This window comes from Rhizobium pantanalense (assembly GCF_030182525.1).
Classification (GTDB): Bacteria; Pseudomonadota; Alphaproteobacteria; order Rhizobiales; family Rhizobiaceae; genus Rhizobium.
The window spans coordinates 172,700-229,119 of the sequence record NZ_JAQJCH010000008.1; the positions used below are offsets into that span (position 1 = coordinate 172,700).

Here is a 56,420-nt window from a genome sequence, read left to right on the forward strand (position 1 = left end):
GGTCTTGGCGGGTTCCAGCCTCGAGACGCGACCGGTTCTCGTCCAGATCTATCTCGAGACCTTCCAGAACCTGCGTTTCTCTTACGGCATGGCCTTGTCTCTCGTGATCACGTTGGTCTCGCTGCTGGTTTCGCTCGTCTATGTCCTGCGGGTCTATCGCAACACCAGGTTTGATTGATGAAACAGAGCCTTTCCTATCGTTTGCTGATCTGGGCCGGTGTCGCGGTTCTCCTGATCTGGTCGCTCGGGCCGATCTACTGGACGCTTGCAAGCTCCATCACTCCGACCGAGGACTTTTCGGCTAGACCCATCCATTTTTTCCCGCAGCATTTCACGCTGGACCATTTCTCGCGCCTCTTCGGCATCGATATTGCCAGGATCGGCGGAGTTCAGGTCTGGTCGCAGTTTCGCGCTGCACTGATCAACAGTATCGTAACTTCGGTGGCTGCAACACTTCTTTGCGTGGCTATCTCTGCGCTCGGCGCCTATGCCTTCACGCGGATCCAGTTTCCAGGCCGGGGCTTTCTGTTTGCCGCTGTCGTCGCGACTCTCGCAATCCCTGGTTATGCGGTGCTCATTCCGCTTTATCGGATCATGATCAGCCTGCATTTGGTCGATACTTATGTGGGCGTGGCGTTGATCTATGTCTCGGCCTATCTGCCTTTGTCCCTGTGGTTGCTGCGAAGCGTCTTCGAGGCACTGCCGATCGCGCTTGAAGAGGCGGCACAGCTCGATGGCGCCGGCAGGCTCTACATCTTCTTCAACATTGTCCTGCCGCTTGCCGGTCCCGGCCTGACGGCGGCAGCCATCCTGACCTTTCTTGGCGCATGGGGGCAGTATCTCGTCCCGCTCATCTTCTCGCCGCAGGCGACGAAGCCCCTGACGGTGCTGATCCCCGAATTCGTCACCAAGAACTTCATCGACTATGGGCTGATCACGGCAAGCGGATCGATTGCCATCATCATTCCCGCCCTGGTCGTCATCTTTCTCAATCGATACCTCGTCAGCGGTCTGCTGGCCGGATCGGTCAAGTAAATCGGAGCTGATATGAATACGACGGAAAAGGTGATCTTCGAACAATTCCCTTATTGGGAAAAGGCGATTGGACCGGTCTCCGCCCCGCATGATGCCGAACTGACGGTTTTTCTGGGCTGCGGCACATCCTATAATCTCGCTTTGTCGCTTGCGGCTCACGCCAATCTTGCCGGCTATCCGGCGATTGCCGCGCCGGGTGCGGAATGGCTGAACCGGCCGGCCGGCTTCTGGCCGCGCTGGCAGAAGGTCCATCTGGTGGCCCTTTCGCGCAGCGGCGAAACGACGGAAACCGTTGCTGCCGCCAAGGCAAGCCGCAAAGCCGGCGTTTTCGTCACCGCCATAACGGTCGAGCCCGAAAGCTCGCTTGCTAGGAATTGCGACCGGCTGATCAAAGCGGCGACCCACGGCGACGAAGGCATCGTCATGACGGTTTCGGCGAGCCTGATGCTGCTTCTGGGCATGCAGATGGTCGGCATGGAGATTCCGCGATCGATCGCCCAATCCGCACGCCGTCTGGTCGATCAGCTCGATGCGGCTCTTCCGCAAATCATCGAAGGTCGCTCGCATTTCGTTTTTCTCGGCAGCGGACAGCTCTACGGTATTGCATTGGAAGGTGCCTTGAAGCTGATGGAGATGAGCCAGATCATCACGCAGGGCTTTCATCCCCTGGAATACCGGCACGGACCGATCAGTCTCGTCGATGGCAACACGGCGGTCGTCATGCTCTACAGTGCCGATCAAAAGGCTGCGGAAGTGTTGCTGGTCGAGGAGCTACGGCAAAAGGGTGCGGCCGTCATCGGCTTTGGCGGCCCAGGCGATCTGGAACTCGTTGTCGATTGCGATCCGGCACTCGCGGGCCTCTGCGCGCTGCCCGCTCTGCAGATCCTCGGCGAACGTGCAGCGCAGTCGAAGGGTGTCGATACGGTATCGCCTCGTCATCTGACCAAGGTCGTGATGCTCGGATGAACGCCTTCGTCGAACACAATCGTGGCATTGCGCTGAAGAAGCTTCTCGGCGATCGCGTCAGGGCGCTGCCGCGCGGGATCACATCGGTCTGCTCCGCGCATCCGCTCGTTATCGAGGCGGCACTGAGGCGTGCGGCCTTAGATGAGGCGGTCGCGCTGATCGAGGCGACCTGCAATCAGGTCAATCAGGATGGTGGCTATACCGGTATGACGCCACGCGACTTCCGCCGTTTCGTCGAAGACACGGCCGCCGCAGCCGGCTTTCCTGTCGACCGCATCATCCTTGGCGGCGACCATCTTGGGCCGAACCCGTGGAGGAAGCTGCCCGCAGAGGAAGCGATGGCGAAGGCCGAGGCGTTGATTGCGGCCTATGTCGAAGCAGGTTTCGAAAAGATCCATCTCGATACATCGATGGGTTGCGCCGGCGAGCCGGTGGCCTTGGCCGACGAGCTAACGGCGGAGCGTGCTGCGCGGCTTGCCCGCGTGGCGGAAGAGGCCGCTCTTCGCTCCGGCCTCCGACCACCCGTCTATATTATCGGAACCGAGGTTCCGCCGCCGGGCGGCGCCACCCATGCCCTCGACGAGCTCGAGGTGACGCGACCCGAGGCGGCGATAAACACGCTGGCAGTGCATCGTGCCGCCTTCGCCCAGGCCGGTGTCGAAAGCGCTCTGGAGCGGGTGATCGCCATCGTCGTCCAGCCCGGCGTCGAGTTCGGCAATGCCAATGTCGCCCTTTACAGGCCAGATCGTGCGGATGGCTTGGTTGGCGCTCTCGACCAAATGCCCGGCCTGCTCTTCGAGGCGCATTCCACGGACTATCAGCCTGGGGACGCGCTCGCCGCCCTCGTGGAGGGCGGCTTCGCGATCCTCAAGGTCGGGCCAGGCCTGACCTTTGCTCTGCGCGAGGCGCTCTATGGCCTCGATGCCATCGCGTCGGTTCTCGCCGGAAGGGCTCTGCCCGATGAGCTCTATGCGACGATGGAGGCCGTCATGCTCGAAAGTCCGGATCACTGGAATTCCCATTATGGCGGCTCGGCCGGAGAACAGCGCTTGCAGCGCCATTTCAGCTATAGCGATCGCATCCGCTATTATTGGCCGAACGAGAATGCCGCCGCAGCGGTCGAGACCCTGCTCACGCGCTTCGAGAGCGATATTCCGGAAACGCTCATCAGCCAGTATCTCGGCCGGGTCTATCCGGCAGTGGTCGCAAGGAAGGTTCCGCCTCGGGCGCGCGATCTCTGCATCGCGGCGATCGACGCGGCCCTGGAACCCTATTCCGCGGCCACGATCGCATAGGTCGCCTTGGCGCGCTTCCCGGCCCCGGTGGTCGGCAAGGGTTGGCGATTAGACACACGCTTTTCTAACTGGAGATCATAATGGCATCGGTCAGCGTGACGAGTGTCCGCAAGAGCTACGGTCACTTCGAAGTTCTGCATGGAGTGGATATCGATATCGAAGACGGCGAATTCGTCATTCTCGTTGGCCCTTCGGGCTGCGGAAAATCGACGCTTCTCCGCATGATTGCCGGACTGGAGGAGATCAGTGGCGGTGACGTCGCGATCGGCGGCCGCGTGGTCAACGACGTCGAACCTAAGAGTCGTGACATCGCCATGGTATTCCAATCCTACGCGCTCTATCCGCATATGACCGTCGAGGCGAATATGGGCTTTTCGCTTCGGCTGGCCAAGGCGCCGAAGGAAGAGATTCGGCAGCGCGTGCGCGATGCGGCGCAGATCCTCGGCCTGGAAAACCTGCTCGACCGCTATCCGCGCAATCTGTCAGGCGGCCAGCGCCAACGCGTTGCCATGGGCCGCGCGATCGTACGTCAGCCGCAGGTATTTCTCTTTGACGAACCGCTGTCCAATCTGGACGCCAAACTGCGCGTGCAGATGCGCTCGGAAATCAAGCAGCTGCACCAACGTTTGCGTACGACCACGATCTACGTCACCCATGATCAGATCGAAGCTATGACAATGGCGGACCGGATCGTCGTCATGCGCGACGGTTATGTCGAGCAGATCGGTTCGCCTCTGGAACTGTACGACCGGCCCGCCAACCTTTTTGTCGCCGGTTTCATCGGTTCCCCGGGAATGAATCTCATCCGCGGCAAGATCAGCAGTACTGGCCCGCTGGAATTCATCGCCGATGGCGGAGCGCGCCTTCCGTTGCCCGCAGGGCTCGACGTCACGCGCGGCGCGGAGATTATCTACGGCATACGGCCGGAAAACATTGCTATAGGCGAGGGCGACATTGATGCCGAAGTCGTCGTGGTGGAGCCGACCGGAGCAGAGACTCTGATCGTTTCTCGTATTGGGTCCGACGATCTTGTCATAGCGTTGCGCGAGCGAGTCGCCACCCCGGCCGGCGGCCGTCTTTCGTTGATACCTGATCTTGGAAGGCTGCATCTTTTCGACGCGGCGACCGGCCGGCGGCTGGAGTAAGCTCATTCGCCATTGCTCGCCGCCACCAGCCTCAAAGTCGGTTTGCGTCGCAGCATCTGAGGGCAGGCGACCCGATCGTAGCGAGAAGAGCTTGGTTTCAGTCGGCAGCCAGCCAGGCTTTAATCCCTGTGAGGCTATGAAAGTCGTCGACTGCACGCACTCTTACCCCAGGCAGCGCGAGACCTGCCATCTCCGCCAGAGCTCGACCCGGCCCCAGTTCGAGGATCGTCGTTGCGCCACGTTCGGCCAAGGCTTCGATCACGCTTGCCCAATCGATCCTCTCGGCCAGTTGCCGCGCAAGCCCCGCGCGAGCGCGTTCCGGATCGACAACAAGCGTCGCACTGGTGGCAGTCATGAGGCGCAGCGCCGGGCGGCTCATAACTGCCGAGGCAAGGGCTGTGTCAAACGGTGCCACCGCACCGGCGAGCCGCCGTGTATGGGAGGCGACATGCACCGGCATTGGCGCAGCACGTGCCGCACCTTCTTCCAGCGCGGCGGTGCATAACGCATCGATCGATTGCCTGGCGCCGCCGAGGATGAACAGGAGATCGGGGTTCACGATGGCGATTGCACAGCCGAAACGATCGGCAAGCTCCTGCACCGCCACCATTGGCAAACCACGCACATAGCCAAGTCCGTCATCCGGCCCGCCGGCGGCGTCCATTTCCCGCGCCCGCTGATCGACCAGCCTCAAAGTGTCCATGGGCGACCAGATGCCGGCCACCCCCCAAGCCGCCATTTCACCGACGCTGTAGCCGGCCACCATCGTATCGCTTGGCGCACCGGCCGGGAAAAGGGCGCAAGCAATTGCAAGCGCGCGCGTCACGCACAGGATCTGGCCCTCGCGGTTGGCATGCAAGGTGGCTTCGGGGGCAGTCCTGCAGAAATCCGTCGGGTGGATCCCGAGCACGGCTGTTGCGGCTTCGAAAATGGGCTGCACTTCCGGTTCGGCAGCCAGCAGCCGGAACATTTCCCGGCTCTGGTGACCTTGGCCCGAACACAGCAGCGCGAGGGTCATGATTCCAACACCTCGGTAAACAGCGCCATGGCAAGGAGATCGGCGCATCCGCCCGGGCTGAGATTGCGCGCGACGAACGCCTCGTGAATGGCCTTGGCATCCCATCGCCAGTTCGCGCGTGCGACCCCGCCATCCGCCAGGAAGGTGCGGGCCTTGTTCCGTGCGAAATTGAGCCCTTCGGGACCGGCGCGATAAAGGAGATTGCTGTCGTCGACTACCGCGATCAGGGCCATGCAGGCATGGACCCTTGCGGCTTCCTCGTCACCCAAGGCCAAGCGACGTCCTTCGGCAAGCGCCGGACGGGCGACATGGTAGACGGATGGCATGCCGGTGGCAGCCTCCGCCCGCGCGCCTCCGACCTGGTAGCGCCGCGCGACCACACCGCCATGACTGTCGTGCTCCGGTGCCTTGTGGAGGATGTCGCGTCCCCAACGCTGTGCGACAAGGGTGCCGAGCGGCGCCCGCCAATCGCAGGTCGCCGCCAAGCCGGCCGCTGCCGCAAGAAGGCCAAGGCCGAAGATGGCGCCGCGATGGGTATTCACTCCGCCGGTCGCATCCCGCATTGCCTTTTCCGCCTCAATGCCGATTTGCCGCAGGCGATCCATGCCCATGTCGATGGCGCCGGCCTCGGCAAGCGCGACGAAGAACGGTTCCAGCGTCCGGGCACTCAGGCGCAGGAGATCCGCATCCATATCGGCATGCGCGCCATTGTCGATGTGGCTGACCAATCCTGGCTTGGGCCAGGTCTCCACCTCCAAGATGAGCGCTCGTGCGGCATGCCGCCCGATCAGCGCGGTATCGCAATGCTTGACGGCGACGGGGTGTGGTTTGGCCAGCAACGGAAACGTCATGCGAACAGCGCCTCCCGCGCAATCAAGGCCGATCCGGTATGGGATTTAACCAGGAGCTCCGGGTTTTCCGACAGCCATTCCCGCCACTGAACGGCTGAGCCGCAGGGCGTGATCAATTCGGCGTCGATCCGCATCGGCGCGCGTTTGGCAACATCGGTCAGTAAAGCCGTCACTCGCCTTGCATCTGCGTTCGAGCCACACTCGACCAGAAGATCGAGATCGGAAGTATCGGTCAGATAGGAAAGGCCGGTCAGGTATTGCCAAGCCAGACTTCCGAAACAGCGACAAGAGGGGGCTGACTCCAGAAGGGTGCCAATGGCCGGATGCCATCGCGCCGGCGCCGCGGCCAGCGCATCCCTCAATAGAGGAGGTGGTGCCGTTCGCATCACGGCAGCCGGCGAGCAGGAAAGAGCAAGCCGTTTGCGCCCCATGCCTGGAGGAAGGGGTAGCCCCAAGGGTACGATATCCGCCGCGTCGCTGCATGTCCGACGACGGAAGATTGCTGGTCGCCCCAACACTGCCCATGCCATCAGATAGGGCTCCATCTCCCCCTCGACCTGCCCATGCAGCAGGCCCGGCCACGCTTCGGAGCGCACATAGGCAAGATCGTGACGGCGGAGGGCGGCAACATCAATCATGGAGCAAAGCCAGCCGCTCTACCTCGGCCGCGATCATGGCGGCCTTCGGCCGGCCGCCGCGATCTGCGCCCCATTGCGCGCGCAAATCGCGCGAAATGGGCTTGGCGAGAAGTGCGGCGAGCTGGGCGTTCAAGGAGGCCGCCGGATCCCAGACTTCCGCTATGGCGCCGGTGGCAAGAAGATTATCGAGGCCGGGCGCGAAAACGGGCGTTGTCTCGGCCTTTTCCTTCAGGGTGGCAAGCGGCAGCTTGGTCACCCGGGCCATGGATGGCAGGTCCATGACTTCGGGCCAGGCGGTGGGCAGGGCAACCAGCGATCCGCAGGCCAGCGCGGTGGCAATGAAGGCGCCGGCGGCGCTGCCCCCGTAGAGAAGGCCGACCGTGCGGTGTCCCGCATGCTCCGCCTGCCACAGCGCCTTTGCCAAATGCGCTAGTGCCTCGCTAAGCCCCAGCAGTTCATCACGCCGGCTCATCCGCTGGCTGCCGGAATCGACCAGGAACAACAGGGGCGAGCTGTCCGGCCGCCGCGCAACGGAAAGGATATGCCCGGCCAGCGCTATCGCCTCATCGACGCCGGGATAGGTCTTGTCGGCAATGCCGATCAGATCGATCCGGTTTTGCTGGTCCAACCGGCCCCAGCCGGTAACGAGCCCGCCCGCCTGCGCCACTTCATGACCGGCCGGAAAGAGTGAGGGCAGGATATCAGCGAGCTGCATCGGCGCTCTCCCGATGGATATTGGCGGCGGTGAGGAAAGTCCCGATGTCTCGCTCCGGTATTCGCCCAGGCTCCTCGATCTGCAGCCGCGACCATATTTCGATAGCATCATGGGCATCGCCAAAATGGCGCAATCGATGTTCGAGCCGCGTCTGTTCTGCTTGCAGTACCGTCGGGTCTAAAGTGGCCGGCCGTTGCAGCGCGGCAATCGCGCCGGCGCGGAAGGCTGCGATATCGTCCTCGACGAAGACATCGGCCCCGCCGATCAGGTAGCGATGCTTGCCGCCCATGGTTCGCCAGACGAGCGCCCGATCGCGGGAGTCGAATTCTTCCACGCCCTTGTTCGTCTCGATGACCTCCGGCCCGGACACGGATAGACGGCCCTGCTCGGAAATGACGAGTGCCGAACAGCAGCCGGCAATCAGGCTGCCGCCGCCATAGCAGCCCGCCCGGCCGCCAAGAAGACCGATGACGCGCACACTCTCGGATCGCGCGTCCAGTACGGCACGCATGATCTCGGAGATGGCCAATTCACCGGCATTGGCTTCCTGGAGGCGCACGCCACCGGTGTCGAAGAGAATGACGATATTCCGCCGCATCTTAGCCGCGGCATGCAGCAGGCCCGTCAGCTTGGCCCCGTGCACCTCGCCGATGGCGCCGCCCATGAAGCGCCCTTCCTGGGCGGCCACCAGTACGGGGCGGCCGTCGATGCGGCCGGCTCCGACGATGATGCCATCGTCGAACTGCCGGGGCAAATCGAAGAGTGAAAGGTGAGGGCTCGTCTCCCGTCGTTCCGGGCCCAGGAATTCGGTGAAGCTGTCGGCATCGAGCAGATGCAGCAGCCGGCCACGGGCAGATTCTTCATACCAGCTTCGGCGCAGCGTGCGGGGATCGGTCATTCTGGCTTCTCCATCAGCCGCACGCCCTGGGCCAGGCGCAGCGCCACCATGTCTGGCCGGGCGCCGCCGTCATTGATCGTGATGCGCAGACCGCCGGCAGCAGCGCGCGCCGCGAAATCCTCGGTGACTGCCGCCCAAAGCTCGGCGAAACCATGGGCCGGCGTCGCGATCTCGATGACGCAACGGTCGGGCGCCTCCCGCCGTTCAAGCAATATCTCGAGGTTGCCCGAAGCGACGACGCCCACCAGAGCCACGGCGCGGGTTCCGCCGGTCTGCGTCGATTTCAATTCGTAAAGCAGATTTTCCATGACGGTGACCTACCAATTGCGGAACCGGGAAGGCGGCCTGTACAGGCCGCCGGAGGCAAGCATCAGATCCTTGATGGAATGCGCAGCCAGCAGGCTACGATCGGCATCCAAGGGATCAATTCCAAGGTCTTCGGGACGCTGGATGACTTTGCGTTCGCGCAAATGCTCCACCATCTTGCGGTCCCGGGCGCGGCCGACCTCGGTGTAGCCGGCAACGCCGCGGATCGCCTGTTCCCGCTCTTGCCCGTCATGGCACAGCAGCAGATTGGCGATCCCTTCTTCCGTCACGATATGGGTCACGTCGTCACCGTAAACCATCACGGGGGCCAGATCGAGCTGCAGCTTGTCGGCCAGATCCAGGGCGGCCAGACGCTCGACGAACATCGGCACCATGCCATCGCCGAAGGTTTCGCCGATCTGGACGACCAGTTTGCGGCCCCGGCGCAGGGCAGGGGTAGCTGCGGCGGGGTCGGCTTCGCGGCCCGCACGCAGCCAGGCTTCGCTCGGATGGCGCCGGCCCCGCGCGTCCGATCCCATATTGGGGGCACCGCCAAAGCCGGCGACTCTGCTGCCGGTCACGGTCGAACTGTTGCCGGAAAGGTCGATCTGCAAGGTCGAGCCGATGAACATGTCGCAGGCATAGAGCCCGGCGGTCTGGCAGAAGGCGCGGTTGGAACGCAGCGAGCCGTCAGGTCCGGTGAAAAAAATGTCGGGGCGAGCCCGCATATAGTCTTCCATGCCCACTTCGGACCCGAAGCAATGGATCTGCTCCACCCATCCGGCCTCGATGGCGGGGATCAGGGTGGGATGAGGGTTCAGCGCCCAATGCGTGCAGACCTTGCCCTTCAATCCCAGCCGTTCACCGTAAGTCGGCAGCAGCAGCTCGATGGCCGCGGTATTGAAGCCGATGCCATGGTTCAGGCGGCGCACGCCATAGGGCATATAGAGCCCCTGGATCGCCAGCATTGCCGTCAGGATTTGCGTTTCGGTAATCGCCGCCGGATCGCGCGTGAACAGCGGCTCCACATAGAAGGGTCGCTTGGCATCCACGACGAAATGAACCTGGTCGGCGGGAATATCGACGCGCGGCACGCGATCGACGATCTCGCCCACCTGTGCGACGACCAGCCCCTTGCCGAAGCTCGTCGCCTCCACGACCGTTGGCGTATCTTCCGTATTCGGCCCGGTGTAGAGATTTCCCGCCCTGTCCGCGCTGACCGCGGCGATAAGCGCCACCTGTGGCGTCAGATCAACAAAGTAGCGGGCGAAGAGTTCCAGATAGGTGTGGACCGCACCCAGTTCGATCTGGCCGCCGAACATCATGCGCGCGATGCGGGCCGACTGCGGGCCGGAATAGGAAAAATCGAGCCGTCGGGCGACGCCGCTTTCGAAAATGTCGAGATGCTCCGGCAGGACGACACCCGATTGCACCATATGCAGGTCGTGTATCTTGGTAACATCGACCTTGGACAGCGCCTTGGCCAACAGGTCGGCCTGCTTCTGATTGTCGCCTTCGAGGCAAACGCGATCCCCAGGCTTCAGGATCGCTTCCAGAAAGGCGACGAGCTGCTGCGGGTCGACGAGCTTGCCAGCAGAGAAACGCTGGCCGGCCTCGATACGCGCCAGCCTGTCGCGACCTTTTGTATTCCAATCAAGCATTTGATTGCCCTTTGTATGCGCAGGAGCATGTTCCTGGAAATATAATGTACACACAATTGCGAAAACCGCAACAACGTGTATTTTAAAATCGTCATGCGGTTTATCTGTATGCATTGGAGGAGGAAAAATGTTGAGCTTGTATTTCTATGGAAGCGCATGCGGGGAGGATCGCTCATGATGATCTCCGGTGTCGCAATGCTTGCCCTTTGCACCCTCTTGGGGAGCATTCTCGGTGATCTCCTGGGGGTGGCGCTTGGCGTGAAGGCGAATGTCGGCGGTGTCGGCATTGCCATGATCCTGCTCATCGCCACGCGGCTTTGGCTGAGCAGGCGGGGCTTGTTGACGCTGCCGCTCAAACTCGGTGTTGAGTTCTGGGGCGCTCTTTACATCCCGATCGTCGTCGCGATGGCAGCGCAGCAAAACGTGTTGGTGGCCGCACGCAGCGGTCCGCTGGTGCTGATCGCCGGCATCGTGACGGTGTTCGTTTGTTTCGCGACCGTCGCCCTGATGAGCCGCATCGGCGAGAGAGGCGAAACGATGGACGAAATCGAAGCGAAGGCCAGGGGTGAGCTTGCCACCTCCGGCAATCCGGTCTGAGGGAGGCCGCGCCATGGAGATCTTGAAGCATGACTTGACCGCCAACAGCCTCCTCACCGCGTTTGCGATCGTCGGATTGGTCATGTGGCTGTCGAACGCCATCTCGAAACATGTCCTGTTCGGCCGCGTCCACGGCTCGGCCATAGCAATCGTCCTGGGGCTTGCTGCGGCTTTTGCTGCAGGTCTGTGGACCGGGGGCGAGAAGGGGGTGGTGGATATTCCCATCCTCAGCGGCATCGGCCTGATGGGCGGAGCCATGCTGCGCGATTTCGCCATCGTCGCCACGGCCTTCGAGGTTGATGTCGGCCAAGCACGCAAGGCCGGCGCTGTCGGAGCGCTTGCCCTTGGCCTCGGTACGCTACTTCCGTTCATCGTGGGCTCGTTGCTCGCCATCGCTTTCGGTTACACGGATGCCGTATCCATAACGACGATCGGCGCCGGTGCCGTTACCTACATTGTGGGACCCGTGACGGGTGCCGCTCTGGGCGCAAGCTCGGCCGTGATCGCGCTGTCGATTGCGACGGGTGTTTTCAAGGCTGTCCTTGTCATGGTCGGAACACCGATCGTCGCCAAGGCGATCGGCCTCGACAATCCCCGCAGCGCCATGGTGTTCGGCGGCCTGATGGGAACCGTCAGCGGCGTGTCCGGCGGCCTGGCGGCCACCGATCGCCGTCTCGTCCCCTATGGCGCACTGACGGCGACGTTTCACACTGGGCTGGGCTGCCTTGTTGCACCTTCGATCCTTTATCTCGCCGTCAGGGCACTTGCAGGGGGTTGAACAATATGGAAAAGCCGGTCGAGCCGGTGCAGGAGACGGCTCTTAGACGCCGCATCCTGCACAGGAACGTCAGGAACGATTTCGGCGCCCGACGATACCTCGACACTTGCCGATCCGGCCATCGTCGATGAGCTCCTCGCCAGGCAAAACAGGCCGGATGCGGCGTGATGCTTCATATCGATTGCTATCTGTCGAATTGGATGGTGTAAAACTGAATGGTTGCCCGCCAAATCGGAAACAAGGTTTGAAATGACGGAATTTGACGAAGCTGGATCGATCGGTCAGCGCATTAAACTGGTGCTGATGGATGAGATTTCCTCCGGCGCTATAAGGCCCGGCACGAGCCTGGACGAAGCAACACTCAGCAGCCGCTTTGGCGCTTCCCGCACGCCGGTAAGGGACGCTCTCCGTCAGCTGGAGGCGATCGGCCTGGTCGAGATTCGCCCGCGACGCGGCGCGACCGTCCTGCCGCTGACCTTGCCGCGGCTGATGGAGATGTTCGAGGTGACCGCCGAGATGGAATGCATGTGCGTCCGTCTGGCAACCCATCGGATAACGGGCGTGGAACGCGCGGTTCTGACCGAAATTCATGAGCGTTCCGAACTTGCGGCGAAGGCAGACGACTTTGAACAGTATGACAAGCTCAATTTGTCCTTCCACGAAACGCTGTATCGCGGTGCGCATAACGATTTTCTGTTTGATGAATTGATGAGGCTGCGGGCAAGATTGCTGCCATTCCGCAGGACTCAGCTGCGTCAACCGAAGCGATTGACGGCGTCATTCCTTGAGCACGAGGCGATCCTGCGCGCTATGATCCGGGGCGATGCGACGGAAGCAACCCTGGTCATGCGCGAGCACATGCTGAATGCGGCTTTGGCATTGGCGCGCTATATGGAAATCGGCGAGGGAACCGAATGAGTAGCCAAACGATTCCATCGTCGCGTAAGCTGTCCGGATCCCAGAATGCATCCGGCAACCCACTCGACCTATCCCAACCTGATCCCGTCCTGCAGTTCGGATCAATCACAGGAATTGCTACCGCTGCGGCTGGTTGATTTTAGCGGGCTGTGCAGCATCCGAACCACTTCCCAGCCTGCTGTGGCCGGTCGGCCTTCGAGGTATTTCGAGTGTAATGGTAAGGCCGCTGGCAGCGGGCAGTGACGCAAACACGCGCCCGCCATGGCGCTCGATCGCCTGCCGGGTGATTGCGAGACCAAGGCCGTATCCGTCTCCGGTCACGGCGTCGTTGCCGCGTGAAAAGGGCTGAAAGATGCGCTCCAGCTCGTCTCGCGTGACGCCCGGCCCCTGATCGGCGACGCGAATAGTGAGGACATCGTCCTTTATCTCGCAAAGCACAGCGATGCGTGAGCGGGCATCCGTATATTTGACGGCGTTTCGCACGACATTTTCCAGCGCCCTGTAGATCAATTCCCCCTCGACTTCCGCCGGGAATGAGCCGCCGATGCTGGTGGTGATCGAAACATCGCGTGCCTGGGCCTCGAATGCCGCATCGCCCAGGATTTCGTTCAGGAGTTCGATGACATCGAGGGATTGGGTTTTCAACGGCATGCTTGAGGTGGCGGTCAGCCGGGCAAGTGTCAGGATTTCACCCACCAGCACATCAAGGCGTTCGACCTCCCGGTCCATGCGGTCCAGCATGGCATCGAGTTTTGCGGGGCTCTGCCGCAGGACCCCTACGGCGGCCTGCAGGCGGGACAATGGCGAGCGCAATTCGTGAGACACATCGTGAAACAGCTGCTGCTGTGCGTCCTGAAGCTCCTGCAATCGCGCGGCGCTGGCATCGAAGTCATGCGCGAGCGCCGTGACCTCGTCCGTTCGTCCCGCCATCTTGTCGCCGATGCGGAAGTCGAAGCGGCCATTTGCAAGCGCGCTCAGGCCGTTTCGCAGATGCACGACAGGGCGGATGAGATATCGGGCGAGTGCACCGGCCGCGATCGTGCTCGAAATCAGGATCGTGAGCCACGGCAATATGGGAGCAAGGTTTTCAAAGGTGAAACTCATCGGCGTCGCTGCGAAAATTCGGTAGCAACTCCCGTCCTTCAAAACCGATCGTGTGTCCGCCGCGTTCTCCTGGGGGCATATATTGGCGTTCGCGGTCGTCGACACGGAAAGGCCAATCGGTTGCGTTTTTTCGCTGGTGAACACGAAACGTCTGGCGGCGTCCTCGCCATCCTCGGTCAGGATGTTTGCAGCAAGGTTGACGAGGAGCGCCCGCCTGTCCTGTTCCAGCTCACGTGCGAAGGGGACCGCCTGAATGAGCTTGACTGTAATTATCACGACGCCCACGGTTGCTGCGAGCGTCAGCCAGATGATCGTGAAGAACTTCCAGAAGAGTTTTGGCATGGTCAATCCACGAGCAGTTGATAGCCCAAGCCTCGCACGGACTGGATCCAGGATTGCCCGTCCTCTCGCAGGCCAAGTTTCTGACGAACGCTGCTGATATGAACATCGATGCGGCGATCGAAGGGCGTAAGCGGCTTTCCGAACGCCTGCTTGGAAATGTCCTGCTTTGACACCAGCTGGCCGGCGTTGCGAGCAAGGACTTCCAGCAGACCGAACTCCGTGCCGGTCAGCTCGAGCGGCTCGCCGCACCATTCGGCACTTCTTTTGCCCGGATGAATCACGAGCCGACCTGCTTTTACGGCGTCAATCGACGCAGCTGCCGGCTGATGCGTCCGCCGCAAGATCGCACGCAGCCTCGCCGCAAGTTCGCCCGGCGAGCACGGCTTCGGCACATAATCGTCGGCACCGAGGTTCAGGCCGGATATCCTGTCGATGTCATCGCCTCTTGCCGTCAGCATCAGCACGGGGATCTGGCTGAGCTTGCGGATACGCTGCAGAACCTCGATACCGTTCATCCGGGGCATCATGATATCGAGGACGATGATGTCGACCGTATTTGCCGCGGCGGCCGCAATAGCCGCGCGCCCATCCGTGTCGGTTGAGACATCATATCCTTCCTCAGTGAGATATTCCCGCAAAAGCATCGTTAGCTCGACATCATCGTCGATGAGAAGAACCTTGCTCATTCACCCTGTCCATCGTTCATATCGGCAACGCATACAGTATAAAGGCAATGCTCAGGCCAAGTTTTACATAACTTAACACTCACTTGACCGCACTTAACATTCGTTCGGCTACTGATTGACGCCGATGAGCTGTGATCGATTGCTCGATCGGAACAGCTCGCGCTCCTGTCAGGAATCGCAAGGAATGCATTGTTGAAAAAGCCGTCCATAGGATTCGCAGCCGCGTTTGTCGCGGCTGCGCTTCTCCTTTCCCTTCCCTTCCGAAATGCCGCGGCGGAACAGGCCGCAGCGCCCGCTCTGACCGTTTCCCTCGCCGCACCAGAGCTGCGGAGCTGGCCTGAAACCGTCCCGGCGAGCGGCTGGCTGAAATCATGGCAGGACGCAATCATAGCCTCGGAAACGAGTGGCCTGCGCATCACGGACGTTCTGGTCGATGTCGGATCCGTGGTGAAGAAGGGACAGACGCTGGCGCGGCTATCGCAGGACAGTGTTCTGGCCGAGCTTCGCAAACAGGAAGCTGCTGTGGCGACGGCCAAGGCTAGTCTTGCCAAAGCCACGGCCAATGCGGATCGGGCGCGGCAGCTTCGCACATCCGGTGCCTTGTCGGCCGAGAAGATCACCGAATATTTCGCTGACGAGCAGACCGCAACCGCAAGCCTTGCATCCGAGGAAGCGGCGCTCGACAGCGAAAAGATCAAGCTTGGGCAAACGACGATTACCGCCGTGGACGATGGCTTGATAACCTCGCGTTCAGCCGATCTCGGTGCGGTCGTCTCCACCGGCACCGAGTTGTTTCGCATGGTTCGCCAGCAGCGTGTTGAATGGCAGGCGGAAGTGTCGGCACGCTACCTTCCTAGCATTTCGGAAGGCTTGAAGGCCATCATCAACGGCCCTGACGGTCGCCGGATCGAGGGCAGGGTACGGCTGGTCGGGCCATCGGTGAGCACCGATACTAGCCGCGCAATCATCTATGTCGCGCTACCCACAGATATGCAGCCGCGGATCGGATTCTACGTCACGGGCAGCATAGAGCTGCGGACGACGCCGGCCATGACTGTTCCTGAAACGGCGATCGTTTTCCGTGACGGGCTCAATTACGTTTTCACGGCCAGCGATGACAGCCGGGTGCGGCGGATACGGGTGGAAACAGGCCGTCGCAACAATGGCGAGGTCGAGATCGTGTCCGGCCTGGACCGGTCTGCAAAGGTCGTAACGTCGGGCGGCGCGTTCCTGTCGGACAATGATCTTGTCAAGATTGCGGAGACGAACTGATGAATTTCTCAGCATGGTCTATTCGTAATCCCGTGCCGGCGATTTTGCTGTTCGTGATGCTTGGCTTCGGTGGACTCTGGGCATTCAAGCAGCTGGCGATCCAGAACTTCCCGGACATGGATCTTCCGACCATAAATATCTCCGCTACGCTCGATGGTGCTGCACCGACGCAGCTCGAGACGGAAGTCGCCCGCACCATCGAGGACAGTCTTGCCACGCTGAGCTATCTCGATCACATCACGACGACGATCACCGACGGCACCGTATCGATCAAGGTCTCCTTCAAACTGGACAAGGACAGCGAGGCGGCTCTCAACGAGGTCCGCAATGCCGTCGATAGCGTCAAAGCCGATTTGCCGGCGCAAATGGAGACGCCGAGTGTCACAAAGAGCACCGTCCAAAGCTCCGCGCTAGTCACTTATGCGGTCCGCTCGACCAATCTTAACGAGACCGAGTTGTCCTGGTTCGTCGACAATGATCTGACCAAGGCGCTGCTATCGGTGCCGGGGGTCGGTCAGGTCAACCGTATTGGCGGCATAGATCGTGAAGTTCATGTGGATCTCGATCCATCGACCATGGCATCGCTCGGGGTTACCGCGGCGACCGTGTCGTCGCAGCTCAAGGCCGTGCAGGCCGATACGTCGGGCGGTCTTGGCGAAATCGGGGAGGCGCGGCAGACCCTACGCACGCTTGGAAACCTGCCGTCCGTCGAAGCGCTGAGGGCGCTTAGGATCCCATTGGCAAACGGGCAAGCCGTGCGTCTCGATGATATCGCATCGGTCAGGGACAGTTTTGCGTCTCGAACGTCGATGGCCTATCTCGATGGCAAACCGATCGTGGCGGTCGAGATCAAGCGCTCGAAAGGCTTTTCAGATAGCGGGGTCGCCGCAGCTGTTGATGTGGCGATAAAGAAATTCACCGCAGCTCATTCCAATGTGCAAATCGATCAGGCCTATAGCACGATCGGACCGATCATGGAGAATTACCATGGCTCGATACACATGCTCTACGAGGGCGCCATCCTCGCGATCGTCGTTGTCTGGATTTTCCTTCGGGACTGGCGTGCGACAATTCTGTCGGCGGTGGCGCTGCCCTTGTCGGTGATCCCGACATTTCTCGCCATGTATTTTGCCGGTTTCAGCCTCAACATCATCACGTTGCTTGCCCTGTCGTTGGTGGTCGGCATCCTCGTGGACGACGCCATCGTCGAAATCGAAAACATTGCCCGCCATCTGCAAATGGGCAAGCGACCGATTGATGCCGCGATGGAGGCCGCCAATGAAATTGGCTTAGCCGTCATCGCAACCACCTTTACGCTCGTTGCGGTCTTCCTGCCGACGGCGTTCATGGGCGGCATTCCGGGGCTTCTGTTCCGGCAGTTCGGGATTACCGCTGCGGTCGCGGTCCTTGCCTCTCTTGTCGTTGCTCGCCTGCTGACACCTATGATGGCGGCCTATTTCATGAAGGCCTCCCCATCCGAGGAGAAGGACGGCCGCATCATGCGCACCTATATGAGGATCGCGAAGGCTGCCCTGAATTACAGAAAGACCACGGTTGCGATAACAGTTGTCATCGTCGGACTTTCGCTTTCCACCATTCCGTTCCTGAAGTCCGGTTTCCTGCCCGCTTCGGATGACGCCCGCACGCAGATCACGCTGACGATGCAACCCGGTTCCACCATCCAGCAGACCGCTGCAATGACGCGCAGGGCCGCCGATATTATTGGCGAGCTGCCTGATGTCACGCATGTCTTCTCTTCAGTTGGTTCTTCATCTTCCGGTGGCGGGATCGATAGCAGTTCCACGAGTGACGTCGCCTCCTCAACGATCGTGGTGGTCGTGACGCCGATCTCCCAGCGGGATCGAAAGCAGTCGGAAATCGAGAACAATATCCGGCAGGCACTGTCGGCCCTTCCGGGAGTGCGTGTGGAGGTCGGCAGTGGCGGTAATGGCACCAAGCTCGAAATCACTCTTGCCGGTGACGACGCCGGTGTGCTCGACAGCGCGGGCGCGGCGCTCGAGGAACAGCTTCGCACGCTCCGGGGGATCGGTGCGGTCACATCGACGGCGGCCAGACAAGCACCTGAAATCCAGATTACGCCCGATTTTGCGCGTGCCGCTGCGCTCGGCATAACGTCCAACGCGATCGCCAGCGCCGTGCGCGTGGCGACGAACGGCGAGTATTCCTCGGATCTGCCGAAGCTCACCTTGCCGCAGCGTCAGATCCCGATCGTCGTGCGCTTTTCCCCGGAAACGCGCACCAATCTCGACGATATCAAGAATATGCGCGTGGTGGGGACGAATGGCAGCGTCGATCTCGGATCGATAGCCGACATCCGCATCGGTGGCAGTCCCTCGGAGATCGACCGGATCGACCGCATGCGCAATGTCACGATTTCCGTCGAGCTCAACGGCCGCATTCTCGGCGACGTCAACCGCGAGGCGCAGGCATTGCCGGCGCTCAAGCACCTGCCGCAGGGCGTCACGCTGGTGGAGCAGGGGGAGCTGCAACGCAGCTCGGAGCTGTTTCAGAGTTTCGGCCTTGCCATGGCAATCGGCATCTTCTGCATCTATGCCGTCCTCGTCCTGTTGTTCCATGATTTCCTGCAGCCGCTCACGCTTCTGATGGCTCTGCCGCTCTCGCTTGGAGGTGCGCTGTTGCCACTGGTGCTGACGGGAACCAGTTTCTCGATGGCGGCCGTCATCGGGCTGCTAATGCTGATGGGTGTGGTGACGAAGAATTCCATCCTTCTGATCGAATACGCGATCATGTCCCGACGGCAAGGCATGTCCAGATTCGACGCGCTTATCGATGCATGTCACAAGCGCGCGCGGCCGATCGTCATGACCACCATTGCCATGGCGTCGGGCATGCTTCCCGTCGCCCTCAGCCTGACGGGCGGCGATTCAAGCTTCCGTCAGCCGATGGCGATCGTCGTGATCGGCGGCGTGACGATGTCGACGCTGCTCAGCCTCATCGTTATTCCCGTCATTTTCACCTTCGTCGATGACCTGGAAACAGTCCTTAAGCGGCTCCTGCGTCGGATCGGCCTATCCCCCGAAAGTGCCACAGAAGCTCCTGCTCCCGTGGACCGCAGAGCCGTTGCATTCCGGCCTGATCATGCACGGCGAGGACATGGTCATGGTTGACCGTCGCTTTCGGAGAGGCGCGGCTTGAGCTGCGGTCTTCGGCAGTTCTCAGCGATCAAGCGTTGAGCGTCGGCAATGACCTCGACCGGATTGGCGATAGAGGAAATTCATGAGTTTAACGATCGTCCCCGATATCTTGGTCGTTGATAACGATGACAAGATTCGCCACCTTCTGAGCGAACATCTTGGCGACCAAGGCTTCCGCGTCAGGACGGCAAGCAATCTTCATGGCTGCAGAGAGATTCTTGCTCGGTGTCCTCCCGATCTCATAATTTTGGAGGTCATGCTGCCCGACGGATCGGGTCTCGATCTCTGCCGCGATTTGCAGAACCATCACAGTCGGGTTCCTGTCATCTTGTTGACAGTGCTGAAGGAGGACATCGATCGTATCCTCGGCCTCGAGATCGGCGCCGACGATTATCTCTGCAAGCCGTTCAATCCTCGTGAGTTGACGGCGCGCATCCGTGCCGTCTTGCGTCGCATGAATTTTAGAGCGCCACCCGCGCCTCAGGCGAAGTGCTTTCGGTTTGCGGACATCATACTTGATCCGCAGCGTAGCCGGATAACGAGGAGCAATGGCGAGCCGATTGCGCTAACTGGAGCCGAATTTGATCTTCTCAGAACCTTTCTGGAGCGTCCCGGCCGGCTGCTATCGCGGGATCAACTGCTCGACCTGACACAGAGACGCGACCGCGATCCAGCCGACCGTTCGATCGACGTTCTCATCAGCCGGCTGCGTCGCAAGCTCGGCGAAACGGCTGACGAGCCGATATTCAGAACGATCCGCAACGGCGGTTATCAGCTGACGGTCGCGGTGACCACGGTCGAGCCAGATTTTGAACCTGAAGTTCTCATCTGACACGCTTGCGATGCCGGCCACCATCATTGCCTTTCGTGTGACTTCAGCCTCTTTCGCGAAGGGCATCGATGACGACGGAGAATGCGCGCAGATTCTGTCTGCGGCTGGGATAATAGAGGTAGTAGCCGGCGAATTTCGGACACCAGTCGTCGAGGACAAGCTGAAGCCGCCCCGCCTCTAGGTGGTGCTCGACGTAGCTTTCCGGAACGTAGGCAATTCCGTGTCCGTCGAGAGCAGCCGATATCATCTCGCGATCGGTATTCAACGTGAGCTGGCCTTCGACCCTGATCCGGATCTCCTCTCCGTCCTTCTCGAACTCCCAGGCATAGAGACCGCCGATGCGGTCGAGGCGTCGGCGAATGCAGTTGTGACGCATCAGTTCCTGTGGGGTCAGCGGTGCTGATCGGGTTCTAAAATACTCTGGTGAGCCGACCGCCACCAGCCTCCAGTCGGGGCCGATGCGTACCGCGATCATGTCCTTCTCGAGGCTTTCGCCAAGTCTGACGCCGGCATCGAACCCGTCTTTGACGATGTTGCGGAAGCTGCCATCGACGCTGAGCTCAAGCTTGATATCAGGGTAATCGGCAAGGATGGACGACAATTTCGGCCACACGACACTTTCCATGGCGTGGTTGGAAAGCGTGATCCTGACGGTTCCTGCCGGCCGTTCCCGATAGACGGTCAACGCTTCGATGTCCGCTTCGATCTCCGCGATCCGGGGTGACAGGGACTGTTGCAGCCGTTCGCCCGCCTCGGTCAATCCGACGCTTCTCGTCGTGCGCGTCAGCAGGCGCATGCCCAGACGTTCTTCAAGTTTCTTCACCGCATGACTAAGCGTCGATTGGGATGTGCCCAGCTTTGCGGCCGCCTTCGTGAAGCTCCGTTCCTCGGCGACGGCCAGGAACACCAGCAGTTCGTTGAAATTTTCCCGTGGCATAACCTCGTCCTACCCCAAATTCGCGAGGTATATTAATATCAATTTTCGATAGGTTCATGCAAATTACCCTATCTAATCCGATTGATCGAGCAGTGCTATCTGATCTCCCGATCACGAAACAGGCAGGCGCAATGCGCGCCGACGGGAGACCATGCCATGCTCGGAACAGTCCTTCATGCCCCCGGTGACATTCGTTGCGAGGAAGTCCCGGAGCCGAAGATCCTCAGGCCGACCGATGCTATCATCAAGCTCTCGGCGTCCTGTGTCTGCGGTTCCGATCTTTGGCCGTACCGCGGCATCCAGGCGGTGACAGGGCCACAGCGTATGGGGCACGAATATTGTGGGGTCGTCGTGGAGGTCGGCAGCGAGGTGAAGACGATCCGACCAGGCCAGTTCGTCGTCGGCTCGTTCTGCCTTTCGGACAACACATGCCCGCATTGCCGGTTCGGCTTTCAGTCGTCTTGCGAACATCGCGAGTTCATGTCCGCAGCTCAGGCACCTTATGCACGGATCGCGCTCGCCGAGGGAACCCTGGTTGCGACCGACACCATGCCGTCGGATGACTTGATCCCGAGCCTTCTTGCGGCCTCCGATGTTTTGGGCACGGGTTGGTATGCGGCGGATGCTGCACGCGTTACCCCGGGATGCACGGCGGTCGTGGTCGGCGATGGCGCCGTCGGGCTCATGGGCGTGCTCTCCGCCAAACAGATGGGCGCAGAGCGCATAATTGCCATGAGCCGCCACAAGCAACGCCAGGAACTTGCCCTCGAATATGGTGCGACCGACATCGTCATCGAGCGCGGCGACGCGGGTGCGGCGAAGATCAAGGAACTGACAGGAGGGATAGGTGCCGATTCCGTTCTTGAATGCGTCGGTACGCAGGAATCCATGCTACAGGCGATCAACAGCGCCCGACCCGGTGGCTCGATCGGCTATGTCGGCGTTCCGCATGGTGTGGAACTCGACGGGCAGATGCTGTTCTTCCAGCAGAAGAACCTGCTCGGCGGCCCGGCCCCCGTACGTCGCTTCCTTCCCCATCTCATCGATCTCATCATGACGCGTCAAATCAATCCCGGAAAGGTCTTCGATCTGGCGGTTCCGCTTGCCGATGTCGCGCATGGTTACAAGGCCATGGATGAGCGCCGGGCCATCAAGGCGCTGCTCAGAATGTGAGGAGCAGGCCATGAAGAAAAGGCAATTTATTGCGGTAACGAGCGCCTCCGCCATCATCGAAACTATCCGCTGAACAGCGCGTTTCGAGCAACTTTGGATAATTGTCATGGAAACCACCTATGACCGCGCCGTCGCGCGAACGGCCAGCCCATGGGCTGCGATCATCTGCATGACGCTGATGACCTTCACCCTTGTCGCTTCCGAGTTCCTGCCCGTCAGCCTGCTAACCCCGATCGCCGAAGAGCTTGGCATTACCGCCGGCCAGGCGGGGCAGGCGATTTCCGTTTCCGGATTTTTCGCGGTCGTCACCAGCCTGTTCAGCAACACGGTGCTGTGGCGGCTGGATCGGCGAACGGTGGTCCTGTCCTATACGATCGTGATGGTGCTCTCGGGCCTGGCGATCACATTCGCGCCCAACTATCTCGTCTTCATGCTCGGTCGCGCGCTGATCGGCATCGCGATCGGCGGTTTCTGGTCGCTGTCCACCTCCATCGTCGCGCGCATCACTGCCGAACAGGACGTTCCAAAGGCTCTCGCCATGCTGCAGGGCGGCACTGCACTGGCCACGGTCATCGCTCAGCCGTTGGGAAGCTTCCTCGGCGGATTGATCGGCTGGCGCGGTGCCTTCTTCATCGTCGTTCCGGTCGGCATCATCGCTTTCGTCTGGCAGATCTTCGCCTTGCCGCGGATGCCCGGCGGCTCGAAGAATGCCAGAGGTGGTCCGCTCGGGTTGCTGCGAAACCGCATCTTTGCAATCAGCATGGCCGCCATGTCCTTCTTCTTCATGGGCCAGTTCGCACTATCGACCTATCTTCGGCCGGTCCTTGGAGATGTGACGAGGCTCGATGTAAACGAGCTGTCGGTCGTGCTCCTCGGCATCGGCCTGTTCGGCCTGCTGGGCACGTCCTTGATCGGCATCCTGCTGCGAGCGCATCTGGATGCCGTCCTCGCCGGGTTCCCCGTGGCACTTGCTGCGATCGCTCTGTTGCTGATCCCGTTGGCACCGTCGGGTATTGCGATTGCCGCACTCCTCTGCCTGTTCGGGTTCTTTGTCACGCCCATTCCGGTTGCCTGGAACACATGGATGACCCGCACCATCCCGGACAAACTCGAGGCTGGCGGCGGGCTATTGGTGGCGCTGATCCAGGCGGCAATCACCGCGGGTGCCTTCACAGGCGGGATGTTGTTCGACGGCGTCGGCTGGTGGAGCCCATTCGCCTATAGCGGTGTTCTGTTTCTGGCGGCCGCCATCATTCCGTTCGCCATAAGACCGAACGAGTGACCTGGCACCGATGTCCAGGGCGGGATCGGCCCGCGGTGTGCAACGGGATGGCATGCCCGGTCGATAGGTCCGCCGGGCATGCCCTTTTATTCAGGCTTTGGTCGATATCAGCTATGTCTGCAATATATGCCTGCGGGTCAGTTCCTTGAGCATATCGACGTCGCGCTTCTCTATTGCGTCGATCATCTGCTGGTGCTCGCGCCCGGACTGCTCGATGCGGGCTCGGGTTCGCCATTGCGAGACCGGTGCCGATGAGGTGCGTTGCCGGATTTCAGTGATGAGTTCGACAAGCTCCTGATTTCCTGCAAGTACCAGCAGGTACCGGTGAAAAGCGAGGTTGGCTTCGTAAAGTTCGAGCATGGTGCCGTTGAGCACCAGATCGTCGAAGCGCGAAGCCAGCGCGCGCAAATTTGCAATATCCGCATCGCCGGCATTGGCGACGATACGATCCCTGATTGCCACTTCGAGGATCACGCGGATATCGCTTACTTCCTGGGCGCGGCGCCCATCCTGCTCGTGCACGTGATAACCGCGATTGGGAATGTGCTCGACAAGCCGCTTCTGGACAAGGCGGTCGAGCGCGCGTCGCACCTGCGGCCTCGTGCAGCTGTACCGACGCTCCAGATCGATCTGCTTCAGCCATGTTCCCGGTGGGAGCCTGCCCGCGAGGATGTCCTGGAGAATGAGCTCGGTCACGTCTGGCGTATCTTCGTGCGACGGCGCTGCCGCTTCAGCTTCCAGCGAGTTCATGCAGCTCTCCCAGACCTTCCCAAGTTGGCGATGACTATCATAGGTCCGCATTTTTCAACAACGACGCTCGTTATCGCTGCCGAAAAAATATTCATGCTCATCTCTTGCGCATCCGTTCTTATTGGCACATAAATTGGTACCAATTTAGTATCCATTATATGAGGCGGATGGCAAGTCCATGCAAAATTCTGATGCGGTCTGGGGCATCGTCGAAAAGAAAAGCGCCGAATTCTTCGCACTCAGCGATCGAATCTGGGACATTCCGGAAACGAACTACCTGGAATACCGATCCGCGGAAGAACATGCCGAGATGCTTGAGCGCCAGGGGTTTCGCGTCGAGCGCGGCATCGCCGGCATGCCGACGGCTGTTATGGGCGAGGCGGGCGAGGATGGTCCGGTCATCGCGATCCTCGGCGAGTTCGATGCGCTGCCGGGATTGAGCCAGGAAGCCGGTGTAGCAGAAGAGCGGCCGCTGGTCGATGGCGGCAATGGCCATGGCTGCGGTCATAACATGCTGGGCGCCGGCTCGATGCTTGCCGCGGCCGCGGTCAAGGATTTCCTCGCGGAAAACGGCCTGAAGGGCAGGGTGCGCTATTACGGTTGCCCGGCCGAGGAGGGTGGATCCTCCAAGGGCTTCATGGTTCGTGCTGGCGTTTTCGATGATGTCGATATCGCGATCTCCTGGCATCCGGCAGCCTTCGCCGGCGTCAACAATCCCATTTCGCTCGCCTGCAACGAGATCAATTTTCATTTTTCCGGCCGTGCCTCGCACGCTTCGGCCACGCCTCATCTTGGCCGCAGCGCGCTGGATGCGGTCGAGCTGATGAATGTCGGCGTCAACTACATGCGTGAGCACATGCCGTCGACGGCACGCATCCATTATGCCGTCACCGATACTGGCGGCACGGCCCCCAATGTCGTGCAGGCGCGCGCCACCGTGCGTTATCTCGTGCGGGCGCGGACCCTGCCAGAACTCCTTTCGCTGGTCGCCAGGGTCAAGAAGGTTGCCGAGGGTGCCGCCTTGATGACCGAGACGACGGTTCGCAGCGAGATCATCAGCGGCGACGCCAATCTCGTCGGCAATACACCGCTCGAGGAATGCATGTTCGCGCAGCTGGATCGGCTCGGGCCGCCCGTGTTTGACGACGCGGATCGCGAGACCGCGCTGAAGTTTCAGCAGACCTTCAGCGCAGAGGATATTGCCGCTTCCTATGGCCGATTTGCATTGAAGCCGAAGAAGGGCCAGGCGCTCTGTGAGGAAATCTTTCCGTTGAACGCCGGCGACGGCACGCTGGTCGGTTCGACCGATGTCGGAACGGTCAGCTGGGTCGTCCCGACCGTGCAGATGCGCGGCGCCACCTATGCGATCGGCACGCCCGGCCACTCCTGGCAGCTCGTCGCGCAAGGCAAGCTGCCTGTCGCTCACAAGGGCACCGAACATGCTGCCAAGGTGATGGCGAGCACGGCCGTCGAACTCATCCGCAATCCAGCGCTCATCGCGGCGGCCAAGGAAGATCACAAGGCACGTCTCGAAGGTACGCCCTTCGTCAATCCGATCCCGGACGATGTCGAGCCGCCGCTGCCGGAGAAGGTCAATGGCTGAGGCCGGTCTGAAGCCCGATCGCGCGCGCTTAATGGCGCATATCGGCGAATTCGCGCGCCGGGTAAAGCTTTCGGGCACGGCCGAGGAGCTGGAAAGCTTCCGCTATCTCCAGGCTGAGATGGATGGCTTTGGCTATTGCACGCAGCTTTTGACGCACGATGCCTTCATCAGCTTGCCACGTGCCGCCACGGTTGAGATCGATGGCGAGAACCTTCGTTGCATCACGCATTCCATGTCGGTCTCGACGTCAGCCTCGGGGGTAACCGGCAATCTCATCCATGTCGGCGAGGGAACCGAAGCCGATTTCGCAGGCAAGGATATCGCCGGCAAGATCGTTCTGGTCGATGGTATCGCGACCGAAGAAGTGGCCGCGCTTGCGAGTGCTTTCGGCGCGCTCGGCGAACTTCACATCAGTCCGAACGAGCATCTCTATGAGATGTGCGTCTCCCCGGTCTGGGGCAGCCCGTCGCAACACACGCGCGACAGGCTGCCGACGACCGTCATCTGCTCGATCGCGAAGGATGATGGCGGCCGCCTGCGTGAAAGGCTTGCGCGCGGAGAGGCCGTGACTGCAACGCTATTCGCGGACGTCGATACCGGTTGGCGCAAGACGCCGCTGCTTGTTGCCGAGCTTCAACCGAAAGGCGACAATGGACCTTTCGTCCTGTTTTCGGGCCATCACGATACCTGGCATTTCGGGGTCATGGACAATGGCGGCGCTAATGCGACGATGCTCGAGGCGGCGCGCCTGCTCGCGCTTTGTGCCTCAGAATGGCGCCGGGGCTTGCGCATATGCTTCTGGTCCGGTCATTCCCATGGCCGCTACTCGGGCTCCGCTTGGTACGCCGACGAATATTTCGACGAACTCGATCGCCGCTGCGCCGTCCATGTCAACGTCGATTCCACTGGCGGCGAGGGTGCTACCGTCCTCACCAATTCCGGTGTGATCGACGAACTCAGGCCCTTGGCTGCGGATGTGATCGAGCGTGTGACCGGACAGAAACACGCCGGCAAGCGTCATGGCCGCGCTGCGGATCAGTCCTTCTGGGGCATCGGTATTCCCTCAATGTTCGGCAGCCTCAGCCATCAGCCGCCGGGGCCTGTCAAGATGCTGACGGCGCTCGGATGGTGGTGGCATACGCCGCACGATACCGCGGAACATATCGATCCGGACAATCTTTGCCGCGACACGGCGATTGTTCTCGAGGTTCTCTGGCGGCTGCTGACTTTGCCCGTCCTGCCGCTGGATTACACCCAATATGCCGCCTCCCTCGACGAGCAGGTCGGGCAATTGCAGGCAGCGCTTGCCGGCCGTCTCGATATCTCCGGCCTAGCCCAGGCTGTCGAAGACTTGCGCGTCAACGCAAATTCGCTTCTGCAGGTGAGGGATCCCACGCCGGAAGGAGCGGCGCGGATCGATGCTTCGCTGATGCGCGCAGGACGGCATCTGGTGCCGCTGAACTATACGAGCGGTGAACGCTTCCATCCCGACTCCGCGCTGCCGCACGTCGCCTGGCCCTCTCTGGAAGGGCTGCGCGCGCTGGCGAGACTGGATGAGGGTTCGCCGGATACCGCCTTTTACGTCGTTCACGCGCGTCAGACGAGAAATCGCGTCGCTCACGCGCTGCGGGAAGCTAATGCCGCCCTGCGAAGGGCTCTGGAAAACTGACGCGGAGAATACCGGATCTAAAAAAAGGCCGCTTAAGCGGCCGAAAAGGGGAACGAACATGAAAAACAGAACAATGCTTGCCGCCGTATTCGGCATGATTGCTTTCCTTGCTCCGCTGACCGCCGGCGCCAAGGACTGGACACACGTGAAGGTCGGCATCGAAGGCGCATTCCCGCCGTGGAACCTGATGGATTCGAGCGGCAAGCTTGCCGGCTTCGACGTTGATCTCATCAACGATCTTTGCAAGCGCGCCAAGGTCGATTGCGAGCTGATCGCCGGCGAATGGAACGCGATGATCCCAAGCCTCAACGCCGGCAAATTTGATCTTGTGATGACGCTCGGCATCAACGAGAAGCGCAAACAGGTGGTCGATTTTACCGTGCCCTATGCGAGCGGTGTCGCAAGCTTCCTGCTCGTGAAAGATGGATCGGTTTCACCCTTGCCGATGACGGGTGAGCGGCTCAATCTCAACGACAAGGCGAAGGCGGATCCGGTGATGGCGGAGATCGGCAAGGCTTTGAAAGGCAAGACGGTCGGCGTCGTCCAGTCGACCAGCCAGGAGCAGCTGATCAATTCCTATTTCGGATCCGATGTGACGGTGCGTGCCTATAAGAACTCCGGAGAGCGCGATCTTGATCTGAAGGCGGGCCGCATCGATGCCGGCTTCGATAGCGGCGTCTATGAAACCTCCGTGCTCGCCAAACCCGGCAACGACGATCTGATGATGTCCGGCCCTCTGGTGAAGGGGGCGATGCTGGCAACGGAGGTCGCTCTCGGCATGCGCAAGGGCGAGACCGATCTAAAGGCGAAATTCGACGATGCCATCAAGCAGGCGGCCAAGGATGGCACGATCAAGCAGCTCTCGGAAAAATGGAGCAAGATCGACCTGACGCCGACCTTCGAGGCCAATTGAGCGCGTCCCGCATCCATCGTTCCTGGCCGAAGCTAAAACCATGACTTCCCTTGCCCACATCCATTCTTTCAGGTCAAGCGCATGAACCAGCCAACCCTATTCGAGCTTGCTGGCTTCGGTCCGGATGGCTGGGGTCATGCTCTCCTGGCCGGCGCCTGGATGACCATTCTTGTCGCAATTGCCGGCTATGCAGTCGGCGCCTGCATCGGAACGCTCGGCGCGTGGGGCAAGATCGCCGGCAACCGTTTTGCCCGCGCCACGGCGGATGCTTATACGACGGTTCTTCGCGGCATCCCCGATCTGCTGGTCATCTATCTCTTTTACTTCGGCGGCAGCGCGGTCGTTACGGCCATCGGCAAGATGTTCGGGGCGGAGGGCTTCCTCGGTTTTCCGGGTTTCCTGGCTGGTTCCCTTGCTGTCGGCGTCACGTCCGGTGCGCAGTTCACCGAAGTGCTGCGCGGCGGGTTCAAGGCCGTGCATCCTGGTGAGATCGAGGCCGCCATCGCCTGCGGAATGCCGCGCTGGCTGCGCCTGCGCCGGATTATCGCGCCGCTGACCTTGCGTCATGCGCTGCCGGGGCTCGGTAACGTCTGGCAGGTCGTCCTCAAGGAGTCGGCGCTGGTCTCGATCACCGGCGTCGCCGAATTGCTGCGCCAGGCGCAGGTCGGCGCGGGGTCGACGGGACTGCCGTTCGATTTCTACCTGATCGCAGGAGTGATCTATCTGATGATCTCGACCCTATCCAGCCTGATCATCCGGCAGGCCGAGCGCCATCTGTCGCGCGGTGTGAGGAAACGCTGATGGATTGGCAATTCCTTGAAGAGACTTTCGTGAGCCTTGTCGCGGCGATCCCGTTGACGATCGAACTTGCGGTGACGTCGATCTGCCTCGGCGCTATCCTCGCATTGCTTCTGGCGCTCGCTCGCCTGTCGGGCGTCACCGTCCTCGACTGGTTTGCCCGGCTCTACGTTTTCGTCTTTCGCGGCACGCCGTTGCTCGTCCAGATCTTCCTGATCTACTACGGTCTCGGCCAGTTCCCCGTCATCCGTCACAGCATTTTATGGCCGTTTCTGCGCGATCCCTATTGGTGCGCCGTCCTGGCGCTGACACTGAATACCGCGGCCTACGCCAGCGAAATCATCCGCGGCGGTCTGCTCTCGGTGCCGCATGGGCAGGTGGAGGCTGCGCGAGCCTGCGGCATGCATCGTCTCATGATGTTCCGGCGCATCATCCTGCCGCTTGCCATCCGCCAGGCGCTGCCAGGCTATGGCAACGAGATGATCTCGATGGTGAAGGCGACATCGCTTGCCTCGATCATCACGCTGATGGAAGTCACGGGCGTTGCGGCGAAGATCATTTCGGAGACCTATCGCGCCATCGAGGTCTTCGTCGTCTCAGGCGCCATCTACCTGGCGATCAACTTCGTGCTGACGCGCCTCATCCAGTTTGCCGAATACCGGCTGAGCCCGCATCTGCGCCCGCCCGTGCCGGTGATGCGCGATACCGCCGCTGCGGCGGCCCCTGTAGGAGATCCACAATGACCGTCATGCCAATCGCACTCAGCGTGCGCGACATGCATAAGAGCTTTGGGCCGGTCGAAGTGCTCAAGGGTATCTCGCTCGATGCGCTGGAAGGCGACGTCGTCTCGATTCTCGGCTCGTCAGGCTCTGGAAAATCGACATTCCTGCGATGCATAAATTTGCTGGAGACGCCCGATTCCGGTGAAGTGACCGTGGCGGGCGAAACGATCCGCATGCAGCGCACAGCCCGTGGCATCCATCGCCCGTCTGATGGAAGGCAGGTTGATCGCATCCGTTCCCAGCTCGGCATGGTGTTTCAGAGCTTCAATCTCTGGTCCCACAAGACGGTGCTGGAGAACGTGATCGAAGCGCCCGTCTACGTCCAGGGCCGTTCGCGCGCCGAATGCGTCGAGGAAGCGGAAGCGCTGCTCGCCAAGGTCGGTATCGCCGACAAGCGCAATTTCTATCCGGCTCATCTTTCGGGGGGACAGCAACAGCGCGCGGCCATCGCGCGTGCGCTCGCCATGCATCCGAAGGTCATGCTGTTCGATGAACCGACATCGGCGCTCGACCCCGAGCTTGTGGGCGAGGTCCTGAGGGTCATGCGCGCGCTCGCCGAGGAGGGACGCACCATGCTCGTCGTTACGCATGAGATGGGCTTTGCGCGCGATGTCTCGAGCCGCGTCATCTTCCTGCACAAGGGCGTCGTCGAGGAAGACGGCAAGCCGCAGGATGTCTTTGCCGGTTCACGGTCCGAACGCTTTCGCCAGTTCATCAGCCAATAATTTCAAGCTCAATTACAATGGGGAACTCGATCATGAAATACCTGACCGGACTTCTGACTGCGATCATGATGGTCGCCACCCTCGCGACGGCGAGCGTCGTGCACGCGGAGGACAAAAAGTGGACGCATATCACCATCGCGACCGAAGGCGCCTTTCGCCCATGGAATTTCACCAAGGCGGACGGCAGCCTCGACGGATATGAGATCGAACTGATCAAATATCTTTGCGATCACATGAAAGTCGAATGCACGACCGTCATCCAGCCCTTCGACGGCATGATCCCGGCGCTCAATGCGGGTAAATTCGACGCGATCATTTCCGGCATGTCGGCAACCGCAAAGCGGGAGGAGGTCATTGCTTTCAGCGATTCCTACGGTACCACCGGCCAGACTTTCGCAACCCTGAAGGATTCCCCCCTTGTCGATCTTCCCATGAAGGGCCAGGTGTTTTCGCTCGCGACGGATGAAGCCGGCGCGGCCAAGGCGCTGAAGGAACTCGAACCGATGCTCAAGGGCAAGACGATCGGCGTGCAGACGGCATCGATCGCGGCAACCTTCCTCGACAAATATCTGAAGGGCGTTGCCGATATTCGCGAATACAAGACGACCGAGCAACATGACCTCGACCTGAAGGCGGGCCGCGTCGATCTCATCATGGCGTCAATGGCCTATCTGTCGACGGCGGCGGCAAAGCCCGGCAATGAAGATATGACCGTAACCGGACCTCGCTTCCAAGGCGGCCTTCTCGGCCGCGGCAGTTCCGTCGGCCTGCGCAAGGACGACACTCAGCTGAAGACGATGTTCAACGACGCGATCGCAGCGGCAAAAGCCGACGGCACGATCGCAAAGCTGTCTCAGAAATGGTTCGGCTTCGACGTGACCCCGAAGTAACTCCACAACGAAGCCAAGCATTCGCCTTCGTCGCACGGCCTTTGATCGTGCCGAGCAAGGTCGGGGAAATGCTTCTGCCTCCTTGCAAACTATTCTTCTTGCGACGAAGCCATGCTCCGCGGCCTCCGAGGCCGCGGAGCAATTCCTATCGATACCAGCAATCTGAAATCATTGCGCCATGAGTCTGACGACCAGATGGGGCGGCTCAGCGAGACGTTGGATATCGATGCAAGCATTCGTGCTTGAGCACACCCGGCATGACTGGCTCTTGTTGCGCATGACGCTCGCCGTGCATCATGGCGGCGCAGGAACCACGGCCGCCGCCTTCACCGATCAGTCCACGCTCAGAACGATTTTTCCTTGGACGTGCTCGTTTTCCAGGGTTCGTTGCGCGTCGGCGGCCTTATCAAGCGGAAAGACCTTGTGGAGGAGGACTTTGACTTGCCCTTGCTCTATCAGATCGGCGATTTCATGAAGCTGGTCCGCATTCGGCTTGGCCATATAGCCGGCAACCCGAATATTTCCGGATACGGTGTCTGGTCGTTCCGGCTCGCCGAGTGTCGACACCAGAATTCCTCCGTTCTTGATAACTCCGAACGAACGTTTTTGTGTTTCACCGCCGACAAGATCGAAAACCATATCGACGGGATCAAGCGCATCCTCGAAACGTTCGGACTTGTAGTCGATGACTTGATCCGCCCCAAGGCGCCGGGCAAGATCGGTGTCCAGGCCCGAGACAGTCGTGGCGACCCAGGCTCCCTTCGCCTTCGCGAACTGGATCGCGAAATGGCCAACACCTCCACCCCCTCCATGGATCAAAACCCGCTCACCGCTTCGAAGGCGGCCATGATCAAACAATCCCTGCCATGCGGTCATGGCGGCGAGCGGAATGGCGGCCGCTTCCTCGAAACTGATCGACGATGGCATTTTCGTGAGCAACGCCGCCGGAACGGCGACGTATTCCTCATAGCCACCATGCTTCATGCCGAGGAACGCGATTACGCGATCGCCGCTGGCAAAGCCCGTAGCGTTGCGACCAAGAGCCTCGACAGTGCCCGCGAGATCGCGTCCAAGAACAATCGGCAGGTCACCTTGCTTGACCGCAGGATAGCCGCCTTTGCGGATCTTCCAATCGACAGGATTGACACTTGCTGCCGCGACCCTGACCAAAACCTCGTTTTCACCGGGGGAGGGACGTTCGATCTGATCAAGCCGCAATACGTCGGCATCGCCGAATTCATGCATTCTAATGGCCATCATCTTGGGCATGTTAAACTGCCTTTCCAGGAATTATCACTGCCGCCGGCGTAAGCCTGCCGCCGACATCACGACCGATTGACGAATTTATTGAAGCGACTTTCGCGACCGTCCTCCGTCTCCTCCTGATGGAGGAACGCCAACTTGTTCTCGTCGAAAATCCGGAAGAACTCGTCCCAGCCGATTTCTTCGAAGTTTTGCTCGGGCTCACCAAAATCGATCCGCAACAGGCCGCCATTGCCGCCGGCGCTTTTCACACGTGATGGACGACCGTCTCTTGCTTCCACCCATTGACGGATTGTTTCATGGTCTGTCGTTGTTTTTGATGCAGACATGGCGTCATTCCTTCGATGATTGCTGGTTCAGGTCTGCGAATGCGCTCCACCGGGTCGGGAGATCTCGGCGAGCGCGGGACCGGCGGACCCATCAGCCATGGAAACGGCGAGATCTCCGAGCGAGAGTATGCCGACCAGTCGCTTGTCTCGGTTGAGCACCGGCAGCCGCCGTACCTGGATGTTCCCCAGGTTTGTCATCACGTCGTCGACATCGTCATCCTCGAAGCAGTATTTAACTTCTGCCGACATCACGTCACCAATCCTGGTGTCGGGTCCTTTGCCGCGTGCCACTGCGCGTACTGTAATGTCGCGATCCGTGATCATGCCCACGAGCTTATCGTTCTCGCCGACAGGAAGAATGCCGGCATCCAGATCGGCCATCATGACCGCGGCGTCGCGGATGGAATGGTTGGGATTTACGACGCGCACGTCGCGCGTCATTGCTGCGTTCACTTGCATGTCTATTGTCCTCCTTGAAAGAAAGACCCAAACTCGCCTAGGCATCCAGAGTTCCTTCATCGGAGCAAAAGCAGCTGAAAAATGCATCGCCGACTGCCAAAGCGGAACTTTTAGCCATGCCCTCTTGAGCGGGCGCCGTGCGCGCCATCTTCGGCGAGGCACCATCGCACGCACAATCTACGCGCGCTTCTCCGCAATCCAGAGGGAACTTTCGATCTCGTGGTCGATTAGATCGCCACTATGAGGGCAGGCACGAATATGGGCACGCGACGCCGCTTCGAATGGCACCGACCAGCAGGGGACGCTGCGTATACGCAAGAAAGAAAACGCCGTCACAGGCTTTTTTGATTGGAGCCTTCCTGGTCAGACGGGAATGGAGCGCGGCATCGCCAGCGATGCCGTTCAAGCTTGAGAAATCCGCATTCAACATTGAGGAGCAAGTCAATGAATGACGATGAAGCCAAGCGCCGTGAGCGAGCCTATAGGATTTGGGAGCAAGAAGGGCGGCCCGAAGGGCGCGATCTCGATCATTGGCAGCGGGCCGAAGAGCAGCACCAGGAGACGGAGCGCGAGGCTGATACATCTCCGGTCTCTGGAGCCAAAGGGAAAAAAGCAGGCTACACACGTCCTATTCGTGAATAACGCTCCGTAAGTCTGCCGGCGTCTGTGTAAGGATTTGTCGAGGAATTCGGTTGACCGACCCCGAACAGGCCCGCAGCGTCTGATCGACTTGCGGCCACGATAACGTCAAGGAGACATCCGTCATGAGCTGGATTGGAATTTGGCGCAATCAATATGGCTCCACGGTCACGATCACCGACGAGCAGGATGGCTTAATCAGAGGGACATTCAAGACTGCTCTGCAAGATAGTGCCTTTTTTGGCTCCGAGTTGCCGGTGGCTGGCGTTTGGTTCGACGATTGCATAAATTTCGCTTTTGGAATGGCGGGCAAAGGTTCGACTTCCATCTGCTCATTCACAGGAATGCTGCGCGAGAAAAAGCTTCAGACGATCTGGCATGTTGTGACCAGCAGGAAGCCCGAGCAGTCCGGTCGGGCGCGAAAGCTCGGCTGGGCTCATTCCGTGCAAACCAACGCCGATACGTTCGAGCAAATATCCTAGTGTGCGTCGTATGGAATGCGGGTGCCCGCCGGATAGATCTTCGGTTTGGCATCCTTGGGCATCGGCCAACATGTCGCCTTGGCGCGTGTCCATGAGGGCTTCGAAGAGCAAGGAAGCCTGAGATCGATTCTTGTCTGCCCTTGCACGTCCGAAGAGGTCCGGGCGTCTTGATCGGGGTTCTTCATGCGGCGCGGCATAGAAGCGGTCGACAGACAATCAGTTTCGAGGCTCGCGTGGCGGGCCGCCACGAGATACTGCGACTTTTGCTGGCCTGAGGGGACGGGTTCCTATGGCGCACCGGAAGCGACGATCCACGCCCAGCCTTTTGTCGGCTTCGCGCGAATGCCGATAAGCAGTCGGAGTGCGCCAGCCGACAAGGTGAGCACTGCAAGCAGCAAGGTTAGGATCACGGAGGCGAGCGCAGGATTGGCGAAGGCAGTTGCACCGGCTATTGCATAGAATAAGCCACTGACGAGCCACAGTAAAAAACCACCCCACGTCCTGACGCTGAAAGCATGCAGAACCTGCAATGTCCCAGCCATGGTCATAAGGATGCCGACATAGAAGATGGCTGTATGCTAAGCGGCAAACGGTTGCGCGCCATCATGGCTTGTCCGATTGCTAAATTGTTCACTTGTCTTCTGCATCCGTGCAGGTGGAATCTAAGTGTCGACCAAAGCCGCTCATCACTCGGAACGACCGCGATCAGTTGCGTGGAACATCGTGCGGATATTTCAACGTGTTAGCTCCGCTTCAGGCATCTGATTGCATAGCGGCAGCGGCAGCGTCGTTATTTGTCGCGCCGAGATCAGCTCGGATGATGTCGGCCGTTTTCTCATAATGAAGCTGCAGCAGGCGTTCGGCTTCTGCGGTATCTCGATCGAGCACGGCTTTCAGGATGGCTGTATGTTCGTCGCTGACCTTGCGCACGCGAAAGGCTTTGCGGATCGAAAGCGCTCGATAGCGGTAGAGCCGATCGGCAAGCTGCTCGCAAAAGCCTATCAACGGTTTTGATCCACAGCCTCCAATCAGCAAGGCATGGAAAGCGCGATGAAGCCTTTCCCATTCCGGATTGTCCTCGAACTGCTCCGCATTAAGCGAACGCGGCGTGCGCTCCAGCCGGTGATGGGCGACTAAAAGCGCCTCTTCCCAGTCGGGAGTTGCATTCGCCATGGATTCCCGCAGGGCCAGCGTCTCCACCCAGCAACGTGTTTTCGTCAGCTCGTGTAATTCGTCCAGACTGATGGGTTTGACGAAGAAGCCGCGCTGTTCCTTTCCGATGACGAGATCTTCTGTCGTCAATCGGTTCAGCGCCTCCCGCAACGGAGTCTGGCCGGCATCGTAGTGCTCGGTCAGGAAGCGCAGCTGAAGCTTTCGGCCAGGCTCCAGGCGCGTCGAGAGAATGTCGGCCTTCAGCCGCTCATAGATGCTGGTTGCCAATGTCGCGGGGCTTTCAGCCCCTTTCTTCAGCAGGTTGACGTTCATGGTGCTCTCTGGCTTGCAAATCGCTTTTTATATACACGAGGAAGCGGTGGCATAAAATTTATAAATTTTATCTTTACGTGAAAAAGTTTGTACATTATCACAGGTCATAACGAGGGAGGGCTCAATGAGCGGAACGGAAAAGCGAGCATCAGGCGCCTTTGCGAACGGCTGCGCTTGTTGCGGCATTGATATCCACTGTCACGTAGTGCCCGCACGCTTTCCGCTTGCGACTGGGAATGCTCCCATCCGCGGCTGGCCCTCGATGCTTGCCGCGGGTGCTTGTCACGCAACGGTCGTTATCGACGACAAGCCTTATCGCACGGTCAGCGATGCTTGCTGGGTGGCCGAACGGCGGCTGGAGGAGATGGACAGGACCGGTATCCGCATCCAGGCTCTGTCTCCCATGCCTGAGCTCTTCGGCTATTGGATCGAAAAGACTGCGGCCCACGACTTTGTCCGATACGTCAACGATGCGATCGCCGTGATGATCGGGCAGGGCGGGGGTCGTTTCGTTGGGCTCGGTGGCCTTCCTTTTCAGGATATTGATCTTACGATTTCCGAGCTGCATCGCATTATCGGCGAACTCGGCTTTCGCGGCGTCGAGATCGGCAGCAACGTCAATGGCGTGCCGATCGGTGATCCTCGTTTCCATCCCATTTTTGCGGAGGCGGAGAAGCTGAATGCAGTTGTCTTCGTGCACGCCGTGCGGCCGACTGGCATGGATCGTCTCGTCGGGCCAGCGCCGCTTCAGCAGGTGCTCGGCTATCCGACCGATGTCGGGTTGGCGGCAGCATCCGTGATCACCGGCGGGCTGCTTCAGAAATTCCCGAAACTGCGGATCGCCTTCAGCCACGGTGGCGGCACGTTTGCCTCGCTGCTGCCGCGGCTGGAGCGGGGCTATTCGACCTTCCCGGCGCTCAGAGAAATCATGCATGAGAGCCCTGCCGCGCAGGCGCGGCGTCTCTATGTGGATTCGTTAGTTTTCGATGCGGACATGCTACGCCGCCTTGTCGCCGTCTTCGGCGAGGAGCGCATAATGATCGGCACCGACTATCCCTTCAATTTCCGCGAGAAAGAGCCTGTCGCTGGTATCGAGGAAGCGTTTGCGGATGCGAGTTTGCGCGAGCGCCTGACATTTGCGAATGCGCGCGCTTTCCTGGGTTTGGATGAGGTTTGATCCTATGACTGAATTTCCTGTCATCGCTTTGCGCAGCGTGGAACTGGGTACGCCCGATCTCGCCTCGTCTGTCGACTTTTATACCCGCGTCTGGGGACTGGATGTCGTCGCCGAAGTGGAGGGCAAGGTTTTCCTGGCGGCAACGGGTGCTGATTTTCATGTGCTGGAATTGAAGCAAAGCGACCGTTCGGAATTGCGCAAGATCAGTTTTCGCGTCGGTTCGGCTGAAGCGCTGGCGTCGCTTTTCGCAAAGACGATTGCCGCAGGCTGTACTGCCCTGCGCGACATCGGACCCGCCGATGGTCCCGCCGGTGGCGAGCGTTTCGTCATCCGCGAGCCGCAAGGCGCTGTGCTCGAATTCGTACACGGCGATCGTCGCAAGCATGGCCGCGTGGTTCCCACCCGGCCGGAACGTCTGGCGCATGTCAACATCAACAGCGCCGAGATCGAGGCGCTTTCGGACTTCTATCGTAATGTCCTCGGTTTCCGTCTGACGGACCGATCGAAACTCATGGCCTTCCTGCGCTGCAATGACGACCATCATGCGGTCGTGCTGGCCGAGGCTCCGGTCAATGGGCTGAACCATGTCGCCTTCCTGGTGCCCGATCTCGAATCTGTCATGAGAGGCTCCGGTCGCGTCGTCGATCACGGCTATCCGATCGGCTGGGGTGTGGGCCGGCATGGGCCGGGCGACAACGTCTTTGCCTATTTCGTCGACCCGCAAGGCGTAGTGATCGAATATACCGCCGAAGTTCTGCAGGTGGACGACTCCTATCGCTTCCGAGGGCCGGAGGAATGGGTCTGGCCGCCCGGCCGGACCGATCATTGGGGCATTGCGCCTCCCAAAAGCGAAGCCTGCAAGACGGGACAGATTTCCATCGGCTTTTCCGGCGCCTGATGCGCCCAATAGACATTTGCAGAGGCATGCCTGTGACGAACGATAACGATATTTCGAACTCTTATGACGTGCTGGTGGTCGGCTTCGGCCCGGCTGGAGCCGTGGCCGCCGGCATGCTCGGCGCGCGAGGCCATTCCACGCTCGTCGTCGATCGGCTGACCGGTATCTACGACAAGCCGCGCGCTATCGCGCTCGACCACGAAATCCTGCGCCATTTCGACAATATGGGCATTGCCGACGAGGTGCTTCCCCATATCGCACCGTTCACGGCCTCCCAGCATTTCGGCGCGGAGGGGCAGCTCATTCGCCGTATCGACATGGTGCCGGAACCGTATCCGCTCGGCTACACCCCGAGCATGGTGTTTACCCAGCCTCCGGTCGAGGCCGTGCTGAGACGGCATGCCGAGAGCTTCGACTGCGTGACGATAGAACTTGGCACGGAAATGGTCGATCTCGATCCACGGGCAGATGAAGTGGTGGCAACGCTTCGGGATTCGTCCGGCAAGAGCCAGAGGATCGCAGCGAAATATGTGATCGGCTGCGACGGGGCGTGGAGCCGTGTGCGTGAACTGTCGGGAATGAAGCTCGAGGATCTCGTCTTCGACGAGCCGTGGCTTGTAGTCGATGTGCAGGTACATGAAACCGCGCTGGGCAAGCTGCCGCAGACTTCGGCCCAGTTCTGCAATCCGGCGCGTCCGACCAGCTACATCATGGGGCCTAAGAATCACCGCCGCTGGGAAATCATGCTTCTGCCGGGCGAGGACCCACGCGAGATGGAAAAGCCCGACAATGTCTGGCGGCTGCTGTCGCCCTGGCTGACGCCGGAAGACGGCGAGCTGTGGCGGGCTGCGGCCTACCGCTTTCATGCGCTCGTTGCCGACGAATGGCGGCGGGGGAAGGTCATGATTGCCGGCGATGCCGCGCATCAGCAGCCGCCCTTTATCGGACAGGGCATGTGCCAAGGCCTGCGTGACGTTTCCAATCTCGTCTGGCGGCTCGACCGCATCCTAAAGGGGCAGTCTTCCGAAGCGCTGCTGAATACCTACACGGTGGAACGCAAGCGGCATGTGCAGACGCTGACCGGCAAGATCAAGGCGATTGGCCAGACGATCTGCGAACGCGATCCGGAAGCCGCCGCGGCGCGTGATGCCCGCATACTTGCTGAGGGCGGCGGTCGGCCTCTTACCATTACCCGGCAGGAAATCGTTCCGCCCATCGAGGATGGGCTGATCGCCGAAGAAGGCACGCCGGCGCGAGGATTGTTGTTCCCGCAGCCGGCAATCGTCGAAGATCCCGTTTCCCGCTTGATGGATGCCTTTACTGGACCGGAATGGCGGCTCGTCCTCGACGGTCGCCGAATCGGGATGGCGGAGGGAGAAGCACTCGCCGAAGCGATCGACGGGATCGTGGTGAAAGCTGTTGTGCCCGGAGATGCAGACGCAATCGATCCGTCGGCATTCCGGGAGAAGGATGGCGTGCTCTCGGCCTGGTTCGAGCGGCACGGCGCGGTCGCAGCGCTCGTGCGTCCTGATCATTACGTTTTTGGTGCTGCCCGCAACGTTGAGGCGCTTCGCCAGCAGATCGCGGACTTGCGCGCTCGCCTTGCATGAGTCCCGTGTCGGCAGTTGCAGTTTTCTTTGAAGTTCTGGGAGGAACATATGTCTGAACCAACCATCGATACCGTCAGCAAATGGCGACCTTTTGCCGTCCTTATCCTGCTTTTCCTGTTCCAGACGCTGAACTTCTTCGACAAGCTCGTCTTCGGCCTTTCCGCCGTGTCGATCATGAAGGACCTCGGCATTTCGCCACAGCAATTCGGCCTGATTGGCAGCAGTTTCTTTCTCCTGTTCTCGATTTCGGGCGTTCTTGTCGGCCTCTTCGTGATCGGCCGCGTCCCCGTCAAATGGATCCTTGTCATTCTGGCGGCAATCTGGTCGATCGCGCAGATCCCGATCTATTTTACCAGTTCGGTGACAGTTCTGGTCGCCTGCCGCATCCTGCTCGGCCTCGGCGAGGGACCTGGGCTGCCGACGGCGTTGCATGCCTGCCATAACTGGTTCAGCCCGCAAAAGCGCAGCGTGCCGAGTGCCGTCGTGCTGCAGGGCATCAGCGTCGGCCTGCTCGCCGGCGGACCGATCTTGACCTATGTCATCGTCAATTACGGCTGGCGTTCGGGCTTTCTGTTCTGCGGGCTGATCGGCGTTGCCTGGATCATCGCCTGGCTGCTCATCGGCGGCGAAGGGCCGCATGCCGTCGCGGAAAATGAAAAGGCTCGCGCCGTAGTGGGAGAGACCCCGATCCCAGCCCGCAAGCTCTGGCTCGACCCCACCGTGATCGGTGTCATCATCATGTCGACCATGTCTTACTGGATCGTCGGCATGTCCGCCACGTGGCTGCCGCCCTTCCTGCAGCAGGGCCTTGGCTATTCGCAGACCGAAACCGGCTCGATTATTTCGGCCGTCTATATCTTTCAGTCGCCGTTGTTGCTGATCGGTTCATGGATCGCGCAGCGCATGCTTCAGAAGGGCGCCAGCAAACGCGCTTCCCTCGGTAGCGCTTCTGGCTATGCGCTTCTCGTCAGTGGATTGGCGTTGATCGCCTCGGTTCATGTTAGCGGTCCATTACAACTGGCGCTGATCGCGATCGCTTTTGCTGCTCCAAGTCTGACTACGATATACGGCCCGATCACGCTCGGTAGCGTCGCGCCGGCGGTCCAGCGGGGCCGGCTGATCGTCGTGATCTATTCGGCAAATGCGGTGTCCGCACTCGCATCCAACGCCGTCACCGGCATGATCGTGCAGGCAGCCGGACCCGATCATGTCGCGGCCGGCTATGCAAATGCCATGCTGTTCACGGCCGCAATCCTCATCATCGGCGCAATTTCCGCCTTCGCACTGATCTTCCCGGATCGCACCATCGAGCGCTTCGGCAAGATGACGCGCTTCACCGATCAAATGCAGCGGGTGTGAAAGCGCCCGCCACCTAGTCTGACCCCCACAGGAGCAAGAACCATGAGACTGTCCACCGTCAAGATCGCCAGCCGCACGACCTGGGGCGTTGTCGAGGACGATCGCTTCCTCGATGCCGGCGCGGTTCTCGCATCGCGCTATGCCGATCTCAAATCGGCTGTAGCAGCCGGTTTTGCTGGGGTAGCCGAGGCTGCCGGTTCCGCTGCCGCCACGCCGCTAAGTGAAGTCGAATGGCTGCCGGTCATTCCCAATCCCGACAAGATCCTCTGCGTTGGGCTGAACTATGAAATGCATCGCAAGGAGACGGGGCGTGCGGAGGTGGAAAACCCGACGATCTTTGCCCGCTACGCCAATAGCCAGACGGGCCATCTTGCCCCGATCGTGCGCCCGAGGGTCTCGACCGAGCTTGATTTCGAAGGCGAACTGGCGGTCATCATCGGCAAATCGGGCCGTTACATCACCCGCGATGAGGCCATGGGATACGTTGCCGGCTATGCCTGCTACAATGACGGCAGCGTGCGTGATTTCCAGCGTCATACGCATCAGTTCACGCCGGGCAAAAATTTCCCTGACACGGGCGCCTTCGGGCCTTGGATGATGACGCCGGATGAGCTCGGTCCTCTGCCTGATCTTCGCATTCAGACGCGTCTCAACGGGACGGTCGTGCAGGACGCCACCTTCGGTCAGATGATCTTCGATATCGCCCGGCAGATCGAATATTGCTCCAGCTTCACGCGGTTGGAACCGGGCGACGTCATCGTCAGCGGCACACCAGGCGGGGTTGGCGCCAAGCGGCAGCCGCCGCTGTGGATGAAGCCGGGAGACGTCGTGGAGGTAGAAATCGACAGGCTCGGTATTCTCAGCAACCCGATCGTTGATGAAGTGCGTTAGCTTCGTGGCTGCGAACTGATGAGGATCGACAGGCCTTAAGGGTCCGCAAAAGCACTTGAGGTGGCGCGGTTTGCGCCCCTTCAATTTGCCGGGATCGATTGAAATTCTTCGGGAGGGAATGCCATGAAACAGTTCATTGCCTTATGTGCGGCCGTATCGTTGATCGCTTCAACAGCTTTATCGCAGGAGCAGCCGGCGCTTTCGACCCGCATCGCCAAGACGCTGACCATTGACGGGCTTTCCTTCAAGGATCTCAATCGCAATGGCAAACTCGATCCTTACGAGGACTGGCGCCTCCCGGCTGCCGAGCGGGCCGCCGATCTCGTCAAGCAGATGACGTTGGAGGAGAAAGCCGGCCTGATGATGCATGGCACTGCTCCATCCGTCGGCCTCGGTTCCGGCATGGGGATCGGGACCGAATATGATCTGGCGCGCGCCAAGGAGATGATCGACGGGCGCAAGGTCGTGACCTTCATAACGCGATTGGCGGGCGATGCCGCCCTATTGGCCGAGCAGAACAACAAGCTTCAGGAAATCGCGGAAGCTGGCCGACTTGGGATTCCGGCGACGATCAGCACCGATCCGCGCAACCACTTTCAGTTCGTGCTGGGTGCGAGCGTTGCGGCGGGCGGTTTCTCGAAATGGCCTGAAACCCTCGGGTTCGCGGCGATCGGCGATGCTGCACTCATGCGGCGCTTTGGCGATATTGCCCGCCAGGAATATCGCGCCGTTGGCATACAGGAAGCATTGTCTCCGCAAGTGGATCTTGCCAGCGAGCCGCGCTGGCCACGCACCAACGGTACATTCGGTGAGGATGCGCAACTCGCCAAATCCATGGCGGAAGCCTATGTGGCCGGAATTCAAAATGGCGAGAACGGCATCAACAAGGACAGTGTCGTTGCCGTGGCCAAACACTGGGTCGGCTACGGTGCGGCAAAAGACGGTTACGACAGCCACAACGCCTATGGACGCCACGCGGCCTTTCCAGGTAATAATTTCGCAGAGCATCTCATTCCGTTTGAGGGAGCTTTCAAGGCGAAGGTCGGCGGCGTCATGCCGACATATTCGATCCTGGACGGCGTGACCCTCGACGGCAAGCCGCTGGAGCCGGTGGGCGCGGGATACAGTAAGCAGCTTCTGACAGACCTGCTGCGCGGCCAGTACGGCTTCGACGGTGTCGTTCTCAGCGATTGGCTGATCACCAACGACTGCAAGGGAACTTGCCTGGATGGCGAGAAGCCGGGCGTAAAGCCAATTTTGAACGAGGAAACCTTCGGCATGCCTTGGGGCGTGGAGGATTTGAGCCGTGTCGACCGCTTTGCCAAAGCCGTCAATGCCGGCGTCGATCAGTTCGGCGGTGTCACCTCTTCCGATCTTCTCGTTCAGGCGGTGAAGGAAGGAAAGATCAAAGAACAGCGCATCGATCGATCTGCAACTCGTATTCTTGTCCAGAAATTCGAGCAGGGCCTTTTTGAAAATTCCTATGTCGACCCGCAAAAGGCGCGGGCAATCGTTGGCAATGCGGCATTTGCTGCGGAGGCAACCCTTGCTCAAAGCCGCGCCATGGTCTTGCTCGACAACGAGGCTGGCCTGCTGCCTGTGACGTCAGGCAAAAAGGTGTTCCTGTATGGCATCGATGCAAAAATCGTGTCGGCACGCGGCTTTACTGTGGTGGCGGACGCCAAGGATGCCGATTTTGCGGTGATGCGTCTTAGCGCGCCCTATCAGCAGCCGCATATGAACTATTTCTTCGGTTCCCGTCAGCAGGAAGGCGATCTGGATTTCAAGGACGGTAATGCCGATTTCGAGACGTTCAAGGAAACGGCGAAGCAGGTTCCGACGATTGTCTCCATCTATCTGGCGCGTCCGGCAATCCTCACCGGAATACGCGAGCATGCCGGTGCGATCCTCGCCAATTTCGGCGCAAGCGACGCAGCCTTGTTCGATGTGATCGAGGGCAAGCAGAAAGCTGAAGGTAGGCTGCCTTTCGAACTCCCTTCATCGATGGACGAGGTGCGCGCGCAGAAATCGGATATACCGCACGACACCCGCAATCCGCTCTACCCGATCGGTTATCATATACGATACTGACCCATTATTTTCATTCATCGAAGCTAGGGCTCAAGCGGCGCGCAGCCTAGGGGACGAGGATGTGGGCAATCTGGTCGATCGCCCGTCAAGACCTCGCTTTCCGATCAAGCTTCGGAAATCGCCGCACTTACCGGCGCCTGAACAGTCGTTTGAAGCGCATCCTGGCAGCGTATGTGCCTGTCAGGATCGTCAACGGTGACGAAGGGTCGTGCTATATCGGCTATGATGGAAAGGTGAACTGATTTTCCAGCTTTAGCAATCGGATATCACGAACCTCTAGAAGGTGTGTGACTGATTGGAGGTTAGTTTCGCCCATTCGATGTCTTCGCCAGCATCTCGCTCAGCGTTGCCGCCGAGAGCATGGCTTCGGCTAAAAGTTTCTTGAGCTTCTGGTTTTCTTCCATCAGTGCTCTCATTCTTTTGGAATCGAGACCGGCATTTCCGAAATGAAGGGATTGCCATCGATAGAAGGTCGGCTCGCTGATGCCGTGCTTGTGGCAAACATCGGCAACCGTCACCCCAGCCTGGTGCTCTTTCAGTATGCCGGTAATCTGGTCGTCATCGAATTTTCTCTTGCCCATCACCGCTTCAGTCCTCACGAAATGCTCTGTGGAAACTGTCGATAAGTGGTCTGATGGCATAGAACGCCACGCTGCTTTTGCCCGTTTCGATCAGTGTCTGTACGGGCATACCTGCGACCAGTTCGACATCTTTCATTTTCGCCAACCGCTCGTCCGTCACTCGGATCGTCGCGGCGAAGTATGGCAGACCGCTCTGCGCGTCGGTGAGACGGTCGGCCGATACATACTCGACCCGGCCTTTCAGCAATGGAACGCGCCGCTGATTGTATGGAAGGAGGTGAACCTGCGCCTCAAGCCCCGCACGGACGAGATTGATGTCTTCCGGTCTGACGTGGGCGGACACGATGAGGCGATCGCTGCGCGGCACAAGATCGACGAGCGGCTCGCCCGCGCCGATCACTCCGCCAGCTGTGTGGACGCGCAGGTTCATGATTGTTCCATCTTCGGGGGCACGGATATCGGTCCTTGAAAGCTGGTCGTCGATCGCCCATAAGCGCTCGCGCAACTGCATGATCTGACTTTCCGTGTCGCGCATGCCTTGCGCGACTTCGCTCAGCCGGTCGCTTTCAAGCTTTGCGAGATCGGCCTGTGCCTCGCTGATCACCTGGTAGGCGCGCGAAATCTGCGCCTCCACCTGACCCCGCTGGCCGGCAAGGTCTGCTTTTTCCCGCTGAAGATTGAGAACAGTATTTTTTCGTTCCAATCCCTTGGCGTTGAGGGCCGTAACCTGATCCAGCTCCTGCTGCGAGATTGCCGCCCTGTCGGTTAGTGCTGCTTTCTGCGCGCCAAGCCCTACGATTTCCTGCCGCACCTGAGCGATCTTCTCGTTGGTGATGCCAACTTCCGCCTGCATGACCTGACGACGCGCTTCGAAGATTTTCCGTTGCCCAGTCAGAATCGCGCCGACTGAGGGATCTCTGTCCATTGCCGACCTGAGGTTCTGCGGAAAGGCGATATGGTCGGCGTCCGTCTGCTCGGCAAGCAGGCGGGCGCGGCTTGCTTCGGCGTCCCAAAGTTGCCCTTGAATATTGTCGCGCTCCGAGCGGGACTTCGTATCGTCGAGTTCTATCACGACTTGTCCTGCCGTGACGGCATCGCCGTTTTTGACGAGTATCCGTCGCACGATGCCGCCTTCCAGGTGCTGAATGGTTTTGCGGCTGGACTCTGGTTCGATGACGCCCGATGCAACTGCTGCGCTTTTCAGCGGCGCCAGGACCGACCAGATTCCCAATCCGACTATGAAGACTCCGATCAGCAGGTTCCCCGTCCATATAACGCCCCTGAGCCCCGGCATGGGCGAAGGGGGGGCGGGTCCGCGCTGTTTCGTCCCGAGCACCGGCGCGTAGGCCGCCGGTTGCTTGGCTGTCGCCATCGATCGTTCGGCAAAGCGCCGGCTCGCTCTCGACGAATTTGAAAATCTCGCCAGCGTTGCGTCCAGTTGAACAAGGGTCATGTCCCAGTCCCCTCTACGTTCCCGTTCGCGATGGCGGTTGAAGATAGGTTTCATAAATCCGCTCGCTGTCGCCGAAGGCAGCCACCGTCCCGTTGCGCATAATGGCGATCTTGTTGGTAACTGGCAGGATACCCATGCGGTGAGTTATGATAACAACAGTCATGCCTCTGGATTTCATGCGTTCAATTGCCTTGTGCAGCATGCGCTCGCCCTCATAGTCCAGGCTGGAGTTCGGATCATCGAGAACGATGAGGGACGGATTTCCATAGGCGGCCCGTGCCAGCCCCAGCTGTTGGCGCTGAGCGCGAAGGAGCAGGCTTCCACCTTCGCCGATATCGGTCTCGTAGCCCTTCGGCAGCCGCATGATCGCCTCGTGCAATCCAACCAGCTTCGCGGCATCGATCGCTTTGGCGGGATCTTCTCCATCCAGCCGGCCGATCACATCCTTGATTGCTCCGCCGAAGAGCTCGATGTCCTGCGGCAGATATCCGACGTGGCGGGTCCCTCCGCAAAGGCGCAGAGCCGAAATGTCTACCCCGCCGAGAAGAGCGCACCCGCTTGTTGCTTGCACAACGCCCGCTATGACGCGGCCTAGCGTCGATTTTCCCGATCCCGAAGGGCCGATGAGGGCGATGCAATCGCCAGGCGCCAGGCGCAACGTGATACCAGTTAGTATCTGCCTGTTGGCGAACGGCTGAATATAACCGACGTTATCGAGAACAAGGCCATTGGGTTCCGGGTGCGGCACTGTCCGGACATCGCGTTCCGACGCAACCGCGATCAGCATTCGGTTCAGGCGATTGAAGGCATTGCGAGCAAACATTAAGGAGCGCCATGCGCCTATTGCGCCCTCGATCGGTGCGAGCCCGCGCCCGAGCAGCAGACTCGCAACGAAGATGATACCGGGGCTGCTGTTGCTCGCGAGCACCAGCCATGTGGCAGACCCCATCAACAGGATCTGCGCGAGTGTCCGGATCGATTTGGAAAAACCAAGAATGATCTCCGTCCGATGCATCGCGATGTCCTGCGCCCTTCTTGCCATTTCCGCATCGCGATAGACCAGCAGCGCTGCACCATACTCCATGCCCATTGCCCGGATCACCTCGATGTTCTTGAGGGCGTTCGCGAATCGCAGATAGCTCCTCGAAAGGGCTAGATTGGCGCAGGCAAGCGGTTCTCGCGTCGCCAGTTCCGTGAGGAATGCAAACAGCAGAAGCGCTAATGCGCTCAGAAGACCGATCGCCCCAAGCAGCGGATGAACAAGAAAGAGCAGGAGCAGGAAGACCGGCGCCCAGGGGACGTCAAAAAACAGGGAACTTGCTGGGGAATCGAGAAATTGGCGTAGGGTGGTCAGGTCCCGGAAGCATTCCGTGGCGGCTCCTGCATCGGCGCGTGCAGCATATTCAAATGATGCAGTAAGCACCATGGGCCGTAGCCTGTGATCCAGCCAGCTGCCGATGCGCGAAAGAGCTGCCCGGCGCACGATATCCAGCGTTGCGCCGACCACCACAGCGACGGCGATGATCATTGTCAGCATCAAAAGCGTGTCGACGCTGCGGCTCGACAAGACCCTATCGTAGATTTGCAGGAGATAGACGGAAGGCGCTAGAAGGAAAAGATTGTAGCCACAGCTATAGAGGAAAACCAACCCCAGGGCTCCAGTGCAAGCCCGGAGCGCAACGACGAGCTGTGTCTGTGGGCGCGATGGCGTTACAGAAAGCGTTGCCATTATCCGATCTCGCTCCGCGTGAGACTGACAAGACGAGGCTGCCGATGGGTTCCGCAACCTATGAGGGTCGCCAGCCCAAGTCGGCGACCCCCTGGGTTTGGGGTTCATGAGCCAAGATGGCTGAGATCGATATGGCCGAAGTCGTTCGTGAAATGATCGAGAGCATTGTTCACTGTCGTCGTTGAGGGGTCCGTGTGAACGAGCGCTGCCGAGATGTCGCCGCCGCGAGCCAAGTTGCCGTTGCCGCCGTTGCCGCCGACACCAGCGAGGATGGTGGCATGCTGATCAGCCAGAAGCTGAGTATATTGCGTCGCCGTTGTGTCCGCGCTTACCGCTGCCGTGTCACCGCCGCTTACGCTTCCCTGGCTGCCGTTGGAGTGCGAATCGCCGCCGGCGCCTCCCGCGCCGCTATTCGTGACCGCAGCCAGGAAGCCATTCTGGGCTTGAGCAAATCCACCAGGTCCGCCGCTGCCGGCAGTCCAATCTGCCATCTGCCCCACGTGATCGCCGTTGTGCAGATCGATGGATGCCCCGCCGACCGTTTGCACATTGGCGACATACGCAACTGGATTGTAGTCAATATTGCCATGGCTGTTGCCATCACCGCCGTTGCCGGCACTCGCGTCGCCGGCAACCGGGTCACTGAAATGGATCGTGTCAGATATTTGTGGGATAGGCATTGATGTTCCTCCTTCGATTTCGTTTCGTCCGTGTGGTTCTACGGCATGGATCTCCAGCGTCTCACCGCCCGCAATACAACCGCGGGTGAATATTACCTGCGGTCAAATCTGTGAGCTATCTAGATATTCGGTGACGCTCCTTCAGGCGTATGCTTGGAGATGAGCGCAATTTGACCTCGCTGCGCAGTGATCGGCACCAGATGAGATGGCCATGATCAGGCCCGCGGTCCGATCGATGCGCCTGGTCTGTCGAAGCAAAGGCGGTTCGAGCAAACAGGCGGCATTCGGGTCTCTGCTGCAAGGATGGCCTTGACGCCCCGAATTCGCATCGCAGGGCGCTCCATCCATGATAGCCAAATGGCTATCGTGCTAGCCGACAGGATGTAGACGAATTGCAGGCTCTGCTTTTCTCACGTTCAGGTGCACAATGTGCGAAAAATTATGCCTGCATAAGTTGCTCACCTTGTGGGATGTTCGCTTGATTTGCAATGGAGATGGTTATGACGGAAACCCGTCCCTTATTGGAAGACTTGCCCAAAACAGGCACCGATCAGAACCTCGCCTCCAATTCGGCAGCGGGGCATCTGGCTCTGGTACCGACCTGGCTTCCATTGGATGTCGCTTCGGGGCCGAACTACAACTCAGCCGGTAGCGGCGGCGACGGGATAAGCGAAGGCGTGATCAACAGCAACGCATTGGCCGTCTTCGTGCCCTCCAACGCGGCCATTGCAGGACCTCATTCGAGCGCGGACGCCTTTCAGGGTAACGATGCGCTGGTCAATCAGCATCCCACCGAAATGGCTGGGATCGGCGGAAATGGCGGAAGCGGCAATATTGCGATCGGCGGCGGCGACCTCAATCATGCCGGCACCGGTGGCAACGGCCTCTTTTTTGGTGGCCTCGTGAGTACCGATGTTGCGGTGTTTGCCCCCGTGAACACGGCTGTGGCAGTTGGCCATGGCGCTGAGGCTCACGCCGATCAATCGAACAACGCTGTGTTCCTGCAGGGGGCAACCCAGATCGGCGGCATCGGCGGCTCCGGTGGGGATCATAATGTCGCGATCCACGACTCGACGATGAGCCCGGGGACCGCAGTTACGTTTACCGGTGACAATTATGCGGGGCATGGCGGCAACGGAGTTTTCGTCGGCAGTATGGTCGATGTGAACGTGGCCATCTTCTCCCCGATCAACATCGCGGTAGGCGCCGCAGGCGGTTCGGCCGAAGCCCATCAGACAAACAACGCGATTTTTGATCAGGGCACGATGCAGATTGCCGGCATCGGCGGCAACGGTGGTGGCTTCAACATGTCATCGGGGACGATTTTTACCGGTAACCATGAAGCTGGCGGCGGTGGAATCGGATCATCGACCGGCAGCATGGTTGACGTCAATCTCGCCTATTTCCATCCCATCAATATCGCAGTTCCTGCCGGTGGGACGGCGGACGCCCAGCAGATCGACCATGTTCTCTACGATCAGCATGCACTTCAATTGGCCGGCGTCGGCGGCCACGGTGGTGGCGGCAACCTTACGGACGCCCATTCGGCTCTCGTAGACGACATTCTGGGCTTCGTACATACCTGACAAATAGTCTCCTTGCAGGCATTATGAAGGCTCAACTTCACGAAGTGGTCTTCCGTGCCTTTAAGAACCATATGCTGGATTGCTTCATCCGTTTGGCCTTGCCTCTCGGAGAGATATGGCGTGGAGTGCCCGATCACCGAGACGTAGAATATTCCGCCTTAACCCAATTTACGTTGTTATAGATCCCGACCGTTCGAGGCCGTTGTGTCTGATCGGAACCTATAGGTGCCCATTCAGTATTGAGGCTGCTTTAAGTAGAAGGCTGTGCTTAAAGCGAATCTGATTGACAGATAATGATATTTGGCTGCTTTTCCTGTGGTGTATTTGTTGAATATCATATGTGTTTTTAATGTCATCGACAGCTTTGTTGACACGCTTTCTGCATATGAGTTCAATGAAGTGAATCGATCCAACATATATTAGTGAATAATGATTTCAATGCGATATGCATGCAAAGGTTGACTGTTCTTGAGCCATTGCACGCTATCACAACTCTCGTGAGAGATAAGACTATTGATATCGATAGTACCTCTTTTTTATGTCATGACATGAAACGGGAGCGGGAATAATCTGGGTTGCGGTTGGGCTGCAGATATTCCGGGGAGCGGTCAAGTGTCCAACAGTGCCAAATCCAAGCGTCATATGGGGCGCAATATACCAACTATTGTCGTTATTCAGCATTCCACATTGGCGCGTACGACTGTGGTGAAGCTTCTTGAGCGTGAATTCGCCGGTTGGAATTTTGTCGACATGATCTCGACAGAGAGTCTCGATAGGGCTCTCGATGCCGAGGTACGTTTGATTGCGCTGGATCTGGCCGGCAGAGGTGTCGAGAGTACAAGTCTGCGTGATGATCTCGCCGCAATTGCCGCGCGCTTTCCCCAGGCTCCCATTACCTTGCTCTTAGGTACGGATGATGTCAACATAGTCCGTCAGGCGCTCAAAATGGGCATCCGCGGCTTCTTTTCAACGTCGCTTCCCATTGATATCGCCCTTGCCGGCCTTCGTCTCGTTCTGGCGGGAGGAACATTCTGCCCGCAGCTGTTAGGCGTTGTTGCAGATGAATCAAACGAGCATGCTCCGGCCAGAAACGAGGCGGAGAAAAGCTTCGACGAAAGAACGCAGTATTGGACGATTGCCGATTTCACTCCCAGAGAGGCGGAGGTCCTCGCAGAGTTGCAATGTGGCTGCTCAAACAAGGTTATTGCGGGAAAACTCAATTTGTCGGGGCATACGGTGAAGATGCATCTACAACACATAATGCGTAAGTTGCAGGCGCAGAACCGGACTGAGGTGGTCGCTCGCCTGGTTCGAAGGGCCGAGAGCGGGCACGACGCCTCCCCGAATTAGGGTAGTATCGCACGTGCCAACGTGGTCGATACGGGCGCTGCGCGACCAGCGTCATATCTAGGGCGCAGTAGGGGCGAGGCGTTTACCGGGAAGCCGTCATGTTTCGTATTGCAATCGCAGCCGCGATGCCATTAGCGCTTGCCGAATGCACGCAGAAAGGTCTTCGTCGCTTCGCCTGCCATACGGTGGACTTCTTCCTCTGGAGTTGGACGGCCGATCTGTTGGTTGATCCGCAGATCTGTTGCGAGCAGTGCCATGTACTGCCGCGCGGCAAGTGCCGGATCCTCTATGTCGAGATGGCCAGCCAGCGCCAGCTGCGCCAGGCGAGCCGCGATGGCGGGGTATTTCTTGCCCGGTCCGTATTCCTTCCAGGTTTCGAACAGTTCCGGAAATCTGCTGCCTTCGGTCTCAAGGAGCTTGCGTAGCCAGCGACCATTCGAATCGCAGACTGCCTTGCGTAGGAGAAGCGATGAAAATTCGGTCAGTTCCTTTTCGAGATCGACAGGCGCCACGGGAAATGTGTCCAACACCCGAAAGAAGTCGGCGCTCGACTTCTCAGTGATCTCCGCAACCACGACCTTGAACAGATTATCCTTGTCGCCGAGTTGATTGTACACCGTCTGACGCGACACGCCGGCTCTCGCTGCGATGGCATCGATGCTCGCCGCCGCAAACCCCTCCTCGGCAAAAATGTCTGCGGCCGCGTTCAGGATCGCCTGACGTTTGCTGGTGGCGGGCGAGCAATTCGCTGTCTCGGAAGAAACCGCTGCGGGCGAAGTTTTCATGACACCACCATATAGGACTTGACTAATTGGACAATACTGTCCAAAATATTTTACAGGAATGACGGACTACACGTTGGAACCATTTCCGTCTTTCCCCTGTCCCATCTATAATCGCCCACTCAATCCCCGTCACATGCTTTTTTTATGAGGCTTTGCTTCGTCCGGGGAATGGTGTGCGGGAAAGGTTTTTTCCGTGCAGAGCAAGGATTCCGTTTCATCCCCCGGAGCCGGCGGCTCCCACCATGCCATCGTCCTTGGCCTCCTTTCAGCCGTGGGTCTCTTTGCCCTCGACATGTATCTACCCGCGTTGCCGACGATCAGTCTGGATCTTCACGCGGACAGCCATGCGGTCCAGGCAAGCCTGATCTCCTTCTTCGCCGCCATGGCTGTGTCGCAGATTATCTACGGTCCGCTGTCGGACATGTTTGGCCGTAAGCGGCCTCTCTATGTCGGTCTGGCGCTCTATATCCTCGGGGCGATCGGCTGCGCGCTCTCAACCGATATTGGCTGGCTGGTCGCCTTCCGTTTCATTCAGGGCACCGGCGCCTGTGCCGGCGTCGTGATTGCCCGTGCCATCGTGCGCGACCTGCATACGGGGGCGGCCGCTGCGCAACTGATGTCGCGGCTTATGCTGGTCTTCAGTATCTCACCCATCCTGGCGCCGCTCGCGGGCAGCATCGTAACGGTGTTCGGGAACTGGCGGCTGATTTTTTGGGTCATGGTTTCTGCCGGCGTTGTCGGCTTCGTGGCGGGCCGCTTTTTCCTCGAGGAGACCCGTCCGGTTGCGGCGCGCAGTGAAAGCAGCCTCGGCGGGGCATTGAGAGCCTATGGGACACTCCTTAAGGACCCCTATTATCTCGGTCTGGTCCTGATGGCCTCCTTCGGCATGTCGAGTTACATGATTTATGTCGCCAACTCCTCCTTCGTGCTGATCGGCCATTACGGGCTCTCTCCGAGCTTTTACAGCGTGGTCTTTTCGGTGAATGCGATTGGCTTCATCGGCATGTCGCAGATGAACGGCTGGCTTGCCCGCCGGATTGGTTTGCGCAAGGTGATCCGCGGTGCGGTTTCTGGTTATGCGCTGACGATGGTGGCGCTGGCTGTTCTGATGGCCGGGGGCGTCGATCGCCTCGACATCATGGCGGCCTTCCTGTTTGCGGGCTACGCCTTCCTTGGAATGATCGTGCCGAATGCGGCAGTACTGGCGCTTGAACACCATGGCCGCATCGCTGGCACGGCCTCGGCGATGATGGGGACGGTCCAGTTCATGACGTCAGCGTTGGTGGTTGGCGTCAGCGGCATGTTTATGGATGGCACGGCGAGACCGATGGTAGCCGTCGTCGCCATCTGCTCGGCCATCGTTCTCCTTCTTTCGATCGCAGTGCTGAAGAGCAGGCATGTGGTGGCCGCCGAATAGATCTTGCTGCCCCCAACCGCAGCGGCTTGCGCAGTCCGCTCGCCCGAGGCCCCTTCGGCGCGAGCGGAGTGTGTCTTCAAAAGGGTGGTGATGCTTGGAAGAAAAGGACATATTCCCCTCCATCATGATCAGCGGCCGCAATACGCTGGCGACAATGAATCTCGATTTCATCGCCGATATAGGCAGAATAGACGGGAGAGGGAGCCCAATCGGGGCTTTGCGCCTTCACCGTGGCTAGGCTAGCGTAGGGCAGGGACCATTGGGCATTTACTGGAGATGAAACCATGTTCACTCACGTTATGATTGGAAGCAACGATTTGGAGCGAGCGAGAAGCTTCTACGACGCCACCTTCGCTGCATTAGGAGGCAATCCCGGCGAGATGGACGCGAGAGGCAGGCTGATCTATACCCATGAGGGCGGTCGGCTGATGATCACGAAACCGATCGATGGCAAGCCGGCGACCGCGGCCAACGGCGGGACTATCGGTATCGCCGCCGCGACCTCCGACCATGTTCTTGCGTGGCATGCCGCCGGTACCGCACATGGGGGTATGGCGATCGAGAGCCCGCCCACGGAGCGTCCAAACGGGTCATTCGTCGCATATCTTCGCGACCCGGACGGAAATAAATTAACCGCGCGGACTCCGCCGACGAAGTGACACAGGTGTCAAGCAGCGCCTGGCTAACGGCATGATCGATGCTCAAGAGACGAATAGGCGTGGGAATATCGCCTTCAGGCGGACCTCCGTCATGGCAGCATTGCGCCTTCACTTCAGCCATTCCAGTCATCTTGGCGATTTCCTGAAAGCCGTCGATCGGGTGAGCGCCGGCTCTCGCCAACTTCCCGATCGTTCCTAAACACAACGGCACATCGATAGTGTCGATGGTCGGACGTTATGGCGCGTCTGATATGCCCTCCGGTCCGACCAAGGGTGCATGCGATAGCGCGGTCTCACTTTCGTGTTCCGATGTACCGATCTACGAAAACATCGTTCCGAAGCCGGACACACGGCTCAGATCATACCCCACCGCCGATAATCCGCCGTAAATTGCCGTCGCCACGCTGTCATGTACAGGTATCCCATGTGCTGCTTCCAGTTGATCAACGAGCGAGGCACCGGCGAGATTGGTGCAAAATACAGCGATTGAATCCGGTTTTGACAGTGCAAGCTCGTCGACCATCTTAGAAATCTTTTCGCCTGTGACCTGGCTGAAGCTGAAATTGTCCCGAATGCCTAAATGCCGTTCGCAGATGATATCGACCCCTTCATTGGCGAAGGACTTCACGATCGCGACCTGGACGTCGTCGGTATAGGGGGAAACCAAGCCGATCCTCTTCTCATTTCGCTTACGCATCACGTCGAAGAGGGCAAGCACCGATGTCGACGCCTTCACGCCCGTTGCCTTGGTGATGCGCTCGCATAGATGACGATCGCTGTCGAGGCCGAGCCAGCCGGCACTGGTGCCGTTCCAGACGATGACATCGACCTTGGCGTCGGCCAGCAATTCGGCAGCCGTCATCATCGGACGGTCGTCGAACTGGCTCAGTAGTGCGGCGTCGAGCCCGATTGCGGTGACTCGGAAGCGGGAGAAATGCGCCGTCACGTCGGGCAGTTTCCGGAGCATCTGCATGGTCACGGGTTCGAGGACGGTATTGGAGGATGGAGTCAGCATCCCGATGCGAAGCGGTTTCACGGGTGTTTCCTGATTGTAGGGTTGATCATGCATGGATGGGCGGGCGGCCAATTTTCGGCAGAACTGCCTCGAAGGCTGCAGCCGCCGAAAGCACCTGCGCGTCACCGAGATGGGGACCGATGATCTGCAGGCCGACCGGTAGGCCATTGACGAGGCCGCACGGTACGCTGGCGGCCGGCTGACCGGTCAGATTGAAGGGCGACGTGAAGGGGCACCATTCGTAGGGGGCAATGGGCTTGCCGTCGATTGTCGACGGACCGTCTTGGTCTTTGGGGAAGGCAGTGACTGAAAGAGTGGGCGTCAGTATGAAATCGCAGCCGCTCATCACCTTCGCTATTTCATCGACGAAGGCCTTACGGGCGGTGATGGCATCCGTGGCATCCTCGAAAGGTCGTGACTCGGCAAGCAGATCTGTCACCGCCTTAGAGACGGGAAGCGGCTTTTCTGCAAGAAGCTTGCGCATGCCGGTCAGGTCGGTTTCGAGAGCGACCATGGCCTTGAAGGTCGCGTGCACGGCGATTTCAGGCGGAGCACCGACCACCAGCTCCAGTCCGCAGGCACCGGCAACCAGCGAGACTGCCCTGTCCGTTGCATCCTTCAGCGCCTGTTCGATCGCGTGGTCATACCAGGTCGGCCAGTAGAGGACCTTCGTGCCGCGGGGCAGCGGGGCGATGCTGGTCCAGTCGAGATCGGCACAGGGTATGGA

Annotated in this window: 55 protein-coding genes (2 of these 55 running past the window's edge); 32 read left to right on the forward strand and 23 right to left on the reverse strand. The window is 59.7% G+C overall.

Annotation, left to right across the window (positions count from 1 at the left end; genetic code table 11):
- From PH558_RS21140 to PH558_RS21160, 5 genes are all read left to right on the forward strand, one after another.
- Positions 1 to 178 carry the end of a carbohydrate ABC transporter permease gene (locus tag PH558_RS21140; RefSeq protein ID WP_285206301.1) on the forward strand. It extends 740 nt beyond the left edge of the window, so only the last 178 of its 918 coding nucleotides appear in the window; the start codon falls outside the window, past its left edge; it ends in the stop codon at positions 176 to 178.
- On the forward strand, positions 178 to 1,035 hold the full coding sequence (locus PH558_RS21145) for a carbohydrate ABC transporter permease (protein ID WP_095438757.1): 858 nt from the start codon (positions 178 to 180) through the stop codon (positions 1,033 to 1,035). The genes PH558_RS21140 and PH558_RS21145 overlap by 1 nt, the downstream gene beginning before the upstream one ends.
- 12 nt (positions 1,036 to 1,047) lie before the next feature.
- Entirely contained in the window at positions 1,048 to 2,001 is a 954-nt protein-coding gene (locus PH558_RS21150) for an SIS domain-containing protein (protein ID WP_095438758.1), read from the forward strand.
- Positions 1,998 to 3,296, forward strand: coding sequence for a D-tagatose-bisphosphate aldolase, class II, non-catalytic subunit (locus tag PH558_RS21155; RefSeq protein WP_285206302.1), 1,299 nt, complete (start codon positions 1,998 to 2,000; stop codon positions 3,294 to 3,296). Before PH558_RS21150 ends, PH558_RS21155 begins: the two co-directional genes overlap by 4 nt.
- An 80-nt stretch (positions 3,297 to 3,376) precedes the next feature.
- On the forward strand, positions 3,377 to 4,441 hold the full coding sequence (locus PH558_RS21160; RefSeq protein ID WP_285206303.1) for an ABC transporter ATP-binding protein: 1,065 nt from the start codon (positions 3,377 to 3,379) through the stop codon (positions 4,439 to 4,441).
- Between the two features lie 97 nt (positions 4,442 to 4,538).
- On the opposite strand, the gene PH558_RS21165 is transcribed toward PH558_RS21160, so the two are convergent.
- From PH558_RS21165 to mdcA, 7 genes are read right to left on the reverse strand one after another with little or no spacing between them, the layout of a single operon-like run.
- The gene (locus PH558_RS21165; RefSeq protein ID WP_285206304.1) at positions 4,539 to 5,459 is read right to left on the reverse strand and encodes an ACP S-malonyltransferase; all 921 of its coding nucleotides are present in this window, start codon (positions 5,457 to 5,459) and stop codon (positions 4,539 to 4,541) included.
- The gene (gene mdcB / locus PH558_RS21170) at positions 5,456 to 6,310 is read right to left on the reverse strand and encodes a triphosphoribosyl-dephospho-CoA synthase MdcB (RefSeq protein ID WP_285206305.1); all 855 of its coding nucleotides are present in this window, start codon (positions 6,308 to 6,310) and stop codon (positions 5,456 to 5,458) included. Before mdcB ends, PH558_RS21165 begins: the two co-directional genes overlap by 4 nt.
- The gene (gene mdcG / locus PH558_RS21175) at positions 6,307 to 6,948 is read right to left on the reverse strand and encodes a malonate decarboxylase holo-[acyl-carrier-protein] synthase (RefSeq protein ID WP_285206306.1); all 642 of its coding nucleotides are present in this window, start codon (positions 6,946 to 6,948) and stop codon (positions 6,307 to 6,309) included. The genes mdcB and mdcG overlap by 4 nt, the downstream gene beginning before the upstream one ends.
- Entirely contained in the window at positions 6,941 to 7,663 is a 723-nt protein-coding gene (locus PH558_RS21180) for a biotin-independent malonate decarboxylase subunit gamma (protein WP_285206308.1), read from the reverse strand. The genes mdcG and PH558_RS21180 overlap by 8 nt, the downstream gene beginning before the upstream one ends.
- Positions 7,650 to 8,561, reverse strand: a complete 912-nt coding sequence (locus PH558_RS21185; RefSeq protein WP_285206309.1) for a biotin-independent malonate decarboxylase subunit beta — start codon at positions 8,559 to 8,561, stop codon at positions 7,650 to 7,652. Before PH558_RS21185 ends, PH558_RS21180 begins: the two co-directional genes overlap by 14 nt.
- Positions 8,558 to 8,869, reverse strand: coding sequence for a malonate decarboxylase acyl carrier protein (mdcC, locus tag PH558_RS21190; RefSeq protein ID WP_095438765.1), 312 nt, complete (start codon positions 8,867 to 8,869; stop codon positions 8,558 to 8,560). The genes PH558_RS21185 and mdcC overlap by 4 nt, the downstream gene beginning before the upstream one ends.
- A 9-nt stretch (positions 8,870 to 8,878) precedes the next feature.
- Complete coding sequence (gene mdcA, locus PH558_RS21195; RefSeq protein WP_285206310.1) at positions 8,879 to 10,528, reverse strand: malonate decarboxylase subunit alpha; 1,650 nt, start codon at positions 10,526 to 10,528, stop codon at positions 8,879 to 8,881.
- Between the two features lie 174 nt (positions 10,529 to 10,702).
- Here mdcA and madL point away from each other — a divergent pair, with 174 nt between their 5' ends.
- The 3 genes from madL to PH558_RS21210 all read left to right on the forward strand — a co-directional run bounded on the left by madL (position 10,703) and on the right by PH558_RS21210 (position 12,821).
- On the forward strand, positions 10,703 to 11,125 hold the full coding sequence (gene madL, locus PH558_RS21200) for a malonate transporter subunit MadL (protein ID WP_095439008.1): 423 nt from the start codon (positions 10,703 to 10,705) through the stop codon (positions 11,123 to 11,125).
- Between the two features lie 13 nt (positions 11,126 to 11,138).
- Positions 11,139 to 11,903 (forward strand): malonate transporter subunit MadM, encoded by a 765-nt coding sequence (gene madM, locus PH558_RS21205; RefSeq protein WP_285206311.1) that lies wholly within the window; start codon positions 11,139 to 11,141, stop codon positions 11,901 to 11,903.
- 249 nt (positions 11,904 to 12,152) lie between these two features.
- On the forward strand, positions 12,153 to 12,821 hold the full coding sequence (locus PH558_RS21210) for a GntR family transcriptional regulator (RefSeq protein WP_285206312.1): 669 nt from the start codon (positions 12,153 to 12,155) through the stop codon (positions 12,819 to 12,821).
- 117 nt (positions 12,822 to 12,938) lie between these two features.
- Here PH558_RS21210 and PH558_RS21215 read toward each other — a convergent pair whose 3' ends face one another.
- Both PH558_RS21215 and PH558_RS21220 read right to left on the reverse strand, forming a co-directional pair.
- Entirely contained in the window at positions 12,939 to 14,267 is a 1,329-nt protein-coding gene (locus PH558_RS21215; protein WP_285206313.1) for a HAMP domain-containing sensor histidine kinase, read from the reverse strand.
- Positions 14,268 to 14,269: 2 nt separating this feature from the next.
- A complete protein-coding gene (locus PH558_RS21220; protein ID WP_285206314.1) occupies positions 14,270 to 14,953 on the reverse strand; it encodes a response regulator in 684 nt (227 codons plus the stop codon).
- A gap of 192 nt (positions 14,954 to 15,145) precedes the next feature.
- On the opposite strand from PH558_RS21220, the gene PH558_RS21225 reads away from it, so the two are divergent.
- From PH558_RS21225 to PH558_RS21235, 3 genes are all read left to right on the forward strand, one after another.
- Positions 15,146 to 16,225, forward strand: a complete 1,080-nt coding sequence (locus PH558_RS21225) for an efflux RND transporter periplasmic adaptor subunit (RefSeq protein WP_285206315.1) — start codon at positions 15,146 to 15,148, stop codon at positions 16,223 to 16,225.
- A complete protein-coding gene (locus PH558_RS21230) occupies positions 16,225 to 19,374 on the forward strand; it encodes an efflux RND transporter permease subunit (protein ID WP_285206316.1) in 3,150 nt (1,049 codons plus the stop codon). The genes PH558_RS21225 and PH558_RS21230 overlap by 1 nt, the downstream gene beginning before the upstream one ends.
- A 109-nt stretch (positions 19,375 to 19,483) precedes the next feature.
- Positions 19,484 to 20,233, forward strand: a complete 750-nt coding sequence (locus tag PH558_RS21235; protein WP_285206317.1) for a response regulator — start codon at positions 19,484 to 19,486, stop codon at positions 20,231 to 20,233.
- Between the two features lie 43 nt (positions 20,234 to 20,276).
- Here PH558_RS21235 and PH558_RS21240 read toward each other — a convergent pair whose 3' ends face one another.
- Positions 20,277 to 21,170, reverse strand: a complete 894-nt coding sequence (locus tag PH558_RS21240) for a LysR family transcriptional regulator (protein ID WP_095438773.1) — start codon at positions 21,168 to 21,170, stop codon at positions 20,277 to 20,279.
- 156 nt (positions 21,171 to 21,326) lie between these two features.
- On the opposite strand from PH558_RS21240, the gene PH558_RS21245 reads away from it, so the two are divergent.
- Both PH558_RS21245 and PH558_RS21250 read left to right on the forward strand, forming a co-directional pair.
- Positions 21,327 to 22,343, forward strand: coding sequence for a zinc-dependent alcohol dehydrogenase family protein (locus tag PH558_RS21245; RefSeq protein ID WP_095438774.1), 1,017 nt, complete (start codon positions 21,327 to 21,329; stop codon positions 22,341 to 22,343).
- Between the two features lie 106 nt (positions 22,344 to 22,449).
- Positions 22,450 to 23,625, forward strand: a complete 1,176-nt coding sequence (locus tag PH558_RS21250; protein WP_285206318.1) for an MFS transporter — start codon at positions 22,450 to 22,452, stop codon at positions 23,623 to 23,625.
- A 111-nt stretch (positions 23,626 to 23,736) separates the two neighbouring features.
- Here PH558_RS21250 and PH558_RS21255 read toward each other — a convergent pair whose 3' ends face one another.
- Positions 23,737 to 24,375, reverse strand: a complete 639-nt coding sequence (locus PH558_RS21255) for a GntR family transcriptional regulator (protein ID WP_285206319.1) — start codon at positions 24,373 to 24,375, stop codon at positions 23,737 to 23,739.
- A gap of 178 nt (positions 24,376 to 24,553) precedes the next feature.
- Here PH558_RS21255 and PH558_RS21260 point away from each other — a divergent pair, with 178 nt between their 5' ends.
- The 7 genes from PH558_RS21260 (at position 24,554) to PH558_RS21290 (ending at position 31,755) form a co-directional block, all read left to right on the forward strand.
- Complete coding sequence (locus PH558_RS21260; RefSeq protein WP_095438777.1) at positions 24,554 to 25,978, forward strand: M20 family metallopeptidase; 1,425 nt, start codon at positions 24,554 to 24,556, stop codon at positions 25,976 to 25,978.
- Positions 25,971 to 27,647, forward strand: a complete 1,677-nt coding sequence (locus PH558_RS21265; protein WP_285206320.1) for a M28 family peptidase — start codon at positions 25,971 to 25,973, stop codon at positions 27,645 to 27,647. The genes PH558_RS21260 and PH558_RS21265 overlap by 8 nt, the downstream gene beginning before the upstream one ends.
- Positions 27,648 to 27,705: 58 nt before the next feature.
- Positions 27,706 to 28,560: a transporter substrate-binding domain-containing protein gene (locus PH558_RS21270; RefSeq protein ID WP_285206321.1), complete on the forward strand. Its 855-nt coding sequence runs from the start codon at positions 27,706 to 27,708 to the stop codon at positions 28,558 to 28,560.
- An 81-nt stretch (positions 28,561 to 28,641) separates the two neighbouring features.
- Entirely contained in the window at positions 28,642 to 29,361 is a 720-nt protein-coding gene (locus PH558_RS21275; RefSeq protein WP_285206322.1) for an ABC transporter permease, read from the forward strand.
- A complete protein-coding gene (locus PH558_RS21280; RefSeq protein WP_095438781.1) occupies positions 29,361 to 30,101 on the forward strand; it encodes an ABC transporter permease in 741 nt (246 codons plus the stop codon). The genes PH558_RS21275 and PH558_RS21280 overlap by 1 nt, the downstream gene beginning before the upstream one ends.
- Positions 30,098 to 30,865: an ABC transporter ATP-binding protein gene (locus PH558_RS21285; protein ID WP_095438782.1), complete on the forward strand. Its 768-nt coding sequence runs from the start codon at positions 30,098 to 30,100 to the stop codon at positions 30,863 to 30,865. The genes PH558_RS21280 and PH558_RS21285 overlap by 4 nt, the downstream gene beginning before the upstream one ends.
- A 32-nt stretch (positions 30,866 to 30,897) precedes the next feature.
- On the forward strand, positions 30,898 to 31,755 hold the full coding sequence (locus PH558_RS21290) for a transporter substrate-binding domain-containing protein (RefSeq protein ID WP_095438783.1): 858 nt from the start codon (positions 30,898 to 30,900) through the stop codon (positions 31,753 to 31,755).
- Between the two features lie 333 nt (positions 31,756 to 32,088).
- On the opposite strand, the gene PH558_RS21295 is transcribed toward PH558_RS21290, so the two are convergent.
- The 3 genes from PH558_RS21295 to PH558_RS21305 form a co-directional block, all read right to left on the reverse strand.
- Positions 32,089 to 33,000 carry an NADP-dependent oxidoreductase gene (locus PH558_RS21295; RefSeq protein ID WP_285206323.1) on the reverse strand — a complete coding sequence of 304 codons (912 nt, stop codon included), beginning with the start codon at positions 32,998 to 33,000 and terminating at the stop codon, positions 32,089 to 32,091.
- 80 nt (positions 33,001 to 33,080) lie between these two features.
- Positions 33,081 to 33,347 (reverse strand): hypothetical protein, encoded by a 267-nt coding sequence (locus tag PH558_RS21300; RefSeq protein ID WP_095438784.1) that lies wholly within the window; start codon positions 33,345 to 33,347, stop codon positions 33,081 to 33,083.
- A gap of 27 nt (positions 33,348 to 33,374) precedes the next feature.
- A complete protein-coding gene (locus PH558_RS21305) occupies positions 33,375 to 33,806 on the reverse strand; it encodes a CBS domain-containing protein (RefSeq protein ID WP_095438785.1) in 432 nt (143 codons plus the stop codon).
- Positions 33,807 to 34,250: 444 nt separating this feature from the next.
- Between PH558_RS21305 and PH558_RS21310 the strand changes: the two genes are divergently transcribed.
- Both PH558_RS21310 and PH558_RS21315 read left to right on the forward strand, forming a co-directional pair.
- The gene (locus PH558_RS21310; RefSeq protein WP_285206324.1) at positions 34,251 to 34,448 is read left to right on the forward strand and encodes a DUF2934 domain-containing protein; all 198 of its coding nucleotides are present in this window, start codon (positions 34,251 to 34,253) and stop codon (positions 34,446 to 34,448) included.
- Positions 34,449 to 34,570: 122 nt separating this feature from the next.
- Positions 34,571 to 34,927 carry an avidin/streptavidin family protein gene (locus PH558_RS21315; RefSeq protein WP_095438787.1) on the forward strand — a complete coding sequence of 119 codons (357 nt, stop codon included), beginning with the start codon at positions 34,571 to 34,573 and terminating at the stop codon, positions 34,925 to 34,927.
- A 287-nt stretch (positions 34,928 to 35,214) separates the two neighbouring features.
- Here the strand turns inward: PH558_RS21315 and PH558_RS34255 are convergent, their stop codons facing one another.
- Positions 35,215 to 35,496 (reverse strand): DUF308 domain-containing protein, encoded by a 282-nt coding sequence (locus tag PH558_RS34255; RefSeq protein WP_350223819.1) that lies wholly within the window; start codon positions 35,494 to 35,496, stop codon positions 35,215 to 35,217.
- Between the two features lie 184 nt (positions 35,497 to 35,680).
- Positions 35,681 to 36,412, reverse strand: coding sequence for a GntR family transcriptional regulator (locus tag PH558_RS21320; RefSeq protein WP_095438789.1), 732 nt, complete (start codon positions 36,410 to 36,412; stop codon positions 35,681 to 35,683).
- Between the two features lie 124 nt (positions 36,413 to 36,536).
- Between PH558_RS21320 and PH558_RS21325 the strand changes: the two genes are divergently transcribed.
- The 6 genes from PH558_RS21325 to PH558_RS21350 all read left to right on the forward strand — a co-directional run bounded on the left by PH558_RS21325 (position 36,537) and on the right by PH558_RS21350 (position 44,438).
- The gene (locus PH558_RS21325) at positions 36,537 to 37,589 is read left to right on the forward strand and encodes an amidohydrolase family protein (RefSeq protein ID WP_285206327.1); all 1,053 of its coding nucleotides are present in this window, start codon (positions 36,537 to 36,539) and stop codon (positions 37,587 to 37,589) included.
- 4 nt (positions 37,590 to 37,593) lie between these two features.
- The gene (locus PH558_RS21330; protein WP_285206328.1) at positions 37,594 to 38,487 is read left to right on the forward strand and encodes a VOC family protein; all 894 of its coding nucleotides are present in this window, start codon (positions 37,594 to 37,596) and stop codon (positions 38,485 to 38,487) included.
- 26 nt (positions 38,488 to 38,513) lie between these two features.
- Entirely contained in the window at positions 38,514 to 40,097 is a 1,584-nt protein-coding gene (locus PH558_RS21335; protein WP_285206329.1) for a bifunctional 3-(3-hydroxy-phenyl)propionate/3-hydroxycinnamic acid hydroxylase, read from the forward strand.
- A 48-nt stretch (positions 40,098 to 40,145) separates the two neighbouring features.
- The gene (locus tag PH558_RS21340; protein ID WP_285206330.1) at positions 40,146 to 41,456 is read left to right on the forward strand and encodes an MFS transporter; all 1,311 of its coding nucleotides are present in this window, start codon (positions 40,146 to 40,148) and stop codon (positions 41,454 to 41,456) included.
- A 42-nt stretch (positions 41,457 to 41,498) separates the two neighbouring features.
- On the forward strand, positions 41,499 to 42,347 hold the full coding sequence (locus PH558_RS21345; RefSeq protein ID WP_285206331.1) for a fumarylacetoacetate hydrolase family protein: 849 nt from the start codon (positions 41,499 to 41,501) through the stop codon (positions 42,345 to 42,347).
- A 123-nt stretch (positions 42,348 to 42,470) separates the two neighbouring features.
- A complete protein-coding gene (locus PH558_RS21350; protein ID WP_285206332.1) occupies positions 42,471 to 44,438 on the forward strand; it encodes a glycoside hydrolase family 3 protein in 1,968 nt (655 codons plus the stop codon).
- A gap of 302 nt (positions 44,439 to 44,740) precedes the next feature.
- Here PH558_RS21350 and PH558_RS21355 read toward each other — a convergent pair whose 3' ends face one another.
- The 4 genes from PH558_RS21355 to PH558_RS21370 all read right to left on the reverse strand — a co-directional run bounded on the left by PH558_RS21355 (position 44,741) and on the right by PH558_RS21370 (position 48,881).
- Positions 44,741 to 45,019 (reverse strand): transposase, encoded by a 279-nt coding sequence (locus tag PH558_RS21355; RefSeq protein ID WP_069614130.1) that lies wholly within the window; start codon positions 45,017 to 45,019, stop codon positions 44,741 to 44,743.
- Positions 45,020 to 45,026: 7 nt separating this feature from the next.
- Positions 45,027 to 46,472, reverse strand: a complete 1,446-nt coding sequence (locus PH558_RS21360; protein ID WP_285206333.1) for an HlyD family type I secretion periplasmic adaptor subunit — start codon at positions 46,470 to 46,472, stop codon at positions 45,027 to 45,029.
- Between the two features lie 13 nt (positions 46,473 to 46,485).
- Positions 46,486 to 48,201: a type I secretion system permease/ATPase gene (locus PH558_RS21365; RefSeq protein ID WP_285206334.1), complete on the reverse strand. Its 1,716-nt coding sequence runs from the start codon at positions 48,199 to 48,201 to the stop codon at positions 46,486 to 46,488.
- A 104-nt stretch (positions 48,202 to 48,305) separates the two neighbouring features.
- Positions 48,306 to 48,881: a PE-PGRS family protein gene (locus tag PH558_RS21370; RefSeq protein ID WP_095438798.1), complete on the reverse strand. Its 576-nt coding sequence runs from the start codon at positions 48,879 to 48,881 to the stop codon at positions 48,306 to 48,308.
- Positions 48,882 to 49,381: 500 nt separating this feature from the next.
- On the opposite strand from PH558_RS21370, the gene PH558_RS21375 reads away from it, so the two are divergent.
- Both PH558_RS21375 and PH558_RS21380 read left to right on the forward strand, forming a co-directional pair.
- Positions 49,382 to 50,467: a hypothetical protein gene (locus tag PH558_RS21375; RefSeq protein WP_285206335.1), complete on the forward strand. Its 1,086-nt coding sequence runs from the start codon at positions 49,382 to 49,384 to the stop codon at positions 50,465 to 50,467.
- 642 nt (positions 50,468 to 51,109) lie between these two features.
- A complete protein-coding gene (locus PH558_RS21380) occupies positions 51,110 to 51,817 on the forward strand; it encodes a response regulator transcription factor (RefSeq protein WP_285206536.1) in 708 nt (235 codons plus the stop codon).
- 131 nt (positions 51,818 to 51,948) lie between these two features.
- Here PH558_RS21380 and PH558_RS21385 read toward each other — a convergent pair whose 3' ends face one another.
- Positions 51,949 to 52,602 (reverse strand): TetR/AcrR family transcriptional regulator, encoded by a 654-nt coding sequence (locus PH558_RS21385; RefSeq protein WP_285206336.1) that lies wholly within the window; start codon positions 52,600 to 52,602, stop codon positions 51,949 to 51,951.
- Between the two features lie 193 nt (positions 52,603 to 52,795).
- Here PH558_RS21385 and PH558_RS21390 point away from each other — a divergent pair, with 193 nt between their 5' ends.
- Entirely contained in the window at positions 52,796 to 54,019 is a 1,224-nt protein-coding gene (locus PH558_RS21390) for a multidrug effflux MFS transporter (RefSeq protein ID WP_095438802.1), read from the forward strand.
- Positions 54,020 to 54,303: 284 nt separating this feature from the next.
- Positions 54,304 to 54,678, forward strand: a complete 375-nt coding sequence (locus tag PH558_RS21395; RefSeq protein ID WP_095438803.1) for a VOC family protein — start codon at positions 54,304 to 54,306, stop codon at positions 54,676 to 54,678.
- A 319-nt stretch (positions 54,679 to 54,997) separates the two neighbouring features.
- Here PH558_RS21395 and PH558_RS21400 read toward each other — a convergent pair whose 3' ends face one another.
- Positions 54,998 to 55,714 carry a maleate cis-trans isomerase family protein gene (locus PH558_RS21400; protein WP_446740121.1) on the reverse strand — a complete coding sequence of 239 codons (717 nt, stop codon included), beginning with the start codon at positions 55,712 to 55,714 and terminating at the stop codon, positions 54,998 to 55,000.
- A 25-nt stretch (positions 55,715 to 55,739) separates the two neighbouring features.
- Positions 55,740 to 56,420, reverse strand: partial view of an amidase gene (locus tag PH558_RS21405; RefSeq protein WP_285206337.1) — the 3' portion only. Its footprint extends 750 nt past the window's final position; the window shows 681 of its 1,431 coding nt (coding positions 751-1,431); the start codon falls outside the window, past its right edge; the stop codon is at positions 55,740 to 55,742.

Coding starts and splice junctions, on each gene's coding strand:
- PH558_RS21145 (WP_095438757.1), top strand. CDS start 178: ATGAAACAGAGCCTTTCCTATCGTTTGCTGATCTGGGCCGGTGTCGCG.
- PH558_RS21150 (WP_095438758.1), top strand. CDS start 1,048: ATGAATACGACGGAAAAGGTGATCTTCGAACAATTCCCTTATTGGGAA.
- PH558_RS21155 (WP_285206302.1), top strand. CDS start 1,998: ATGAACGCCTTCGTCGAACACAATCGTGGCATTGCGCTGAAGAAGCTT.
- PH558_RS21160 (WP_285206303.1), top strand. CDS start 3,377: ATGGCATCGGTCAGCGTGACGAGTGTCCGCAAGAGCTACGGTCACTTC.
- PH558_RS21165 (WP_285206304.1), bottom strand. CDS start 5,459: ATGACCCTCGCGCTGCTGTGTTCGGGCCAAGGTCACCAGAGCCGGGAA.
- mdcB (WP_285206305.1), bottom strand. CDS start 6,310: ATGACGTTTCCGTTGCTGGCCAAACCACACCCCGTCGCCGTCAAGCAT.
- mdcG (WP_285206306.1), bottom strand. CDS start 6,948: ATGATTGATGTTGCCGCCCTCCGCCGTCACGATCTTGCCTATGTGCGC.
- PH558_RS21180 (WP_285206308.1), bottom strand. CDS start 7,663: ATGCAGCTCGCTGATATCCTGCCCTCACTCTTTCCGGCCGGTCATGAA.
- PH558_RS21185 (WP_285206309.1), bottom strand. CDS start 8,561: ATGACCGATCCCCGCACGCTGCGCCGAAGCTGGTATGAAGAATCTGCC.
- mdcC (WP_095438765.1), bottom strand. CDS start 8,869: ATGGAAAATCTGCTTTACGAATTGAAATCGACGCAGACCGGCGGAACC.
- mdcA (WP_285206310.1), bottom strand. CDS start 10,528: ATGCTTGATTGGAATACAAAAGGTCGCGACAGGCTGGCGCGTATCGAG.
- madL (WP_095439008.1), top strand. CDS start 10,703: ATGATGATCTCCGGTGTCGCAATGCTTGCCCTTTGCACCCTCTTGGGG.
- madM (WP_285206311.1), top strand. CDS start 11,139: ATGGAGATCTTGAAGCATGACTTGACCGCCAACAGCCTCCTCACCGCG.
- PH558_RS21210 (WP_285206312.1), top strand. CDS start 12,153: ATGACGGAATTTGACGAAGCTGGATCGATCGGTCAGCGCATTAAACTG.
- PH558_RS21215 (WP_285206313.1), bottom strand. CDS start 14,267: ATGCCAAAACTCTTCTGGAAGTTCTTCACGATCATCTGGCTGACGCTC.
- PH558_RS21220 (WP_285206314.1), bottom strand. CDS start 14,953: ATGAGCAAGGTTCTTCTCATCGACGATGATGTCGAGCTAACGATGCTT.
- PH558_RS21230 (WP_285206316.1), top strand. CDS start 16,225: ATGAATTTCTCAGCATGGTCTATTCGTAATCCCGTGCCGGCGATTTTG.
- PH558_RS21235 (WP_285206317.1), top strand. CDS start 19,484: ATGAGTTTAACGATCGTCCCCGATATCTTGGTCGTTGATAACGATGAC.
- PH558_RS21240 (WP_095438773.1), bottom strand. CDS start 21,170: ATGCCACGGGAAAATTTCAACGAACTGCTGGTGTTCCTGGCCGTCGCC.
- PH558_RS21245 (WP_095438774.1), top strand. CDS start 21,327: ATGCTCGGAACAGTCCTTCATGCCCCCGGTGACATTCGTTGCGAGGAA.
- PH558_RS21250 (WP_285206318.1), top strand. CDS start 22,450: ATGGAAACCACCTATGACCGCGCCGTCGCGCGAACGGCCAGCCCATGG.
- PH558_RS21255 (WP_285206319.1), bottom strand. CDS start 24,375: ATGAACTCGCTGGAAGCTGAAGCGGCAGCGCCGTCGCACGAAGATACG.
- PH558_RS21260 (WP_095438777.1), top strand. CDS start 24,554: ATGCAAAATTCTGATGCGGTCTGGGGCATCGTCGAAAAGAAAAGCGCC.
- PH558_RS21265 (WP_285206320.1), top strand. CDS start 25,971: ATGGCTGAGGCCGGTCTGAAGCCCGATCGCGCGCGCTTAATGGCGCAT.
- PH558_RS21270 (WP_285206321.1), top strand. CDS start 27,706: ATGAAAAACAGAACAATGCTTGCCGCCGTATTCGGCATGATTGCTTTC.
- PH558_RS21275 (WP_285206322.1), top strand. CDS start 28,642: ATGAACCAGCCAACCCTATTCGAGCTTGCTGGCTTCGGTCCGGATGGC.
- PH558_RS21280 (WP_095438781.1), top strand. CDS start 29,361: ATGGATTGGCAATTCCTTGAAGAGACTTTCGTGAGCCTTGTCGCGGCG.
- PH558_RS21285 (WP_095438782.1), top strand. CDS start 30,098: ATGACCGTCATGCCAATCGCACTCAGCGTGCGCGACATGCATAAGAGC.
- PH558_RS21290 (WP_095438783.1), top strand. CDS start 30,898: ATGAAATACCTGACCGGACTTCTGACTGCGATCATGATGGTCGCCACC.
- PH558_RS21295 (WP_285206323.1), bottom strand. CDS start 33,000: ATGCATGAATTCGGCGATGCCGACGTATTGCGGCTTGATCAGATCGAA.
- PH558_RS21300 (WP_095438784.1), bottom strand. CDS start 33,347: ATGTCTGCATCAAAAACAACGACAGACCATGAAACAATCCGTCAATGG.
- PH558_RS21305 (WP_095438785.1), bottom strand. CDS start 33,806: ATGCAAGTGAACGCAGCAATGACGCGCGACGTGCGCGTCGTAAATCCC.
- PH558_RS21310 (WP_285206324.1), top strand. CDS start 34,251: ATGAATGACGATGAAGCCAAGCGCCGTGAGCGAGCCTATAGGATTTGG.
- PH558_RS21315 (WP_095438787.1), top strand. CDS start 34,571: ATGAGCTGGATTGGAATTTGGCGCAATCAATATGGCTCCACGGTCACG.
- PH558_RS21320 (WP_095438789.1), bottom strand. CDS start 36,412: ATGAACGTCAACCTGCTGAAGAAAGGGGCTGAAAGCCCCGCGACATTG.
- PH558_RS21325 (WP_285206327.1), top strand. CDS start 36,537: ATGAGCGGAACGGAAAAGCGAGCATCAGGCGCCTTTGCGAACGGCTGC.
- PH558_RS21330 (WP_285206328.1), top strand. CDS start 37,594: ATGACTGAATTTCCTGTCATCGCTTTGCGCAGCGTGGAACTGGGTACG.
- PH558_RS21335 (WP_285206329.1), top strand. CDS start 38,514: ATGCCTGTGACGAACGATAACGATATTTCGAACTCTTATGACGTGCTG.
- PH558_RS21340 (WP_285206330.1), top strand. CDS start 40,146: ATGTCTGAACCAACCATCGATACCGTCAGCAAATGGCGACCTTTTGCC.
- PH558_RS21345 (WP_285206331.1), top strand. CDS start 41,499: ATGAGACTGTCCACCGTCAAGATCGCCAGCCGCACGACCTGGGGCGTT.
- PH558_RS21350 (WP_285206332.1), top strand. CDS start 42,471: ATGAAACAGTTCATTGCCTTATGTGCGGCCGTATCGTTGATCGCTTCA.
- PH558_RS21355 (WP_069614130.1), bottom strand. CDS start 45,019: ATGGGCAAGAGAAAATTCGATGACGACCAGATTACCGGCATACTGAAA.
- PH558_RS21360 (WP_285206333.1), bottom strand. CDS start 46,472: ATGACCCTTGTTCAACTGGACGCAACGCTGGCGAGATTTTCAAATTCG.
- PH558_RS21365 (WP_285206334.1), bottom strand. CDS start 48,201: ATGGCAACGCTTTCTGTAACGCCATCGCGCCCACAGACACAGCTCGTC.
- PH558_RS21370 (WP_095438798.1), bottom strand. CDS start 48,881: ATGCCTATCCCACAAATATCTGACACGATCCATTTCAGTGACCCGGTT.
- PH558_RS21375 (WP_285206335.1), top strand. CDS start 49,382: ATGACGGAAACCCGTCCCTTATTGGAAGACTTGCCCAAAACAGGCACC.
- PH558_RS21380 (WP_285206536.1), top strand. CDS start 51,110: ATGGGGCGCAATATACCAACTATTGTCGTTATTCAGCATTCCACATTG.
- PH558_RS21385 (WP_285206336.1), bottom strand. CDS start 52,602: ATGAAAACTTCGCCCGCAGCGGTTTCTTCCGAGACAGCGAATTGCTCG.
- PH558_RS21395 (WP_095438803.1), top strand. CDS start 54,304: ATGTTCACTCACGTTATGATTGGAAGCAACGATTTGGAGCGAGCGAGA.